Below are 57,671 nucleotides of genomic sequence, written 5' to 3'. Positions count from 1 at the left end.
GGGTCCGGCCGCGTCCACTCGCGCATCGGCACCGACCAGCGCGCGCGCGTCTCCTGCTCGGTGATCATCGACGCGACCAGCACGCGCAGCACGTCGGTGCTCGCGACCGGCTGCGCGGTGTCAAGCACCGCATGCAGATACGCGCGCGCCGCCGCGCCGTCGCCGTGCGAATCGGCCGCCCGGCGCGCAGCCATCTGCGCCGCGAAGCGCTCGGTCGCCTGCCCGAACAGCGCATCGAGCAAGCCCTGCTTGTTCGCGAAGTGATACTGCAGCGCGCCTTTCGTCACGCCCGCTCGTTCGGCGACCGCGTCGAGCGTCAACGCGGCCACGCCGTGATGCGTCGCGATTTCCGATGCCGCTTCCAGCAGCTGCGCGCGCACCTGTTCCGGCGCCTTTTTCCGCCGCACGCCGGCGGCGGGTGCGGACGCCGGCGCGGTACCGGGTGCGTCCAATGCGTCGGCACCCTGCGCGTCGGCCGGGTCGGCCGGTTCGGCCAGATCGACGGGTGCGGCGCGGTCACGCGGAGCGGGTTCGAGGCGTTTTTTCATGGGGCCGATGGTAGCACCCGCGGCCTCCCGATAAACATTCCGGCTGGATGGTATGATCCGCCGCATGAACAAACCCGCCCCCTCCTCCTGGTCCGCGCTCGACACCGCGATCGCCCGTGGACGCGACGCGCTGATGCGTCTTCAGCAGCCTGACGGCAGCTGGTGTTTCGAACTCGAATCCGACGCGACGATCACCGCGGAATACATCCTGATGATGCATTTCATGGACAAGATCGACGACGCGCGCCAGGAGAAGATGGCGCGTTACCTGCGCGCGATCCAGCGGCTCGACACGCACGGCGGGTGGGACCTCTACGTCGACGGCGATCCGGACGTGTCGTGCAGCGTGAAGGCGTACTTCGCGCTGAAGGCCGCCGGCGACAGCGAGCAGGCACCGCACATGGTCCGCGCGCGCGACACGATCCTGAAGCTTGGCGGCGCGGCGCGCGCGAACGTGTTCACGCGCATCCTGCTCGCGACGTTCGGCCAGGTGCCGTGGCGCGCGGCACCGTTCATGCCGATCGAATTCGTGCTGTTCCCGAAGTGGGTGCCGATCTCGATGTACAAGGTCGCGTACTGGGCGCGCACGACGATGGTGCCGCTGCTCGTGCTGTGCTCGCTGAAGGCGCGGGCGCGCAATCCGCGCAACATCGCGATCCCCGAGCTGTTCGTCACCCCGCCCGACCAGGAACGCCACTACTTCCCGCCCGCGCGCGGGATGCGTCGCGCGTTCCTCGCGCTCGACCGCGTGGTGCGCCATGTCGAGCCGCTGCTGCCGACACGCCTGCGCCAGCGTGCGATCCGGCATGCGGAAGCGTGGTGCGCGGAGCGCATGAACGGCGAGGACGGCCTCGGCGGGATCTTTCCGCCGATCGTGTACAGCTATCAGATGATGGACGTGCTCGGCTACCCGAACGATCATCCGCTGCGCCGCGACTGCGAGAACGCGCTGGAGAAGCTGCTGGTCACGCGGCCCGACGGCAGCGTGTACTGCCAGCCGTGCCTGTCGCCGGTATGGGACACCGCGTGGAGCACGATGGCGCTCGAACAGGCGCGCAGCGTGGCCGCGCCGGAAGCCGGTGCGCCCGTGAGCGCACTGAATGAACTCGACGCCCGCATCACGCGCGCATACGACTGGCTCGCCGAGCGCCAGGTGAACGACCTGCGCGGCGACTGGATCGAGAACGCGCCCGCCGACACGCAACCGGGCGGCTGGGCATTCCAGTACGCGAACCCGTACTACCCCGACATCGACGACACGGCGGTCGTCACCGCGATGCTCGACCGTCGCGGCCGCACGCATCGCAACGCGGACGGCTCGCATCCGTATGCGGCGCGCGTCGCCCGCGCGCTCGACTGGATGCGCGGGCTGCAATCGCGCAACGGCGGCTTCGCGGCCTTCGATGCCGACTGCGACCGCCTGTACCTGAACGCGATCCCGTTCGCGGATCACGGCGCGCTGCTCGATCCGCCGACCGAGGACGTGTCGGGCCGCGTGCTGCTGTGCTTCGGCGTCACGAAGCGCGTGGACGAGCGCGCGTCGCTCGCGCGCGCGATCGACTACGTGAAGCGCACGCAGCAGCCCGACGGCAGCTGGTGGGGCCGCTGGGGCACGAACTACATCTACGGCACGTGGAGCGTGCTGGCCGGGCTCGCGCTCGCGGGCGAAGACCCGTCGCAACCGTACATCGCGCACGCGCTCGCCTGGCTGCGCGCGCATCAGCACGCGGACGGCGGCTGGGGCGAGACGAACGACAGCTACATCGACCCGGCGCTCGCCGGCACCAATGCGGGCGAAAGCACGTCGAACTTCACCGCGTGGGCACTGCTCGCGCAGATGGCGTTCGGCGACTGCGAATCCGACTCGGTGAAACGCGGCATCGCGTATCTGCAATCGGTGCAGCAGGACGACGGCTTCTGGTGGCACCGGTCGCACAATGCGCCGGGCTTTCCGCGCATCTTCTACCTGAAGTATCACGGCTATACCGCGTACTTCCCGCTGTGGGCGCTCGCGCGCTATCGGCGTCTGGCTGTTGCCGCGAAGGCGGGTGCGGCTGCGTCCAGCGGGTCTGGCGTGTCGACCTCGCACACCACGGACACCGCGCTCGCCTGAGTGCGAGCGCAAGCCCGACGAGTCCGATCCCGGGCTCGAGCGGCAACGCGCCGGCACGCCTCACGGCGTCCGGCGCGATCGCGATCCTCCCCCTCCCTGTTCATGCGTCGCGCCGATCCCGCATGCGCGCGAACGCCTCCCGCAAATCCGATCAGAACGCGTCGCCGATCATCGACAGCGGCTGCGACGCGGACATCACCCGATAGAAATGATCGGGCACGGCCGGCTCGAACGGCTTGACGACCACGCGATGGCCCGCCTGCGCGGCCGTCACCGGATCGGTCATCCGTCGAAGTATTTCGACTTCGACCTATACGGGAATTGACGACGGACATCACGCGTCGCGACACGTGCGGAACTGGTTCGCCGCACGCGCGCGAACCGGTTCTGCATGAGCGATCCTCAAGATCGTTTTCAGCTCGCAAGGGCTATAATCGCGGCTTTCGGTTTGGTCGTCGCCATGAAGCCGCTGGCCGTTCCCTCTCTCGCGAACATCGCGTCGCGCCTTCGCCTCAAGCAGCTCAAGCTGCTGATCGCGCTCGAAAACCATGGCTCGCTGCACAAGGCCGCCGAAGAGATCGCGATCTCGCAACCCGGTGCGACCAAGGTGCTGCGCGAGATCGAGGACATCCTCGGCATGCCGCTGTTCGAGCGGCAACCGAAAGGGCTCGTCGCGAACGACCTCGGCCGCTGCGTCACGCGCTATGCGCGGCTCATCCACAGCGACCTCGAACACCTGCATACCGAAGTGCTCGCGATCACGCAGGGGCATGGCGGCCATCTGGCCGTCGGCGTGATCATGGGCGCGGTGCCCCTGCTGACGCGCGCGCTGACCGACCTGCGCCGCCGCCAGCCGCACCTGTCGGTCGAGATCGTCGAAGGCACCAGCGCGAGCCTGCTCGCGCTGATCGACGACGGCCGCATCGATCTCGCGATCTGCCGCAACGGCAACAGCCGCCGCCCGGAAGCATACGACACCATCCCGCTGAAATCCGAACCGCTCGCGGTCGTGACCGCGCGCACGCATGCGCTGGCCGAACGCGATGCGCTCACACTGAGCGATCTCGCCGACGCGGAATGGGTCGCGTATCCGGTCAACACGCCGATGCGGCTCGCGCTCGAACGCGCGCTCGCGGATGCCGGCATCGAGGTGCCGCGCTATCCGATCGAAACGGCATCGACGTTCGCGACGTTGACGCTGCTGCAGGCGAACCCGGAACTCGTCGCGGTGATTCCGCGCGAAGTCGCCGAGTTCGGCGAACGCTTCGGCCTCGTCGCGTGCCTGCCGGTCGCGATCCCCGCGCTCGACGAGCCGTTCGGCGTGGTGGCCCGCACCTTCGCGCACCTGACGCCAGGCGCGCGCATGCTCGTCGAGACGCTGCAGAGTCACCTGCCTACTTGATCGGCGAAAACGCGGCCGGACGCAGCAGCTTCGACTCCATCTTTTCCAGCATCGGGAACGCCTTCGGCACGAACTTCTCGAGCCAGTCCGGATCCTCGTACAGCGCGGTGCGGCGCTTGATGCGGTCGTCGAGGCTTTCGTACGCCCAGATGTGAACGACCTGGTTCAGCTCGCCGATTTCCGTGTACCACCAGCCGACCAGCGTCGCATAGCGGGAGATCACCGGCAGGCCTTCCTGCTCGAAGTGCCGCAGGTATTCGTTCATCTTGCCGATCTGGACCGTGTAGGTCCGCATTTCGTAATACATGACTGCTCCTGGTTGAATCGAATCGGGGTAACGGGGAAACGGGGGATGCCGCGCGCTCAGATCTCGCCCGCGTAGGCGGCGCGGATGATCGCTTCCACGTCGCGCGCGGTGGTCAGGCGCGGATTGACGAGCACGTTGCCGCTGCGCATCGAGTCGGCGACCATCTGCGGCAGGTGCGCGAGATCGACACCCAGCTCGCGGATGTTCGACGGAATCGCGAGCGCGCGATTGAGTTCGACGATCTGCTCGACCAGCGCGCGCGCGGCCGTTTCCGCGTCGAGACCGGTCACGTCGCCGCCGAGCGCCTCCGCGATGTCGCGGAACAGCGCCGGGCACGCCGCACGGTTGAAGTCGATCACGTACGGCAGCAGCGCCGCGTTCGCGATGCCGTGCGCGATGTTGAACACGCCGCCCATCGTGTGCGAGATCGCATGCACGTTGCCGAGCTTCGACTGCGAGAACGCGACGCCGGCGAGGAACGAGCCGAGCAGCATGTCTTCACGCGCGGCCAGATCGGAGCCGACGTAGAACGCGCTGCGCAGGCTGCGCCCGATCAGGCGGATCGCGCCGAGCGCGAGCGACTGGCTCACCGGGTTCGCCTGCTTCGACACGTACGATTCGATCGCATGGGTCAGTGCGTCCATGCCGGTGGCCGCCGTAATCGGCGCGGGCAGCTTCAGCGTGAGTTCCGCATCGAGGATCGCGAGCTTCGGGAAAATCTTGTGGCTGACGATCACGGTCTTGAACAGCGTTTCCCGGTTCGTGAACACCGTCGATGCCGTGCATTCGCTGCCGGTGCCCGACGTGGTCGGGATCGCGAAGATCGGCAGCGGTTCGTCGGGGATCTTGTTGTAGCCCTCGTAGTCGAGGATCGTGCCGCCGTTGGTCGCCATCGCGGCCACGCCCTTCGCGGTGTCGATGCTGCTGCCGCCGCCGACGCCGATCACCGCCGTGCAGCGATGCTCCTTGAGGAACATCAGCGCGTCGTCGAGCACGGCGGTGCTCGGGTTCGCCTCGACGCCCGAGAAGATTGCGTACGCAACCTCTGCTTCGCGCAGCGACGCGAAGAACCCCTCGAGCACGCCGCTCTCGATCAGGCCTTCGTCGGTCACGACCAGCAGCTTGCCGCTGAACAGCGGCTTCAACAGTTCGCCGGCCTGGCGCGCGAGGCCGTTGCCGAATTTCAGCGTGGTGGGAAAGAAGTATTGGAATGGGTTCATGGTGCTTTCTCCGTGTGAAGTCTCCGCACCCAACACTACAAGCGGCCGGTCGCCGCCGGTAATGAAAAAACCGGATCGCCCGATAACGGCCGCTTATTCCCCCCGCATGCCGTTCCGTTTGGTTATCACGCGATCACGAAGCGTCATTAGGCAAGACGCGGCCGCCGCCCTACAGTCGCTGCACGGAACGCGTCATCGCGCCGCAACCATAACGACGGAGACAACCATGCCCCCCTCGAATTCCCCTGCCGCATCACCGGTCGCTTCGACCGCATCCGCGTCGCTCGACGCGGCGGCCCGGCCGACCAGCGTCCGCTGGCGCATCTTCCTGCTCATGCTGCTGCTGGTCGCGATCAACTACATCGACCGCGCGTCGCTGTCGGTCGCGATGCCGCTGATCGCGCCGGAATTCAACCTGTCGCCCGCGCTCGAAGGGCTGATGCTGAGCGCGTTCTTCTGGTCGTACGCGCTGATGCAGATCCCGGTCGGCGTGATGCTCGACCGCTATCACACGCGCGGCATCATCGCGACCGCGACGCTCGCGTGGGGCGCGTTCCAGGCGCTCGGCGCGGCCTCGCACAACTGGCTGCTGCTGATGCTCACGCGCATGGGCCTCGGCTTCTCCGAATCGCCGGTGTTTCCCGCCGGCGCGAAGCTGATCGGCTCGTGGCTCACGCCGCACGAGCGCGGCCGCGGCGCCGTGCTGGTCGACGGCGGTGCCCCGCTCGGCAGCGCGCTCGGCGCGATCCTGATCTCCGGGCTGATCGCGTGGTTCGGATCGTGGCGCATCGCGTTCGTGATCGCCGGTATCGGCACGATGCTGGTGGGCGTGCTCGTGTGGCGCTATATCCGAAACCATCCGTCCGAGCATCCGGGCGTCAACGCGGCCGAACTCGAGCACATCACGCGCGCGAACCCGCCGGCGAAGGCCGCGGCCGAACGCGTGCCGCTGCGCGAACTCGTGAAGGACCGTTCGGTGCTCGCGATGTTCGCCGGCTACAGCTGCATCCTTGCGGTGTTCTACGGGCTGCTCACGTGGATGCCGAGCTACCTGCACAAGACCTACGGCTTCAACATCGCGACGACGGGCGGTGCGACCTTCGTCATCTTCATGTCGGGCTTCGTCGGCGAACTGATCGGCGGCACCATCGGCGATCGCTGGAAGGCGTCGGGCGCCTCGCCGAACCTCGTGATGCGCACGATGTTCAGCGGCTCGTCGCTGATCGCGGCCGCCTGTATCCTGGCCGCCGCCTATATCGCGAACGCGAACGCGGTCGTGCTGCTGCTCAGCATCGCGATGTTCTTCATCCGCTTCTGCGGGATGTACTGGAGCCTGCCGGCGATCGTCGGCGGCCCCGAGCGCGCGGGCGTGCTCGGCGGCACGATGAACTTCTGCGGCAGCATGGTCGGCGTGGTGGTGCCGATCCTGATCGGCCTGATCGTCCAGTGGTCGGGCTCGTACTTCCTCGCGCTGCTGTTCTTCGTCGTGATGGCCGTGCTGATCGCGGTGTTCTCCAGCCTGATCGACTACCGGCCGCGCGCGCACGGCTAAGGGCTCGCCCGAACGGCGCGCCGCTCTGCGCCGTCACGACGATGCCCGCTTGCGCGGGCATTTTTTTTACTCGCGTCGACCGCGTCGACCGGCGCGATCAGCGATCGATCGGCAGCGGCGCATCGGCTGCCACCAGACCTTGCTCGCGCATTTCGCGCCAGAAGTCGGCCGGAATCGTTGCATGCAGCGCGTCGACGTCTTCCGCGATCCGCGCCGGACGGCTCGCACCGGGAATCACCGACGCGACCGCCGGATGCGCGAGCACGAACTGCAGCGCGGCGGCCTTGACCGGCACGTCGTAGCGCGCGGCGATCGCGGTGATGCGTTCGACCTTCGCGACGATTTCCGGCGGCGCCTTCTGGTATTCGAAATGCGCGCCACCGACCAGCACACCCGAGCTGTACGGGCCGCCGACGACGATCCCGACATTCCGCGCGGCCGCCGCCGGCATCGCCCGCTGCAGTGCGCGCTCGTGATCGAGCAGCGTATAGCGGCCGGCCAGCAGCATGCCGTCCGGTTGCGGCTCGGCGAGGTCGAGCACGAGTTCGATCGGTTCGACGCGGTTCACGCCGAGGCCCCACGCACCGATCACGCCTTCTTCGCGCAGCTTCCCCAGCACCCGGAACGCGCCCTTGCGCGCGACCTCGAACTGCGCGAGCCATTCGTCGCCATAGATGTCCTGCGCGATGTCGTGCACCCACACGATGTCGAGGCGATCGGTGCGCAGACGCTTCAGGCTCCCCTCGATCGAGCGCAGCGTCGCGTCGGCCGTGTAGTCGCTGACGAGCCGGTTCGCGCGGCCATGCGCGAAGATTCCGGTCTTGTCGCCGTAGTCGCGCGTGTTCGCGTCTTCCATTTCGTCGAGGACGATGCGGCCGACCTTCGTGCTGATCACGTAGTCGTCGCGTCGATGCCCGGCGAGGACGTCGCCCAGCCGCGACTCGGCCAGCCCCGCGCCATACGACGGCGCGGTGTCGAAGTAGCGGATCCCGCGCGCCCACGCGGCTTCGACCGTCGCGGCAGCTTCTTCGTCGGGGATGTCGCGGAACATGTTGCCGAGCGGGGCGGCGCCGAAACCGAGCGTCGTGTCGGCCGGCAGCGTGTCTTTGAGACTCATGCATTTCTCCACAGGTCACGGAAAAGTGAGTCCAGTCTAGGTTGCACGGTTATGTCTGTCCAAGACATAATTCGTCAAACTTGAGTCTCGGAAGGTCTTATATGCTCGACATCCGTCAGCTTCAGTATTTCATCGCGGTCGCGGAGGAAGAACACGTCGGCCGCGCCGCCGAACGGCTGCACATTTCGCAGTCGCCGCTCAGCCGCCAGATCGCGCAGCTCGAGGAAAAGCTCGGGCTGACGCTGTTCGAACGCAGCCAGCAACGTATTCGTCTGACGCGTGACGGCCGCACGTTCCTCAGCGAGACGCAAGCGTTCCTGCGTCATGCGCATCGGCTGGAATCGCTCGCGCGCCGGCTCGGCCGCGGCGACGAAGGCGGGCTGTGCATCGGCTACCTGGAAACGGCCACGCACTCGGGCGTGCTGCCGCGCGCGCTGAAGACGCTGCGCGCGGACCGCCCGGCCGTGCACATCGCGCTGTACAACTACACGTCCGCCGCACAGCTCGAAGGCCTGCGCGAGCGCAGTCTCGACATCGCGCTCGTGACCGAGCCGCCCGCGCCCGACGATCCGGAACTCGAATCGATGCGCGTGCTGAACGATCCGATGCTGCTCGCGCTGCCCGAAGGCCATCCGCTCGCAAAGAAGAAGACGCTGGTGGCCGACGATCTCGCGACGCAGCCGTGGATCGGCGTCACGCAGCAGGAAAGCGCGCCGCGCCATGGCGCGTTCGTCGCCGCGTGCGCGAAGGCCGGTTTCTCGCCGGACATCTCCGTCGAGGCGAGCGAGCCGCTCGCGGCGCTCGGGCTCGTCGCCGCCGGGCTCGGCGTGACGATGATCCAGCAGAGCTTGCGTCACCAGGTGCCGGACGGCGTCGTGCTGCGCGAGCTGCCGTGGTTCAGCTATCGCACGCCGCTGTGGGCCGCGTGGCACAAGGTCAACCTGCGGCCGCTGGTCGGCGTGTTCCGCGAGATCCTGACCGGCGAGGACGCGGTCGCGGCAGTCGAGTGAGGTGATGGGGCGCGCGCGGTGTGCCGGTGACGCGTGCCGCACTCGGCGTCGTTGCCCGCACATCGAATGACGGGACCTGCGGCCGTGTCGCGGTATTGCCGTGTCGCCGTGTCGCCGTGTCGCCGTGCCCCCGTATCGCGGCATGAAGGCCCGCGACCCGGACCGACGCGATCGCCGGCAAAGCGGGGAATCCGTCATGCCGCCCGCCTCCCCGCACACCGACCCGTCTGAAATCGATCGAGCCGGCATCGGTCCGCATGCGATTGCAAGCGCGATACCTGATGCCGCCCTCATCCCGCTCGCGCGTCAGTTCGCGAGCGTGACCTTCCCGTCCATCAGCCGGTTGATCGCCAGCGGATTCGACGTCTTCAGCGCGTCAGGCAGCAGCGATTCCGGCAGGTCCTGATAGCTGACCGGCCGCAGGAAGCGACGGATCGCGAGACTTCCGACCGACGTCGAGCGCCCGTCCGCGGTGGCCGGATACGGGCCGCCGTGCACCATCGCATGCCCGACTTCCACGCCGGTACCGAAGCCGTTGACGAGCACGCGGCCCGCGCGCCGCTCCAGCGCCGGCAGAAACGTGCGCGCGGCGGCGTAATCGGCTTCGTCGAGATGGAGCGCCGTCGTCAGTTGCCCTTCCAGCGACTCGATCAGGTCGAGCATCTCCTTCAGGTCCGAACACCGGACGATCAGCGACGCCGCGCCGAACATCTCCTCATGCAGCGCCTTCGACTCGCGGAACGCAGCCGCGCTCGTCGAGAACAGCGCGCCCTGCCCCTGGTTCGCGCCGCTCGGTGCATGCGCGCGTGCGACCGTGCGCACCTGCGGATGCTGCGCGAACGCGGCCACCGAACGCTCGAAGGTCTGATGAATGCCCGGCGTGAGCATCGTCGCCGCCGCGGCCTGGGTAAGCCGCTCCGCCGCCGCCGCGGTGAAGCGCTCGAGCGCCGGCCCGTCCACCGCGAGGATCAACCCTGGATTCGTGCAGAACTGCCCGGCGCCGAGCGTCAGCGACTGCACGAACTGCTGCGCGATCGCATCGCCGCGCGCGTCGAGCGCGTTCGGAAACAGCAGCACCGGATTGATGCTGCTCATCTCCGCGTACACGGGAATCGGTTCGGGCCGCGCGTTCGCAAGCGCGATCAGCGCGGTGCCGGCATGGCGCGAACCGGTGAAGCCGACCGCCTTGATGCGCCGGTCGCGCACGAGCCCCTGCCCGATCTCGAGGCCGGTGTCGAACAGCAACGAGAACGTGCCTTCCGGCATCCCGCACGTCTTCACTGCCTGCTGCACGGCCATCCCGACGAGCTCCGACGTACCCGGATGCGCCGGGTGCGCTTTCACGATCACCGGGCAGCCGGCCGCGAGCGCGGACGCCGTATCGCCGCCCGCGACCGAAAATGCCAGCGGGAAATTGCTCGCGCCGAACACCGCGACCGGCCCGAGGCCGATATGACGCATGCGCAGGTCCGGACGCGGCGCCGGCTGACGCGCCGGCTGTGCCGGATCGATGCGGGCTTCGAGGTAGTCGCCCGCGCGCACCACGTCGGCGAACATCCGCAACTGGCCGACCGTACGGCCGCGCTCGCCTTCGATGCGAGCGCGCGGCAGGCCCGTTTCCGCGACGCAGCGCTCGACCAGTTCGTCGCCGAGCGCGAGGATGTTCGCGGCGATGGTTTCGAGGAACGTCGCACGTGCGTCGGGTTGCGTTTCGCGATACGTGTCGAACGCGGCCCAGGCGAGCGCGCATGCATCGTCGAGATCGACGACGCTCGCGCCGCCGAAGGCCGGCTCCATGCGTTCGCCGCTGGCGGCGTCGACCGCGTACGTCACGCCGTTCGTGCCGCGCCGCGCGCGCTGGCCGATCAGCAGGTTGCCTGCGAGTGTCATTTCCGTTGTTTCCTCTGTCGATGGATCGAATGCGCACGCCGTGCGACGACGGGTTCGCGTTTGTGTCGTGGGTCGTGGGTCGTGCCGGCGCGCTTGGCTCGTCGCCGCAAGCGGGCCGCATGGGTTCGAACCGGAGCGGCACGAGTTTTCATGCCGGTCGTGCCGCGCACCGCCCGGAGCGAGGCGACGCGTGCATTGCAGTCGGGCCGGTGCCGCCGATCAGAACGTACCCGGATATGCCCCGCCGTCGAGCAGCACGTTCTGCCCCGTCAGGTAGCCCGCGTGCGCGCTGCACAGGAACGCACAGACCGCACCGAACTCGTCGGCCGTGCCGAAGCGTCCGGCCGGCACGGCCTGCCGCTTCGCTTCGCGCATCGCTTCGTAATCCTTGCCTTCTGCCTTCGCCGACGCATCCGTCGCCTGCTTCAGGCGATCGGTGTCGAACAGCCCCGGCAGCAGGTTGTTGATCGTCACGTTGCGCGTCGCGATGCGCTTTTGCCGCGCGATGCCCGCGATGAAGCCGGTCAGGCCCGTGCGCGCGCCGTTCGACAGGCCGAGCACGTCGATCGGCGCCTTCACCGCGCTCGACGTGATGTTGACGATGCGGCCGAAGCCGCGCTCGGTCATCCCGTCGACGGTCGCCTTGATCAGCTCGATCGCGGTCAGCATGTTCGCGTCGAGCGCGGCGATCCAGTCGTCGCGCGTCCATTCGCGGAAGTCGCCCGGCGGCGGGCCGCCCGCGTTGTTCACGAGGATGTCGAGGTGCGGCGCGGCCGCGAGCGCCGCCGCGCGGCCCGCGCTCGTCGTGATGTCGCCGGCCACCGCGATCACCGTGACCGCCGGGTTGAGCGCGCGCAATTCGCGGGCGGTCGCGTCCAGCGCGTCGCTCCCGCGCGCGGTGATCACGACGTTCACGCCCTCGGCGACGAGCGCCTGCGCGCACCCCTTGCCGAACCCCTTGCTCGCTGCGCAAACCAACGCCCAGCGGCCCTCGATGTTCAGATTCATCTGCCATGCTCCTGGAATGCCGTGCACGCCGCCCGGCGCAGCCTCGTGCGCCGACCGGCACGGTCACGCGCCGGCGGTGCCGTGCGCCGTGGCTGACGCGCACGTCCGAAATGCGCCGGAAAGCCGCGCAATGGGCCAGCATACGGAGTCCGCTCCTGCGCAACAATTGACAAGATGTGATAGCGGTATAACCGCGCGTTATCACTCCTTGCCCCGCCGCCGCACGCGGGCGCGTCCCGCGTTCATCTCATGCCGCCGCGGCGGCTGGACGACGCACGGCGCGACAGGAGCGCCGACGACGGCTCGGCGCGTTCATACGACGATTGACGATGCACGCGCGGTGACGCCGGTTCCGCGCGTCGTCACGGATGCAACCCCGCAACGACACACGGAACCGGCAGGTGCCGAAACGACCGGCACCCATTCACCGCGCGCGACATCGTCACACCGTCACGCGATCGCGCCACTGCGCCATCACGCCGCGAACCGCTTCGCCAGCTCGGCGAGCCCGTCTTCGTAGATGCCGCGGAAGAGGCGGATCGCTTCGTCGTCGGTCGCACCGTTCGGCGTGAACGTGCCCGACCACTCGACTGTCGCCGCGTTCGCGCCGTTCTCGCGCACGCGCAGGGTGGAGCGATAGTTCACGACCGGGAACGGTGCCGCGAGGATCGCGTACGTATAGCTGCGTGCCGCGTCGTCGAAGGCGACCAGACGCTCGACGATCGCGTCGCCGTCCGGGTTCGCGAGGCTGCGCACGCGACCGCCTTCGCTCAGCTCGCTCGCCGGGATATACGACAGCCAGTCGGGCAGCGATCCGAAGCCGCCGATCAGTGTCCAGACCGTATCGGCCGAAGCCGCGATCTCGATGCTTGCATTGGCCTGTGCCATGTCATCACCTGTCAGGATCAGCGATCGATCGGCAGCGGTGCATCGGCTGCCACCAGACCTTGTTCGCGCATTTCGCGCCAGAAGTCGGCCGGAATCACCACGTTCAGCGCGGCCTGGTCTTCCGCGATCCGCTCCGGACGGCTTGCGCCCGGAATCACCGCGGCGGTGGCAGGATGCGCCATCGAGAACTGCAGCGCGGCGGCCTTGATCGGCACCGCGTGACGTGCGGCGATCGCCTTGATGCGTTCGACCTTCGCGAGGATTTCCGGCGAAGCCTTCTGGTATTCGAAGTGCGTACCGCCCGCGAGCACGCCCGAGCTGTACGGGCCGCCGACGACGATCCCGACGCCTTGCGCGGCAGCCGCCGGCATCACGCGCTGCAGCGCGCGCTCGTGATCGAGCAGCGTGTAGCGGCCGGCCAGCAGCATGCCGTCCGGTTGCGGTTCCGACAGGTCGAGCACCAGTTCGACCGGCTCGACGCGGTTCACGCCGAGGCCCCAAGCCTTGATCACGCCTTCTTCGCGCAGCTTGCTCAGCACGCGGAACGCGCCCTTGCGCGCGACTTCGAATTGCGCGAGCCATTCGTCGCCGTAGAAGTCCTGTGCGATGTCGTGCACCCAGACGATGTCGAGGCGATCGGTGCGCAGGCGCTTCAGGCTGTCCTCGATCGAGCGCAGCGTCGCGTCGGCGGTGTAGTCGTTGACGATGCGGTTCGGCCGGCCGTGTTCGAACAGGCCGCCCTTCTCGCCGAGGTCGCGCGCCGACACGTCCTCGACTTCGTCGAGGATCACGCGGCCGACCTTCGTGCTCAGCACGTATTCGTCACGCGGATGGTTCGCGAGCGCGTCGCCGAGACGGATTTCGGCGAGACCGGCGCCGTAGAACGGGGCGGAATCGAAGTAGCGGATGCCTTGCTGCCAGGCGGCTTCGACGGTGGCCGCGGCCTCGGCGTCGGGGATGTTGCGGAACATGTTGCCGAGCGGCGCGGTACCGAAGCCAAGGATTTTTTCTGCGGGCAGCTTGCCTTTGAGACTCATGATTTTCTCCAGGGAATGAGGGAAAGCGAGTTCAGTCTAGGCAGACGGGTTAAGTCTGTCCAAGACGGAATTCGACATAGTTGAGTCCCAGGAGGTCTGAGTGGCTGTTTGAAGGGGTGGCCGTGGATTGCGTGAGGAGGGACCGTTCGCGCGGCAGCCCCGCCCGACAAGGCTGGCGAAGGAATCGACCGCCGATTCGTGATTCCAGATCAAAAATGATTTCGCCGGCGACCCGTTTTTCCGCGGCGTCGGGATACCTATATTGGCAGCACTCGCAACGACAACGACGTGGTTGCGGCTCACTCAACCCGATAGGTACCCATGATGAAAACGCTCGTGTCTTCCACGCTGGCCGCACTGATCCTCGCCGCACCGGCCGTTTCGTTCGCGCAGCAGAACGACCACCCACTGACCCGCGCCGAAGTGAAGGCCGAAATGGCCCGCCTCGCGGCCGTCGGCTATACGCCGGCAATGGACCACAACCAGTATCCGGTCGCGATCCTCGCCGCCGAAAAGCGCGTGCGTGAAAACGCCGTCGCACAAGCCGCACCGAACACGGCACCGAGCACGGCGCCGGCCGCCGACACGACCGGCTACGGCAGCGAAGGCGCCGGCGCCAGCGCATCCGGCCGCGCATTGACGATCAACGGCCGCGACTCGATCTACCGCGGTCATTGATCGGCGTCGACGCGCGCGCACCTTGCCCGCCACGCACCCCCGCTCGTCCATCCCCTCCGCATCGCCGGCCCGAATCGCCTGAAAAGGCATTCGGGCCGCGCGTCGTCGCGCTGCGCCCCGCCCGCCGTTCCTGCCCCGCGCATCGTGACCGCACCTCGCGATTCGTGACTGCGCAGTACAAGTTCTTATGTCGCCGCATCCGTTTATCCATCGCGCGCCGCGCACGATACTGCGCACCATCCGGCGCCATGCGCGTCATTCGATACACCGAAGAACATGAACAGCTACCCAGGATTGAAGCGCCTCGCGCGACCGGCCGTGCTGGCCGCCCTTCCGCTCGCCGCGTTGCTCGCGTTGACGGGCTGCCAGTCGGACGACAAGGCGCCGGCCCCGAAGCCGAACGTGATCGTCAGCGCGCCCGTCGCGCGCAACGTGAACGACGTCGACGTCTACACGGGCCGCTTCGAAGCGGTCGACACGGTCGACGTGCGCCCGCGCGTGAGCGGCTATCTCGAACGCGTCGCGTTCCAGGACGGCGCGACCGTGAAGAAAGGCGACCTGTTGTTCGTCATCGATCCGCGCCCGTACCAGGCCGCGGTGACGGCCGCGCAGGGCACGCTCGAACGCGCGCGGTCGCAGTTGAAGCTGAGCCAGCAGGACTTCGAGCGGGCCAGCGTCCTGATCAGGACCGACACCATCGCGCAGAGCCTCTACGACCAGCGCCGCCAGGCCGTGCAAAGCGCGCAGGCCGACGTGACGAGCGCGCAAGGCGCGCTCGAACGCGCGCGGCTCGATCTGTCGTTTACGCGCATCGTCGCGCCGATGTCGGGGCGCATCAGCCGCAAGCGCGTCAGCGAGGGCAACCTCGTGAAGGGCGGCGACAGCGAAGCCACGGTGCTGACGACGATCGTGTCGCAGGATCCGATCGACATCTACTTCGACGTCGACGAGGAAAGCTACCTGCGCTACACGCGCGAAGCCGCGCAACACGGCGGCAGCGCGTCGTCGCGACAGGTGGCGATCGCGCTGCCGGGCGATGCGAAGCCGTCGCTGTCGGGCACGATGGATTTCGTCGACAACCGCCTCGACGACTCGACCGGCACGCTGCGCCAGCGCGCGCGCGTCGCGAATCCGGACGCGCGCCTGAGCCCCGGCCAGTTCGGCCGCGTGTCCCTGTCGAGCCGCGTCGCGCACGCGGCGCTGCTCGTGCCGGATTCGGCCATCGCGACCGATGCGACGCGCCGCGTGCTGTACTTCGTCGACGCGAACGGCACCGTGTCGGTGCGCCCGGTGACGCCCGGCCGCCTGTTCGGCAACCTGCGCGAAATCGATGCGGGGCTGAAGGCCGGCGACCGCGTGATCGTCGACGGCTTCCAGCGCGTGCAGGCGGGCGACAAGGTCAACGCGGTGCCGCGCGCGATCGATGCGGCGCAGATGGAGAATGCGACGAACGTGACGAACGTTGCGACCGCAACCGTTGCGGCGAGCGCCGCGACCGGGAGCGCGCGATGAACCTCGGCCGCCTGTCGGTCCAGCAGCCGGTGCTCGCGATCGTCCTGTCGATCGTGCTGACCATCGCCGGCGCGCTGGCCTATTTCTCGCTCGCGGTGTCCGAGTACCCGGACATCGCGCCGCCCACCGTCGTGATCCAGGCGAGCTACCCGGGCGCATCGGCGGAAACCGTGTCGCAAACCGTCTCGACGCCGATCGAACTCGAAGTGAACGGCGTCGAGGACATGCTGTACATGTATAGCCAGGCGACCTCCGACGGCAGCCTGAACATCACCGCGACGTTCAAGCCGGGCACCGACGTCGACAAGGCGCAGGTGCTGGTGCAGAACCGCGTCGCGCTCGCGACGCCGCGCCTGCCCGAGCCCGTGCAGCGCAGCGGCGTGTCGGTCCGCAAGTCGTCGCCGACGCAGCTCGGCACGATCTTCATCTACTCGCCGGACCAGCGCTACGATCCGCTGTACGTGTCGAACTACGCGATCCGCAACGTCGCCGACGTGCTGAAGCGGATCGACGGCGTCGGCGACATCAACCCGCTCGGCGCGCGCGAATACTCGATGCGCATCTGGCTCGATCCGGAACGCGCCGCATCGTTCGGCCTGAGCCCGCGCGACCTCATCGCCGCGGTGCGCGCGCAGAACACGCAGCTCGCGGGCGGCGTGGTCGCGCAGGCGCCGATCACGAACCAGGCGTTCCAGCCGAACCTGATCTTCGAAGGGCGCCTGAAGCGGCCCGAGGATTTCAGCGACATCGTCGTCAAGCAAGGGCAGGACGGGCGCCTCGTGCGGCTGAAGGACGTCGCGCGCGTCGAGGTCGGCGCGCTCGCGTACTCGACCGACAGCTACATGCTGCGCCATCCGACCGTCGCGCTGCAGGTGCTGCAGCAGCCCGGCGCGAATGCGGTCGCGACGATGGACGCGGTCGAGAAGAAGATGACCGAGCTCGGCAAGGCGTTCCCGAAGGGCATCGTCTACAACATCGGCTACAACCCGACGGCGTTCATCGGCGACAGCATCCACGAACTCGTGAAGACCATCTACGAGGCCGTCGTGCTCGTGGTGTTCGTCGTGCTGCTGTTCCTGCAGGGCTGGCGGCCGTCGATCATTCCGATCCTGTCGATTCCGGTGTCGCTGGTCGGCACGTTCGCGGCGATGGCCGTGCTCGGCTACTCGATCAACAACCTGACGCTGTTCGGCCTCGTGCTCGCGGTGGGGATCGTCGTCGACAACGCGATCGTCGTCGTCGAGAACGTCGAGCGGCATCTATCCTCGGGCGCGGGGCCGCGCGAAGCGACGTTGCTGACGATGCAGGAAGTCGGCGGCGCGCTGTTCGCGATCACGCTCGTGCTGTGCGCGGTGTTCGTGCCGACCTCGTTCATTCCGGGCATCTCCGGCCAGTTCTTCCGCCAGTTCGGCGTGACGATCGCCGTGTCGACCGCGATCTCGTTCTTCACGTCGGTGACGCTCGCGCCGGCGCTGTCCGCGATGATGCTGAAGGCGCACGACAACCAGCACGATGCACCCGCTTCGAGCTCGCGCGCGGCCGCGCTGTTCGCGCCGCTCATGCGCGCGGTGCGGCGTTTCGCGAATGCGTTCAACCGCGTGTTCCAGCGCGTGTCCGACGCGTACGGCGCGCTCGTCAGGAAGCTCGTGCGCATCATCCCCGCGATGAGCGCGCTGTATGTCGTGCTGATCGCGGCGACCGGCTATCTGCTGGTCTCGAGCCCGAAGGGCTTCATTCCCGCGCAGGATCGCGGCTACCTGGTCGTGCTGGTGCGCACGCCGGACGGCGCGACGCTCGAACGCACGAGCGCGGTCGCGCGCAAGATCGAGGACATCGCGCTGTCGGTGCCGGGTGTCGAACGCGTGCCGGTGTTCTCCGGCGTCAACGCGGCCACCGGCACGAACTCGGCGAACAGCGCCGGCCTGTTCCCGGTGTTCAAGCCCTGGCCCGAACGCCGTGCACAGGGCCTGACGATCGATACGATCGCGGCCGAGATGCGCAAGCGCCTCGCCGGCATCACCGAAGCGTCGATCGTCGTCGCGATGCCGCCGCCGGTGCAGGGCCTCGGCAGCACGGGCGGTTTCGCGATGCGGCTGGAAGACCGCAACGGGCTCGGCACCGCCGCGCTCGCGAAGGCGACGCAGGATCTCGTCGCGGCCGCGAACCGCACGCCCGGCATGGTCGGCGTCTATACGCCCTACTCCGCGACCAGTCCGCAGGTGCATGTCGAACTCGACCGAGAGAAGGCGGAGATGCTCGGCGTGCCGAGCCAGGAGATCAACGACGCGGTCGAAACGTATTTCGGCTCGACCTACATCAACGACTTCAACATCGTCGGCCGCACCTATCGCGTCACCGCGCAGGCGGACCTGCCGTTCCGCGTGGATGCGTCCGATCTCGGGCGCCTGAAGGTGCGCAACCACGACGGCGACATGGTGCCGATCGGCAGCGTGACGCGCATCGACGACACGCTCGGCGTCGATCGCGCGCCGCGCTACAACCTGTATCCGGCCACCGAGATCAACGGCGATACCGCGCCGGGGCTCGGTTCCGGCTTTGCGATCAAGACGATGGAAACGCTCGCGAAGCAGGTGCTGCCGCCGGGCATCGCGTTCGAATGGACCGACTTGTCGTACCAGCAGACCACGGCCGGCAACACGGGGCTGCTCGTGTTCCCGCTGTGCGTACTGCTCGTCTATCTCGTGCTCGCCGCGCAGTACGGCAGCTGGAGCCTGCCGGTGTCGATCCTGCTGATCGTGCCGATGTGCCTGCTGGCCGCGTCGCTCGGCGTGCGCGCGCTCGGCCAGGACGTGAACATCCTCACGCAGATCGGCTTCATCGTGCTGGTCGGGCTCGCCGCGAAGAACGCGATCCTGATCGTCGAGGTCGCGCGGCAGCTCGAGGCCGAAGGCACGGAGCTGGTCGACGCGGTGGTCGACGCGTGCGTGCAGCGGCTGCGGCCGATCGTGATGACGTCGCTCGCGTTCATTCTCGGCGTGCTGCCGCTCGTGATCTCCGAAGGCGCCGGCGCGGAAATGCGCCAGGCGGTCGGCGCGGCGGTGTTCTTCGGGATGATCGGCGTGACGTGCTTCGGGCTGCTGTTCACGCCGGTGTTCTATGTGCTGGTCCGCCGGCTCGCGACGCGCAAGTCCGGCGTCGCGGTGGCGGCCGCGGAGGTAGTGCAATGAAGTTGATCCGACTCGTGGCCGCGCTGTCCGCGGCAGCCGTCCTGACCGCGTGCACGAGCGCGCCGGTCGCCACCGTCGCGCCGCCGCCGCTCGCCGCGACCTACGCGAACGCGGAGCTCGCCGCCGCCGGCCCGGCCGCCGCGACCGACGCGTGGTGGCACGGCTTTCACGATCCGATTCTCGACCGGCTGGTCGACCGCGCGCTCGCGAACAACCTCGACCTGAAGGCGGCGGTCGCACGCATCGACGCGGCCCGCGCGGTGCGGATCGGCGCCGCGTCGCAATGGTTCCCGTCGCTCGACCTGAATGCCGATGCCGGCCGCCAGCGGTTGTCCGCGTCGCAGGCATTCCCGACCGATACGTCGACGACCGGCAATGCGTTCGACCTGAATGCGAGCGTCGCGTGGGAAATCGACATCTTCGGGCGCATCCGCCAGGGCGTGTCGGCTGCCGATGCCGACATCGCGTCCGCTCAGAACGACGCGGCGGCGGTGCGGATCGCGACGATCGACGAAACCGTGCGCACCTACGTGACGGTGCGCGGGCTCGAGCAGCGGCTCGCGCTGGTCGAGGCGAACGCGGAAAGCCAGCGCGGCACCGAGGCATCGACGCGACGCCTGTTCGACGCAGGCGTCGTGCCGAGCGCCGACGTCGACCGCGCCGCCGCGCAGGCGGAGACCACGCTCGCGGCGCTGCCCGCGCTGCAGTTGCAGCGGCAGGCGGCCATTCACCGCTTGTCGATCATCACGGCGTCGACGCCGCAGGACGTCTATGCACAACTCGATCCGCCCGCGCCGGCGCCGCTGTGGACGGCAGCGGCGCCGGGGATCGGTACGCCGGCCGACCTGCTGCGCCGCCGGCCCGACGTGCGCGCGGCCGAAGCGCGGGTCGTCGCCGCGTATGCGCGCATCGGTGTGGCCGAAGCCGACCTCAAGCCGCACCTGCAGCTGATCGGCGTGATCGGCGCGGCGATCGACGGCTTCTCCGGCGCGACGCTCGCGCGTTCGCTCGCGTGGATGGCCGGCGCCGGCGCGAGTGCGCCGCTGTTCGACGGCGGGCGGCGCCGCGGCGTCGTCGCGTTGCGCCGCGCGCAGGCCGATCAGGCCGTCGCCGCCTATCGCTCGACCGTGCTCGGCGCGGTCGGCGAGGTCGAAACGTCGGTGGCGGCGACCGCCCGCGATCGCAGCCGGACCGAGCGGCTCGAACGCGCGGTGTCGAATGCGCGCGACGCGTATACGCAGATCAACCGGTCATGGCGCAGCGGCGAATCGGCGTTCATCGACACGCTGGAGGTGCAGCGCTCGCTGCTCGCGGCCGAGGATTCGCTCGCGCAGGCGCGCACCGACGAAATGCTCGCGCAGGTCAGGCTGATGACCGCGCTCGGGCAGTAGGCGTACCGCCCGGGTTCGACCGATGCGCTGCATCGGTCGCATCGGTCGCCATGAAAAAAGGGCGACGTGTCCGATATCGATCGAACACGTCGCCCTTCTTGCGAGGCGACCCTTCGCATGCGGGCCGCATGCGAACCGCTTCAGTCGATGTCGCCGCCGTCCTTCAGTTGCGCGCTCACGTAGTCGAGGAAACTGACGATGCGCGACGACAGCGTCGCATTGCGATAGTAGACCGCGTGAATCGGCTGGCGGAATTCGGCGGTGTCGTCGACCAGCACCTCGACGAGACTGCCGTCGCGGCGATGGGTGCCCGTCATGTAGTCGGCCAGGCACACGATGCCGGCGCCGTTCAGCGCGAGCGTCAGCAGCGTTTCGCCGCTCGACGCCTGCAGCGCGGGCTGGATCCGGTACTCGTCGCCGTCCGCGGTGCGCAGCGGCCAGTGGTTCAGCGTTTCGGGCTGCACGAAGCCGAGCAGCGTATGGTTCGCGAGATCGGCCACGCGCGTCGGCACGCCGGCCTTCTCCAGGTACGCCGGGCTCGCGAGGATGCGCAGCCGGCTGCTGCCGAGCTTGCGCGCGTGCAGCGTCGAGTCGCGCAGCTCGCCGATGCGGATCGCGACGTCGGTGCGCTGTTCGAGCAGGTCGATGATTTCGTCGCTGGTATGCAGTTCGGCCGCGATTGCCGGAAACGCTTCGCGAAAACCCGGCATCATCGGCGCGATCACATGCTGCATGAACGGCATCGCCGCGTTGATCCGCAACCGGCCGGCTTCTCGCGCTGGCTGACGATCTGCTCCTCGGCGAATTCGACCGACGCGATGATCTCGCGCGCGTATTCGAGGAACAGCTTGCCTTCCTCCGTCACTTCGAGCCGGCGCGTCGTGCGGCGAATCAGCGTCGTATCGAGCTTTTCCTCGAGACGCCGCAGGATCCGGCTCATCACCGACGTCGGCTGGTGGAGCTTGTCCGCCGCCCCCGTCAACGAACCGGTATCGGCGATGGTCACGAATGCGAGCATCTCGTCGAGGGTGGTCTTCATGGTCGGGAATCGGTGACGGTTTCAGGAGCCGTCACGATAGTCCGGCCGCCCGCGTTTGATAAGCGGGAGCCGGCGCGAATCATAGTTGATTCAGATTCAAGAATGCGCGGCCAATATTGTCCGATCAATGCGATCGCGGGCCGGTGGACGCACGCGCCCGGGCGGGCGCGTGTTGCGTGTTGCGTGTTGCGGGGAAATGCCGCGGCGTCAGGCCGCGACCGGCATGTCGTGGCGGATCCAGTCCAGCATCGCGCCGTGCTGCGGTGCCCAGCCGAGTTCCTGCCGGGCGCGCACGGCCTTCACGCGGCTGTTCGACGCCAGCGAGAAATGCGCGCGCGCGTGGCCGAGCGCCTGTTCCGCATCGGCGATATCCCACGCGGCGACCGCCGGCAACCCGAGACGCGCGGCGAGCGCCGCACCGATGTCCGCGAACGACGCTTCGCCGTTTTCCGCGAAATACAGCGCGCCGGGCGACGCCTGCCGCAGCGCGCGCACGTAGAGATCGGCGACGTCCTCGACATGCACGTTCGACCAGCGGTTCAGCCCCTTGCCGATCACGCGGACCGCACCGGCCTCGCGCGCGAGCGCCGCGAGCAGCGGCAGCTGCGCGCTGTCGCGCCGGATGCCGAGCCCGTCGCCGTAGATCATGCTGTTGCAGATGACCGCCGAGCGGATGCCGAGCGTCGCCGACGACAACACGAGCTGGTCGATCGCGCGGCGCTCGGGCTTGGCCGGCGCGACGACCGGCGTCGCCTCGTCGAACACCGGCGCGTCGCCGTGCGCGCCCTGCGCATCGTCCGCGATCACGCTGGTGCCGCTCGTGTGCAGGAACGTCTTGCCCGAGCCGCTCAGCGCCGCGACGATCGTCTCGACCGATGCGCGGTGATCGCTGCTCGCCGCATTGATCACGCAATCCGCATCGCTCGCGAACGCATGCAGCAGCGCCGTGTCGTCGAGCGTACCGATGACCGGCATGATGCCGGCCGCCGCGAGTGCCGCGGCCTTCTCGCCGTCGCGCGCCAGCCCGGTGACGACGTGCCCCGCCGATACCAGCCGTGCGGCCACCGAGCCGCCGATGTAGCCGGCCGCGCCCGTCACGAATACCTTGATGCCCTTCATCTGCCGCTCCGATGGCGAGACCGCGCAATTGCCCGCGCCTCGCGGAAATGAGTCGGCCCGCGTGCACCGGTGTCGGATGGGCGCGGGCCGTCGCTGCCGGCCACGCTGCGCGTCGAACCTGCGCAACGCGGCCTTTTGCGTCAGTATCGACGCCGCGTGCCGGCGGCGAAATAGGCCGATCGTGAAAAGAGTTTTGAACCGGGCGGGAAGATCGACGGCGGCGGCGGCAGCCCGCGAAACAGCGACGTGTAGAACGACGCGATGCCGATCGCGATCGAAATCGCCGACACGAGCAGCGTCGTCACCGCGACCTGCGTGATCAGGTAGTCGATCTTGCGTCCACAGGTAAGCGGCCGGGCATACCACGGTCAAATCAGCGGCTGCGTGCCGGGCGTGGTCACGCCTCGCGTCAGTTCCCGGCCGGTCTGCGCCGAACGAACCACCAGTTGAACATAGCTGTTTATCGGCCCGTACGGCGCGAAGAACCGTTCGAGCAGTTTCGTGAACACGACCAAGCTGACTTCTCGCAGCGCGGTCTCGTCGAACGACAGCATGATTTCGATGCCGCGCACGAACGACGGAAACTGACTATCGAGCGACATCCATTTGATCGCCGGCTTGTAGTTCAGACCGGCGATTGCGTCGATGCAGCGCTGCGCAAGCGGCGTCGTGCGCACCGCGTGGAGCCACAGGAATGCTTTCAGGGCCGGCAGCCCGTCCCGCGTCAGATCCAGCGAATGCGGCGATAACGTGGATAGCACACGCCACAACGCGCCGTTGCCGCGCGGCAGCTCGGCCGTCAATGTTGGTCGAGTAATCAACTGAATTGGACAATCCAGCGCCTTGCTTTCGAGCAGCAAATCGCCCACCGAATTGCCGATCGACAAGCGCGCCGGCAAGTCGCGATTTGTCACCGTCGTCACCACATCGATTTGAGGCAGCTTTGGCCGGACCGACTGTCCGTCCAGTCCGACCAGCGACAGCATCATGGTTTGACGACCGGGCGATCCCGCGTCGCGATCACGAAACGCGACCCAATAGACCGTCGCCGAATCAGGGCGTGGATCGTGACTCAGTGCCTGATAGGGTCGCACCAGGGTTCTAGGCCGATCCCTATCGAGCGACACGTCCTCGTCTTTGTCCTTCTTCTTGGACAGCTCGCCCAGATAGACCGCGTCGACCGAATACACGCCCAGCGGCGAACGTTTCGCGAGTCGCATGGGCTGAACCGGATAGGCATCCTGCCCCTTCAACACAATGGGCTGGGCCGGTTGAGAGAAGAGATTCACGACCGGCGTACAAAACAGCTTGAACGCCGTTGCGTCGAGCGACGCGAGCGCCAGCGCAGCGACCGAATCGACGGGCGTATCGCGCAGTACGACGTGCAAGGTCAGCTCCCGAGCATCGGGGGCGCTTGCTGCACGCCGCACGCGGCCGATGTCGAGATCGACGAAATCGAACAGCTCGGGAAACGCGAAGTATTCCAGCAAGTAGCGATAGGTGGTCGCGGTGCGACTGGTGGTTCGGCTTCCCGGCAGCAAGCGGTCGTCATCGGCGAAACCGACCGGTTCGAACGGCACCTTCGATATGGCCTGCCAGCGCCCACATTGATCGACCTCAACATACGCGGCGGCCGCACGCAGCAGCAAAGCATCCAGCAGCGACGAGACAAACGGCCGCTCGCCGGAAAGGTAAACGCGTATGGGGCCGTCAGCAATGGCCGCCGTGAACGGGCCGGCGGCCGACGTGAAACTGATCGACAGCACGCCAGTTGCGTCGGCGGGCAATCTCACGGCCGACGGTGCCAGCGTCGTCGGTGCATACCGTGCGGACCGGATTTGCAATGGCGAGATGGTCACGTCGTAGGCCGACCGGAATCGCACCGGGGCTGTGCGTGCATTCAACTCCACGCCACGCGGCACGACGACCGGCTCTGTCAGTTGGCCGACGATCGCCCGTGGTTCGAATCGGGCAATCGCGCACGATGGCACCGTGCGCAGATAATGCGGGTGGACAACCTCAAGCAACGCCTCCGTGAATTCGGGATAATCGTCGGCCAGCTTCGAGTCGAGGTGCGCGGCAAGAAACGAAAAGGTCTGAATCAGACGCGTCACATGCGGATCGTCGGTCCGGCCGCTCTGGATGCCCAGCCGAGCGGCAATCTTCGGATAGCGGATCGCGAAATCGCCCAACGCCCGCGCGAACAACCCGAGTTCGTATTCGTAATGCGACAGCAGGTGATCCATTCAGCTACAGCCCCAGTCGATCGGGACGCACGAGCGTTGGGCCGACGAAGATAAGTTTGCGCAATGCCGCTTCTGGCCCGTATGGCTGCATCCGGAAGTGTGGCCGCCGCCAGTGGCCGCTTACTTCGCGCTGTACGCTGTCCGATGGGACTGATCCGGCGGCCTCGGCGTCGAGAATCGCGGGGCCGACGACATGGCGATCGTAGAGTTGTTCGATTTCGGCGAGCCGTTCCGTGCGCTTGCGCTTGCCGAGCCCGGGAAAGTGTCGCGGCGCGTTCGAATAGGCGCGATCGTGCACAACCTGCGCGTCGCGTGCGTTGAGGTACAGCAACATCTTGATCGCATAGTTCAGGGCGTCGCGCCAGAACTGCTGAGCGTCGGGAGGATCGGGCATTCCGTCAGCCGCGGGCTGTTGAAACAACTCATCCACCAATTCACGGATCGTCTTGTCGAGGTCCTCCAGCGGCAGCGTGATCGAATCCATCGTCGCGCCTTCGCTGCGGCCGCCGGCCATTATCCATGTCGCAAATCCGATCGACCGCTCGTTCTTGAAAATCGCGATCGCCTCGATGTCGCCGGCTTGTTTCCAGCGGGTAGGTTTGGGAATGATGCATAGCGTATCGGTCGGCATCCTGAGCATGCCGATCGGCACATCCTCCGCGATATAGGCGGCGTCGAGCAGGCGGTGCAGCGGTGGGGTCGGCTCGTAAAAAACCCCTTTGCGTACCTCGAACGCGAGCCACACGGCGCTGTACTGAGCGACCCCGGCGAGTGCGTCGGCCGAGCGGCCGTCAGCACCATGCGGCAAGAGGTCCCGCGTGAAACGGTCGAAATAGCGCGTCAAACGAAGGATGCCGTGCGAGCGCAACATCTCGGTTAGCGTCGGTGACGCAACGCGATCCGTTGTGGTTCGCAACGCGTCCCACGCGGCAAGCGCACCCGTAACCCGATAGCGAACTGGTCCAGGCAGGCGAGCGAGCTTTGAGTCGGTGATGGCGTCGCCCGAGCGCATCAGCGCGGTCACGAGCCGCTGGCGAATATCGGTTCGCAGCGCTTGACGCTGAGCCTCCGAAATCAAAACGGGATTGCGTGACGGCGCACCCGTCAAAGTTACTTTCTCCACCCGACCTAGCGAATCGCTCATGCGCGATACCTCTATTCAAGCGACGAAATCAGTCGCGCCCCGCACTCCGTCAGATCGTCGTGAAAGGCGACCGGCGTGCCGTGATGGTTGCGGGTGCTGTCTTGAGGAATGATCCTGAACTGCCCGCCACACTTCGGACACCATGTCAGGTGATCCTTCAGCGCAACCGGAACGCCCAGCGCCGTCAAATCGTCGCTCGCGGTGATCACTTCGCCGCCGTGGGTCGTCTTGTCGTGCAGGCGAATCACGCCACGTCCGTTTTCATCCTTCATCATCCTTTCCGCATCGTTTGCATTACCATGCTGTTGAACTAGCGAGACCCGATCGGTACTTCATCCAGGTCAACCGTCGCTCTTCGGAGCGACTCCGCTAAAAGTTTTCGGATGCTGAGCATTGGCGCAAACGCGATTCCACCCGGAGAATTCGAACGCGGTCGCATACCTGCCTCCACTGCTTTCATCACGAATCCCGTAATTCGACTCGGGCTTCTCCAGGTTGAGCGGGCCATAGTCGGAGAGAGACGGATCATCCGAATGGACCACATAGATAAAGCGCACTCGAACTGGTTTGCCATCCTGTTTTTTGTAGGTGGCGTATCCACAAATGAACGTGCGCTTGTAGTTCGGCGTTCGACTTATTCCATGCAAATCGGGAGTGCTTTCGTACAAGTCGAAAAACTCGATGTCCTTGTCATCGGACAGTGCTGCCCGAACCACTTTTTCCGCAGCATCATATTTTGCGGACGCACTTGGCGTGTATCCGACGAACAATGCAAGCGCGGCGGCTAGCGTCGCTACGATTCGCCTTTCTGTCATGCCGGAAACCCTCGTCATCAATCACCGTTAGCTACGGGCCACCGCGTGCATCATGTTGGCACCAGGATTCTCGAGCCAAGCTGCTGCATACATTCTGCCATCAGGTTCTCCCACCCAGTCTTCGACCCGTGCTTTCGGATCATTCGGGTACTCACCGCGCTGTTGGGCCAGAACGGTATCGCCCCATCCGACAGGCGTTCCGGAGCGGGGTTCCGCGTACGGATCGTCGGGAGCAATCGCAGAGATCTTCTCGATCGCGGCAGGCCAGACGGGTTCGCGGCACGTTGCATTCGCAAGGATTCGCATGACGGTGAAAACCAGAATCAGCGGCATCATCAACAGACGAATGAAGACCGGCGCACGCATCCCAAAGCTATACAACGAAAACAGGAACGACTCACGCGGCGTCTCATGCTGCGTGTGAAACAGCATCGGTTTAGGCAAGCCGTTCGGGCCGTCGTTCATGTATGCGCACCAGTAGTTCCACTGCGCGAGTGCCATTTCGACCTGTCGCTTGCCGGTCCATTCCCTACCGATCGAAAACACACGGATGACATTGCCGTGGTCGTCAACCGTATAGTGCCGAATGTGGAAGATCGTGCCAAAGGACGTGTCTTCGCGATGCAGGCAAAAGATCGAATCTTCCGTCCACGGTGCTTCCCAAACGACATCACCCTCGCCGGACTTCGCGAAGAAGCGGCGAGCGCGCATCGCAAACAGCTTGCGGGTGTCACGATGAAAGCGGATCGGGCGATAGCGCAATCCAAAGAACAGGCCGCGCCCAAGTTTCCAGACTATTGTGCCGAAAAGGGCTACCGGGATAATCGCTACGCAATTAAATACAAACATCCAAAACGCAGGAGCTGGATCGGCGTGCGTTACGAGATAGATATATGGACCAATTCCAATACCCAGAAAGGCCACTACAGCGCCGGTAATGAACCACTGTCGTTCGAGAAAGGACGGCTCGATTACGTCCATGTAGGTTGAATTGACGCTGAACGTTGCCCCGAAATCCTGAACGTCTGGGCCAACAGCTCGATTGATCGGCAGGCGATGCGCCAGATCCCACTCCGGTACTGGTTTGCCGATGCATTTTTTCATGACGCGCTCGTCCACGTGTCAGCCTCCCGCCGCCGAGTTAAATGCCTTGAGTTCCGCCTCAAGCGAATCGTAGTGTTCCCCCTTGCTGAACTTGCTGCGTGATACCCAGTCTTTGAGCGCCGACGCTTTGAAAATCGCGATCGCGATACCTACTAAGATGGATAGGACCAAGGCAGGCCAGAACAGGGGCAGGCTGAAGAATGCAGCAACCGCAACGTACACGCCTAGAACTCCGCTGAAAGCGTAGAGAGTAGTCAGACCATATTCTTTATTGGCATATGCCTCTGGCATGTTCTTGAAGATGTCATACCCGGCTAGCACGATGCCTGCGAGCGCACCAAGGCCGCGGCCGACCTTCGCTCCGACTTCGGCCCATTCGCTTGCACCGGCCCACTGCTTCATGATGAACGCCGATAGCGGATGAGCCGGTGCTTTCGCCACGGTTTCCGACGCGGTTTCAATGACGGTCCCGACGATCGAAACGACAGCGCCGACCGCCTTCAGACCGGTTTCGCCTTGGCTAAACTGATCACTGTCCGCCCAATCTTTCGCCGCGAAGGTGAGCGTCGCCATCTGGAATATCACCGTCACGACGCCGAGATTGAACTCCCGGGCCGAGCCGAGCCACTTCTTGGCGGTGTCCACGCCCGGAACCCTGACGGCCTTGATCGCGCTAGCCTCTAGTTTCCCGTCCCGAACCAGCGCGTCGACGTCCATCTCGTACGCAACGACATTCGGATCACTGGGTGGTGCCGTCTTCAGGACCTGTTTCCCGACTTGGGTCGCCGACGCGCGCTGTTCGGTCCGGTTGCCGTCCAGTTTGACACCCAACTCCCTGGCTTGCTGCAGAGCCCAATCACGAATTGCAAGCTTGCTGACTTGTGACGGTTTGAGTCGAACACCGGACTGTATCGCCAAACGAATGGTCACGAAACCGAGCGCGGCACCCCGTGTGGCCTTCGTGAGTACGCCAACGATCTGATTGGCGGTCGTCACGATGAGCCGATCGCGCAAGTTGGCCGCGTTGCCAAGATTTTCGATCTTCTTGAACGCTTCCTTGTAGAGGTTCAGGAAGTTCTCGTACTGGATATCAGAACCGTGCACCTGTGCATCCGCCGACTTCATCAGCGTGTCCTGATTGAACATCAGGGCGCGCACGTACAGATTGCGGATGTTCGAAGCCTGACCGTTCAGCCAGTCGTCGAGGGCTTTCTTGCAGGGCTCAGTACCGACCGCCGAGCCGATCACCTGCGCACACGACTCACTGTACGCATAGCCGCTCCGGAGATCCTGCGAATCGTGAACACCCGCCATCCATTCGGCGAGCAATTGCGACTTGAGCCAATCCGCATGCGCCTGCACTAGCGGCTGCCACTTCGGCTTGAAGGCTTCGAGCGCTTGTTGATACTCCTGCGGGAAGCGTTTCAACGCCTCTTCATCAAGCACGCTGGTTCGCTTCCCATCGGGACCGACCTTGAACGCTGCATCCTCCCACGCCTCGTTCGCCGCCTCTTCCTGCGTTGCAGGGACGTTCTCGGTCTTTCGGTCTTCCTCCTTCATCGCCTGCTCAAGACTTCCCGTCCTAATCCAGGAGCGCATCACGTGGAAAAACCCAATCGCATCCGGCGCGATTGGTGCGCCAACCTTCATATTGACCGCATTGGCGTCCGCGATGGTTTTCGAGGTTCCATAGGTCAGTCCGGTAACGGCCTTCGCGTTCGCTCGAATTCCCGCTTCAGCACGTCCGAGCAGTTGCGCCGATGTCCACTTCCAATACACCTGCTCGTCGAAACCGTTGTTCAGGTTGGGAACCGTCAGTTCCGCGAGATCGTTAGTGAGGCCGACAGGGTCGTTGACCGCGACCACAAAGCCTTTCTTGTTCGGAGATTCAGCCATCGCATCACCGATTCGTTTGGCGACGTTGCGCTGACGTAGACGAATCTCGTCCTTGGGCGCGCGGTTGCTAAAACCGAACGCAGCCTTCATCGCCTGAGCATCCATCGCGAAATGCGCGATCTTGCTCTGGGTGGCTTGAAATTCGCCCGTATCGGTCGCGCCCCCGGCCAGCATCGCGGAAACGTTGATGCACTGCATATGCTGCTTGCGCCAAGCGGCGTCATTGATTTTGTTGTGTACGAGGTCCTTGGTCCATCGCACATTCGACCAGCCAATCCAGAGGTTGGTCGCTTCGTCACTGCCGGGCGTGTGTTCGACGCTCACACAACGGCCAAACGATTCGAAAGCCAAGTCTCCGTTCATCGCGCAACCTTGGGTAAGCGCGTTCTCCGCGTCGCCCGGTGGCGGCGTCACGTCCGGCGGGAAATTCCACATGATCCCGTCGTCAAGAACCATATAGGCGGCCAGCTTCTTCCGCTTCTCATCGTACGTGTACAGATAGCCAGGACGCAATGCGCGCAGCGTGTACTTGGCGGTGGCAACGGCCTGAGGGGCGCGCCCGTCGATCCGAAAATTGCCGGACAGGGCCGGCGCTTTGGATGCGCCACGTGGGCACGCGATCGCGTATCGGACGGGATAGATCAGCAGCGACTGGCGATCGCAAAGCGGACAGCCTTTAGTGGTCGGCATGGGTTGATCCTCGGAATTTCATGGTATGAAGTGACAGTCTTTATTCGGTCGCGAAAGCGTGCCGCATACGTTGAACCGCATCCTCGACGAGCGCATCGGTGGTCATCGCGTCCTGTCCGCCCGCCGAGCACAAGACCCCATCGAGCGCAGCCGGCAACTGCGCTGCCTGATCGACCGACAGTAGCGGCAGCCGGCGGCGAATCTGGTCGGCGATCTCGCTGCGGTTGATGCGTGGCCACTGGTCAAGGCGCGGCCAGCCCGACGATTGATCGTCCGGCGGCACAATTTCGGCACCTAGGCCGGCGCTGCGCCAGCGATGGCCGGCCCAAGCGAAGCACCATTCGTGGACGGGTCCCAAGAGGGCCAGCCGCTGGGTCGGATCGAACACCGCCAGCGTGAGGCTCAAGACACGCGGATCGTAGTACCGCCAGAACACTGGCTGCCCGCCCTCGCCGGGACCGACCAGATACCGCACGATGTGTTCGGCGAGCGCATCGACATCCACGGCGCTGTCGATCCACGCGCAAATTGCGGGCGGTCGTTCAACCTCCAGTTCCTCTTGCCATCGTTCGGTCGCAATCCGTCGCCCCTCCAGATCGAGCGCGGCCAGGTCGATCAACCGTGGCATCAGTTCTTCGCGATGGGCCAGCGCGCGTGGCGTGCAGGCACGCATGTCGAGCGCGGCTAGATCAGGCACGTGCGCGAGAGTCGCAGGTTCCACCAGCAGGAATCCGGTCGTCATTAGTTCCTGATGATCGGGTACAGCCTGCATCGGGGGCATGGGTGTTGTCATTCGGTCATCCATCAAGCGAGCGCGATCGACGCTTGGCCAGTTTGTGCGGCGCCGTCAGCCAATTGCGAGCACAAGTCCGATCCAGGGAACTGCGCCGGCATGCTCTGCGGCCCCACCGTATCGTGGCTGCCCGCATGAATCTTGTTCTCGCCGGGCGTGTAACCCACGATACCTTTCGCGCTCACTTCGAGCTGGCTATTACCGGCCGTCAAGCGAATGCCCTGCTTCGCGGTGATGTTGATCCAGTCCGTCGTGCTGATGATCGACAGGACCTTCTTCGCGAGCAGTTCCAGCTCGTCGTTTTCCGCATGCACCTGCACCTTGCCGCTCGCCGCAATTAGCTTCATGCCCATCTTGTGCACGAACAGCGAGAACTTGTCCGATACGCTGGCGAAGAACGATTTGCCCGTCGCGACCGACACGCTTTCGCCGGCCGTGACCGCTACGTGCTGCCCGCCCGTGACGTGCGCCGTCGCGGGCGTCGTGACGGCGATGCCGGCCGCGCCAGCCAATAGCAGATGCGCTTCATTGAGTTCAGGGAAGTCGCCCTTGTCACTGCTGACCGTCGCACCCGCGCCCTGGATACCATCCACCTGCGATTTCAGCGCGTCGGCAATCGGTGTCTGGTCCCCTCCGTTGTCCTGTGCCTGATAGTGCTGCGCGAGCTTGGCCGATTGCGCATGTAACGTTTGCGCTCTGGTCAGGCGCGATGCCGGTTCGCCAACGTCAGAGAGGTGCCCTTGCGCGGCGGGACGCACCTCGGTGCTGATCACCATGCCCTTGCCGGTGCGGATCGCGCCAACCTCGTCGGTACGCAGCTCGAAGCCCTCGCCCCGGGCATCCTTGCGTCCCTGCCAGTCTTCGATGCGAGTGATCTTGCCGAGCGAGAGCTGGCTCGCCGCATGGTCGGACCGAAGTTGCGTCTGAATGGCGCTCGCCGTATCGTCGAAAATCAGGTGATTGCTGCGGCCGGACGATGCGTTGCCGTCCGCACCATTCAGCTCCCGGCTGCGAATGCCCATCAGCGCATTCTCGTCCGGCAGTTTCCACGACGGTACGTTGCGCGCGTTCATCACGCGGCCCGTGATAATCGGGTGGTCCGGATTGCCGTCGAGCCATTGCACGACCACTTCGGAACCGATGCGGGGCAGCGCTGCCATCCCTTGGCCGCCGCCGGCCCAGCCGCTTACGACCCGCACCCATGTCGAATACTTGCCGTCGCGATCCCAGTGGAATTGAACCAGGACACGGCCGTGCTCATCGGTATGGATGCTCGTGCCGGACTGGCCGACAACGGTCGCTGTCTGCGGCGCGAGAATCTTCGTGTCGACGCTGTTGAAGCCACGTCCGGGCCGCCACGGGGTTGCCTTGGGAACACACGTGAACTCGTTGCGGTATTCCGCGAGCACACCGGTGTCTTGCAGATAGTTGTTGGTCGCCACGTGCCGAACCGCAACGATCAGGTATTCATCGTCACTCTGATCGCGGCTCAGCGCCGAACCGTAACGGTCCGTCAGTCGGAACCAGCGCCCCGGCTGCACGAAGCGATTGTTGCCCTTCGCATCGAAGCGCTTGATCGTCGCTTCGATTTCCTCCATCCGGCGATTGACGACCTGATAGCCATGCTCCATGTTCCGATAGCCGTACGCGCCGGCGTACTCGTTCCATTCGAGCTGCGGCAGCGCGGCTTCCGGGCTCGACAGGCTCGTTTGAACATGGGTCGGCGTCGGGCTCTTGAAGTCGAAACGGGACAGTTCCGCATGCGTCGACGTGGTCTGCTGGAACGGGGACCAGCTCAGAATGCTGTCCGATTCCTCGGCACCCATGCCATTGTGGAAACGGATTTCGTGAACCTTGCCGTCGATTGCAGGCGCGGGACGCGTCGGATCGGAGACGGTCAGCTTGTGCGACGTGGCCGTGTGCTCGTACCAGTACAGATAGCCGGCGTGTTCCCAGCGCCGATGCACGTAATTGTGATCGTCTTCGTCGAACTGACAGGCCATCGTCATACGCGGATCGCCTTCGCCGACCTGCCAATCCCATTCGGGCAACGCGCCGTAGTCCTGGAAGATCGCCGCAGTCTGGTCGTGCAGGTTCTGATCGAGGAACAGGCGATTGTGCTGGCTGTACTTCAGATAGCGCAGCCACGGGCCGACGCGCGCCTCATAGAAAACCCAGCCGCCGTCCGTGCGAACGTGTCGGAATGCAAAAATATAACCGTTGAAATAACGCTGGCTGCCGTCGCCACGTGCCAAGCTGGCCGTCACGCGCTTGCCGATGAAATCCTTCGGCGCGAGGTGGTCGTTGTCCGACAGGATTTCGATCTTGTACGCGAAATCCTTTGATAGCGCTTCAACCGCCTCGAATGCGTTCGGCAGCAGGATTCTGTAAGGCGCGTTATCGTCCGGAAAGCTGATTTGCACTTGCCGGTTGTGCTGCGGCCCCAGCGCAAGGTCTCTCAGGGCTTGTGCCGTGTTCTGCATTGTTTTTTATCCGTTGATCCGGGCGCTAAATGCCGCTGGGCCGCCCGTGCGCCCTCAGAAAAGGGGGCACATCAAATTTGACCTGCCGCGCCCCAGCGCACAACATTAGCTCAGACGTATACCACAAAGCACGGAACAGGCCCACAGGAAGGAGTTCGGTCGATGGGCCACTGGTGGATGGCGCATCTCGGCGAGCAACTCGGCATCGATCCGCCCGATCTGGGTACGTCGCGTGCGCTGTCGCTACGTCGTCCGCTGGCTCAAAGGAGCGTCTGTCGGGGCGACAGGATCGCGGCATCGCGCTCTTCGACCTCAAGCGATAGCTATCCGAACATCGGGTTCTGATCGTCCACGGCCGTACGCTGCAACTACTGCTCGTGCAGGCGGTGCGGGACGTCGAAGCCACGCGGACCCGCAGCCCCGAGGCAACGTTTGGCGGCGCCATTCGAGAAATGCGAGGCCCGCGACAACGATAGACACCGAGCCGGTCACGCCGAGCCACGGGCCGGCCCACGTCGTCGTCCTGAAGAACGTGGTCGGGACGACGTTCTGGATCTGCGGCGAACCCGGCAACGCGTCCATCGCCCAGCCGCCTCACGCCGGCACCGGCGTCCCGTACGGTACATCGTGATGGCCATAGCGGCGCACGCGGATGTTCGCCTGCTCGCCGTGCGTGATCATTCCTTCGAGCGCACACAGACGCGAACAGCACGGCCCGATCATCGCGCTCGCCTCGTTGGTGAGCACCTACTGGTATGTGCAGGTCGTGATGAACTTGCCGCACCACAGGCCGCCCGTATAGCGCGCGGCCTTGCCCGTCGGCAGCGTGTGGTTCGTGCCAATCACCTTGTCGCCAAACGCGACGTGCCGCCCGGCCGCGTCGCGTTGACGAGACCGGACTGCCCACCCATCACAAGCAATTCCGCACGGGCGGGCACGACGCTGACTACGGCTTGCCGTCGAGCGACTCGACGATCCGGTATGCGGTCTTCACGCGATCCTCGATCGGAAAGCTGCGGTTCGCGAGCATCACGATCGCGATCCGCTTCGCGGGGACGAACGCGACATAGGTGCTGAAGCCGTTGGTCGAGCCGGTCTTGTTGATCCATGTGTCCGGGCGCGGTGCGAGCGGCGGCCTGAGTTCGGTCGCGGGCGTCGCGTTGAAGAGCATCGGCGGCGCATTCCCCGCGAGCAGCGTCGGCAGCGCGACCGGATACGGATACTGTTCCCAGATCAGGTCCTGCGTGAACGGGCCCGCACGAAAATAGCCGGTATGCGTGCGCTCGAGCGCGCGCTGCAGCCGCGGCGCCGTGTCGACGAGCCCCATGTTCGCCCGCACGAAGCGCAACAGGTCGGCCGCCGTCGTCCTGACGCCGTACGCCGGCTGCCACAGCATGCCGCCCGTCATCCGGATCGGCTTGCCGTCCTGCGTATAGCCCTGCGCATAGTCGGCCTGGCGCGCCGCGGGCACGTTGATGTAGGTGTGCGTCATCCCGAGCGCGGGAAACAGCCGCTGTTCCATCAGCTCGGCGAAGTCGCGGTTCATCGCCTTCGCGGTGAGCTGCCCGAGCATCCCGATCGCGACGTTCGAGTACGTGCGTCGCGTGCCCGGCGCGTACGCGGGCCGCCACGCATCGAGATAGCGCATCAGGCCCGCGTCGTCGCGGATGCTGTCGGGCACCTGCAGCGGCATCCCGCCCGGCGTGTGCGTGCCGAGCTCGAGCAGCGTCACGCCGCCGAACGGCTTGCCCTGCAGCGCGGGCAGGTACTTGCCGGCCGGATCCGACAGCGACAGCGCGCCGCCCTCCTGCGCATCGGACGCGAGCGTCGCGGTCAGCGTCTTGCTGACGGAGCCGATCTCGAACAGCGTGTCGCCGGTCACCGGCTTGCCCGTTTGCGTCGACATCACGCCGTAGTCGAACACGTAGGGCCTGCCATCGGCGACGACGCCGATCGCCATGCCGGGAATGGCGAACTGCTTCATCAGCGGCGCGACGTGGCGGGTCACGGTGCCGTGAATCTCGTCCTGCGTGGCGGCGGCCGCGCGGCCGGCCGTGGCGGCGGCGCACGCGGCGACGAACAGGGTCGCGGCGATGCGGATCGCGTTGAATCGCATGGTTGCGGTTCCTTCGATTTCGTGATGGTTGTGTGAACAACGGATCCGGCCGCGCCGCGCGGACGCTGCGCCAGCCGGCCCGTCGAAGCAGGACTATCCGCTGCCGGCCGCCAACCAACAATCGACGATATTTTGCGCGAGCCTAAAGAAAATCTTATGCGGTGCGTGAACCGGTCATGCGGATGTCAGTCCGGCAACCGGTCGAGAAAGGCCAGCATCGCGGCGTTGAAGCGCGCCGGCCGCTGCAGCGGCGCGAAGTGGCTCACGCCCGGCAGGATCGTCAGCGTCGCGCCCGGAATCGTGCGCGCGAGATACGCCGCATGTTCGGGGCGGATGAACTCGTCGTGCTCGCCCTGCACGATCGCGACCGGCACGGCGATCGCCGCGAGCTCGGCCGCGCTGTAATCCGGTTGCGTGCGCATCATTTCGCCGACGGCCGCGACGAACGCATCGAACTGGTCCGGCGTCGCGGACAGCCGTGCGTAGTCCTTGCGGTGCCGCCCGAAGCAGCGGTCGATCAGCGGGCTCGGCACCATCTCCTTCGTGCCGCCCGGATCCATGTTGCACGCGAAGAAGAACACGCCCGCCGCACGCTCCGGCGCGCGGGCGGCCAGCACGAGCGACACGCACGCGCCGTCGCTCCAGCCGACGAAGCGTGCGCGCTCGATGCGCAGCGCATCGAGCACCGCGAGCACGTCGGAGGCCATGCGTTCGTAGGAATAGGGGCGATCGTCGCGCGTGCTGCGGCCGTGGCCGCGACTGTCGATCACGATCGCGCGGTAGCCGGCCGCGAGCAACGCCGGCACCTGGTTGCCCCAGTTGCCGCCGTGGCCGAGGCCGCCGTGCAGCAGCACGACCGGCGGGCCATGGCCGAACGACGCGTGCCGGATGCGCGCGCCGTCGTGGTCCAGCCATTCTTCGGTATCGGCCGTCGGCAGCGGCGTGCCGCCTTGCGTGTCGAAGCGGACGAGATCGTCGTCGGCGAATTCCGCATTCATCGTTCTGCCGTCCTTGCGAGGGAGACGAGCTTGCGATTGTAATGCGCGGAGTGACGTGCCGCGAGCCGTCCGCACGCTGCGGTGCGGGACGGTGCGGCGCCGTGCCGTCAGGCCTGCGTCGACACCAGCCCGCCGGACGTCGAGCCGCCCGACTTCTGGATCGCCTGCGCGAGCTGCGCGATCGCCGTCGACAACGCGGCGGAGAGCGTGCTGGCTTCCGCGCTCAGCGTCTGCTGCTCGATCGCCGCGGCCGGATCGTTGTTCGCGCGCTGCGCGGCGGCCGCCATTTGCTGTTGCAGCTGCGCGAGCTGTTTCTGCAAGCGCTCGATGAGTTGCTTCAGCTGCTTGACCGCGGGATCCTCGCCCGAGGATCCCGACGTGCCCAGCGTCTGCCCCGCGCCGCCGGACGGCGCGGCGCTGCTCGCGGGCGACGACGCGGCACCGGTGCCCGACGGGTTGGCAGTCGCATTGCCGGTGGCCGGCGAGGTCTGCGCGGCGGAAGAAAGATCGATCTGCATCGTGTCGGTCCGTAATGAGTGTGCGACTCGGGTCGTTGAACGGGGAATGCTTGCAACCGGTTTACGGTATTCGTCGGATAAAACTTTAGCCCCGCCTTCCGTGGGGCGCCGACGCGGCCGCGCAACCGTTGCCGCGCGCCAGGTCGCGGACGGGATGCGGAATATCGCGAAGGGGCCAGAATGACCCGCCGTCCACGCTGGTAAAATCGCCGATTGGCCTGCCGTTGCAGCCCACCGGCTGCTTCCCGCAAGGCTTGCGGGCTCCCCCGCACCGGCGCGCGTCCGATCGGGCGCGATACGCGATACGCGATACGCGATACGCGATACGCGATACGCGACACGCGACGCCGTCGCGGCGCGGCGCGAGCCCTGCGCCCGCATCGACATGGCGACGCGGCGCCTTCGGCGCGCCCTCCCTTCATCACGCATTTCGAGGAATTCACGATGGCCCGCATCGGCGCCTTCTGCCTGACCACGTGGCTCGCGGCCGCGATTCTCTATTTCGGCCAGCATTCGGTCGCGATGATTGCGCTCAGCGGCGTGGTCGTGTTCGGCGGATTCGACCTGCTGCGTCCGTAACGACGGCGCTCGCGTGGCAGGCGCGGCGCCGCGTTGAAAAGCGCCGACCGGCGGGCCGTGGCGCAGCGTAAGATGCTGGTCGGAATCGTCATCCTCGCGCAGCATGAACACGGCAATCACCCACGCAAGCCATCCGACCATGAAACAAGGCATTTTCGTCGCCACCCCCGCCTACGGCGGCATGTGCTACCTGCCCTACGTGAACGGGCTGCTGGAGCTTCAGCGCGCCTGCCTGAGCGCCGGCCTCGAGTTCGAATACTTCTACCTCAGCGGCACCGCGTTGTTGCATCAGCAACGAAACGTCGCGGTCGAGCGCTTCCTGCACAGCGGCCTGTCGCACATGATGTTCATCGATGCGGACGTCGGTTTTCGCGGCAGCGACGTGATCCGGATGTTCGAACAGCAGCAGGACGTGATGCTCGGACTGTATCCGTCCAAGAGCATCAACTGGGCGGCGGTCGCCGAGGCCGCGCGCTCGGATCCGTCGGCGCCCCCCGAGCGCATCGCGCTGTACAGCGCCGATTACAGCCAGACCGCCTATGCGATCGATGGCGCACCGTCCGTGATCCGGCTCGACGCGATCTCCGAGATCCACTCGGGCGGCGCCGGCCTGATGATGATCGCGCGCGGCGTGTTCGAAACGATGGCGCAAGCCTATCCGGAGACGAAGGTGCAGTTCCCGCCGAGCTATCGGAACCTGTCGCCGGATTCGGCCACCATGCACGAGCATTTCGAATTCCTGCGCGAACCCGACGGGCGCTCGCTGTCGGAGGATCTGTCGTTCTGCAAGAAATGGCGGATGTGCGGCGGCAAGCTGTATGCGTGTTCGTGGTTCCAGACGGTCCACGCGGGCCTGCATCTCTACGACGGCAACTTGCCGGCGTTGCTCGGGCAATGAGCCGCCGGCGCGAACGGGCACGGCGCGCGACAACGCGGGCCCACGCAGGCTACTGACGCCACGCGCCTGCGCCTCCGGCCACGAGGCGCGTGGCATCTTGCGAACCCGCGCACCCCGTGCCGTCCGCATCGATACGTCACCGCGTTACCGCGGCACCGTCCTCAACGACGACGGACCGCCCGAGAGCGCGATCCGCTTGCCCGTATCGCGCAGCGTGCCGCCCTCCACCGCATACAGCGCGAGCTGCCGCTCGACGTTGAACTGCACGATCACGTGCCGGCTGTCGGCGGTAAACACGATGCCCTGCGCGGCTTCGCCGCCCGGCACCTCACTCGTCTGCACCGCGCGGCCGTTGCGGATCTCGAACAGCACCACCTTGCCGAGCTTGTGGCGGCCCGGGTTGTCGGGCGTCAGGTTCGAGCCGTCCATCGCCTGCACGGCGATCCACTTTCCGTTCGGCGAGATCGCGACGCCCTCCGGCAGCGACGGCACCGTCAGGTACTGGACCGTGCGGAACGGCGTGCGCGACACGTCGATCAGCGCGACCGAATCGGCATCGCCCGCGAGCGTGCCCGAGTAGCCCGGCAGCCCCGCGAGCCCGACGTTGCTGACGACGGCCCAGCGATTGTCGCTCGACACGTCGATCGTGTAGGGCGCGACGCCCGTGCTCAGCCGCGCGCCGCTGTCGGTCACCTTGCCGTCGTCGACGTTCAGCACCGCGACGCCCTGCTCGTCGCGCAGCGACACGAGGGCATGCTTGCCGTCGTGCGTGAAGCTGATCCCGGCGAGCCGCTTCTTGCCGATCTTCAGGTTGCCGTCGAGCGTCGCCTGCGTCCCGTCGATCCGCACGATCGACACGCTGCCGTCGACGTTCGCCACCAGCGCAAGCCGGCCCGACCGATCGATCGCGATCCCCTGCGGATGCGCGCCGAGTTCGATGCGTGTGATCGCCGGCGGCGACGCATCGAGGTTCACGACCTGCAGGAACGTGTCGTACACGAGTTGCTTCGCCCCCTGGTCGTAGCGCGTCGGCGCGCCGACCAGCGCGAGCTTCGCGTCGGGCGTGATCGCGACGGCCTGCGGCGGCCCCTGGATGCCGTTCTCGACATCGACCTGCAGCGCGACCTTCGGCGGAAACACGCTCGCGTCGAGCAGCGTCAGCGTGTCGGCCGGCGGCGATGCGAGATAGGTGTCGCGCCCTTCGACGCGCTGGTATTTGCCGTCGTTGCCGGACACGATCCAGTCGGCCGCGTGCGCGGCGACGGCGGTGGTGGCGAGCGTCAGCGCGGCGAGCAGGCGGGCGCGGCGAAGGCGAAAGGGATTCGAATGCATGGCGGTCGGTTCTCCGGATCGGTTGCAGACGCAAGGACTGGCACGCCCCTGCTGCTCGTCGGAGCGATGCAACCGCATGATGCACGAAAGCGCACGGAACCGGCGTCTCGCGCCCGCCGCTCAGGTCGTGCGCGGTCCAGCGCCGTCCCATCGATCGACGTCGTCGAGCGGATACACCGGGCGCACGAGCCGTTCGTAGCGGAACAGCCCGTAGTCCGACCCGGTCACGCCGCGGCTGTCGCACTCGACGAGCGCGGCCGCGATCGGCACGAACACCGGCCGGCAATACATTCGCGACTTCAACAGCAGGAATCGTGCGCGGCGCGGATCGATGCCGACGCTCTCGAATACGCCCAGGTCCCACGGCTCCTGCGTGCGCTCGGTGACGACCAGCGTTGCCTCGCCGATATCGAGCACCGCCGCGCGGCCCATGTACGCGCGCTGGCCCGTATACGTCGGCCCGGTAATCACGTATTCGCCGTCGGTGATCGCACGCACGATGCCGGTCGCCCGAAACGGCGTGCGCCGCGCGCCGCCATGCGACGGCATCCGGTTGCCGACCGGCACCGTGACGGTCGCGCCGACGCCCGCGTCGATCATTGCCGCGACCGCCTCGGGATCACACAGCGGCCCGCTGACGATCCCGTCGAGCCCCTGCGCGAGCGCTTCCTCCAGCAGGTCCATCGTGTCGCACGGCCCCCCCGACATGCAGTTGTCGCCGTGATCGAGCATCAGCACCGGACGGTCCGCGCCGCGCGCCAGCGCCGCGGCCTGCGCGACCGATTCCGCGAGCGGCGCGCTGCGGTACACGAAGTCGTCACGTGCGTCCCAGATCTGCCGGGCGATGCGCTCGGCCACCGCGTCGGCCGCTGCACGGTCGCCGTCGGCGACCACGACGACGCTGATGCACGGCGCGGGAATGTCCGCGAGCGAGAAGCCGGGCAGCACCGACACCGCGAGCATCCCGTCGGCCTCGGCCGCGCGTGCGGCGTCCACCGCCCGCCGCATCGCGCCTTCGGCGCTCGCGCTGCGCAGCGTCGACGTCATCAGCGGCGGCTGCCGCCACGCGAGCACAGGCCGCGCGCGGCCATGCAGCCGGTCGAGCAGCACCCGTGCCGCATGCTCGCCCGTCTCATGCATGTCGACGTGCGGATAGGTCTTGAAACTGACGATCACGTCCGCGTGGTCGATCATCTTCTGCGTGACGTTCGCGTGCAGGTCGAGCGCGACCGCGATCGGCGCGTCGGGCAGCGCGGCGCGCACGCGCGCGAGCAGGTCGCCCTCGCCGTCCGGGCTCTGCTCGGCGACCATCGCGCCGTGCAGGTCGAGCATCACCGCATCGCAGCCGGGCGCGGCCGCGACGATCGCGTCGCAGATCGCCGCATACGCGTCGGCCGCGACCGGTCCGCTCGGGTTCGCGGCCGCCGACACCGGCGTGACAATCTCCGCGCCCTCGCGTGCGGCCGCCTCGATGAACGCGGCCATCGCGGTGCGCATCCCGTGATTCGCGCGATACGCGTCGTCGCCCCAGTCGGGGCCGTTGCGGCCGAACGCGGCAAGCGGCGTCGGCACCGGCGAGAACGTATTGGTTTCGTGGTTCATCCGGGCGATCAGGATCTTCATCGCGTGCCGCCCTCCGCGTTCGCGGCTGCGCCGCATCCGCCAGTTGTCGTCTCCGTCACCCGCATCGTCGAATTCCTCGCAATCGATGAAACGGCGCGGCACGTGCGCCGCGCCCGCCGTCGCCGGAATCGCACCTCCGCCCGGTCTCGTGCCGTCGCCGGCCGGGCGGAGGCGCGCACCGTTCAAGCGTACCCCGTCGTGCCCTTCGTCTCCAGATACTCGACGAGGCCGAACTCCGCATACTCGCGCCCGTTGCCCGAGCGCTTGTAGCCGCCGAACGGCGCGGCCGGGTTCCACGCCGGATAGTTGATGTGCACGTTGCCGACCCGCAATCGCGCCGCGATCCGGCGGGCACGCTCGAGATCCTTGGTCTGCACGTAGGCCGCGAGCCCGTAGACCGAATCGTTCGCGAGCGCGACCGCCTCGTCCTCGGTCCGGTAGGTCAGGATCGACAGCACCGGCCCGAAGATCTCCTCGCGCGCGATCGTCATGTCCGGCGTGACGTTCGAGAATACCGTCGGCTTCACGTAGAAGCCGTCGCCGAGCCCGTCGGGCCGACCGGGCCCGCCGGCCACGAGCGTCGCCCCCTCGTCGATGCCGCGCTGGATCAATTGCTGGATGCGGTCGAACTGCGTGCGGCTGACGACCGGCCCGATGCCCGTTTCCGTTGAACGCGGATCGCCGACGACGGTGCGCGCGGCCTCGTTGCGCGCCGCCGCCTCGGCCGCGGCCAGCTGGTCGACATGCACGAACATCCGCGTCGGCGCGTTGCACGACTGTCCGCTGTTGCTGAAGCAGCTGCGCGCGCCGCGCGTGACGGCATCCTCGATGTCGGCATCGGGCAGGATCAGGTTCGGACTCTTGCTGCCGAGCTCCTGGTGCACGCGCTTCACGGTATCGGCCGCGGCCTTCGCGACCTCGACGCCAGCGCGCGTCGAGCCCGTAAACGACACCATGTCGACGTCCGGATGCCGCGACAGCGCATCGCCGACCTCATGCCCGTAGCCGTGCACGAGGTTGAACACGCCCGGCGGCACGCCGGCTTCGTGCAGGATCTCCGCGAACAGGATCGCGCTGAACGGCGCAATCTCGCTCGGCTTGAGCACCATCGTGCAGCCGGCCGCGAGCGCCGGCGCGACCTTGCACACGATCTGGTTGATCGGCCAGTTCCATGGCGTGATCAGCGCGCACACGCCGATCGGCTCGTGCGACACCAGCAGCGCGTCGGTCTGCGTGCTGAACCGGAACGACTGCAGCGCACGGATCGTCTGTTCGAGATGCGCGGTGCCGACCGCGGCCTGCATCGCGCGTGCGAACGCGATCGGCGCGCCCATCTCCTGGCTGATCGTGTGCGCGACTTCGTCGTAGCGGCGCCGGTAGATCTCGAGCACGCGCTGCAGCAGCGCGACGCGCTCGTCGACCGTCCAGCGCGAATACGTGTCGAATGCCTGCTTCGCCGCGCCGACCGCACGGTCGACGTCGGCCGGCCCGCCGATCGCGAGCCGCGCATACGGCTTCGCGGTCGCCGGATCGATCACGTCGATCGCGCGCGCATCGACCGGATCGCACCACTGCCCGGCGATATAGCTCTGTTGTGAGGTTCGCATCGAATGCTCCTGGAGTAACGAATGCCGGTGCCGCGCTCAGCGCGTCGCACGCGCGTAGGTATCGGCGAGGATGTCGCGGATCTTCGCGACGAACCACACGATCTCGTCGCGCGACATGACGAGCGGCGGCGAGAATTGCAGGATCGGCGTGCCTTCGTGGTCGACGCCCGCGCGGCACAGCAGCCCCGCGTCGAAGATCGCCGGCGCGAGCAGCGTCGACACGAAGGTCTGCGCGCTGATGCCGGCCGCCCAGCGGCGCGCGGCCTTGTCGGTCACGAGTTCGAGCGAGTAGTGGTAGCCGTCGCCGCGCACGTCGCCGACGCACGGCAGTTCGAGCAGGCCGTCGAGCGTCTGGCGGAACACCGCCTGGTTGTCGCGGACATTCTCGAGCACGCCTTCGCGCTCCATGATCGCCAGGTTCGCGAGCGCGGCCGTGCACGCGACCGGATGGCCGCCGTAGGTCGCGCCGTGCAGGAACATCTGCTGCGGGCCGGCGAGCACCGTCTCGACCACCGTGTCGCTCGCGATCACGCCGCCGAGCGGCACGTAGCCCGACGCGATCCCCTTCGCGAACGTGATGAGGTCCGGCCTCAGCCCGTAACGGGTCGACCCGAAATATTCGCCGAGACGGCCGAACCCGCAGATCACCTCATCGGCCACGAGCAGCACGCCGTGCCGGTCGCACAGCGCGCGCAGCCCTTGCGCGTAACCGGCCGGCGGCGTCAGGCTGCCGCCCGCGTTCTGCAGCGGCTCGACGACGATCGCGGCAACGGTGTCCGGCCCTTCCTGGACAATCAGCGATTCGATTTCGTCGAGCAGATGGCGCGTGAACTGCGCCTCCGTCTCGCCTTCCGGCCGCCCGTAGCGCTTCGTGTTGCTCACGTGCCGCACGCCCGCCATCAGCGGCTCGAAATGCTTGCGGAAGTTGGTCATCCCGTTCAGCGCGAGCGCGCCGAACGACGTGCCGTGATACGCGACGCGCCGCGCGATGAACTTGCGCCGCTGCGGCTCGCCGCGTGCCTGGTGGTACTGGCGCACCAGCTTGATCGCCGATTCGTTCGACTCCGAGCCGCTCGACGTGAAGAACACGCGGTTCAGGCCGTCCGGCGCGAGCGCCGCGAGCTTGTGCGCGAGCCGGATCGCCGGTTCGTGGCCGTAGCCCCAGTTGGTCGCGAACGGCAGCCGCACCATCTGCTCGCGGATCGCGTCGCCGATCTCCGCGCCGTGGCTGTAGCCGACCTGCACGCAGTACAGCCCGGCGAGCCCGTCGAAGTAGCGCTTGCCGTTGCGGTCGACGAGCCAGCAGCCTTCGCCGCGGTCGAACACCGTCAGCGCGTGGTCGCGATAGGCATCGGCGTGCGTGAAGTGCATCAGCAGATGGCGCTTGCCGAGCGCCTGCAGGTCCGCATCAAGATTGACGTCAACACCGTTCATGGGTCACTCCTCCTTAAGGGTTTCGAAACCGGCGGCCGGCAGCCGCCGGCCGGTCGTTCAGTTCATCGACAGCGTCGGCGCCGGCCGCGTGAAGCCGCGCGTGAGCCACAGCAACTGGCAGAGCCCGATCGCGAGCCAGCCGATGCCGACGTAGAAGGTCTGGCGCGACAGGCCCGACCACAGCCACACGTTCATCGCGAAGCCGAGCGCCGGCACCGCGCCGAACCTGATCCAGCCGGCGAAGCGGCGGTGTTCCGGACGGCCGAGGTAGCTCCGCATCACGCACAGGTTCACGACCGCGAACGCGACGAGCGCGCCGAAGCTGATCATGGTCGACGCGAGATCGAGCGAGATGAACAGCGCGGACAGCGACACGACACCGACCGCGAGCGTCGCGCGCACCGGCGTGCGCAGCCGCGCATGCAGGTGGCCGAACACCCGCTCGGGGAGCACCTGGTCGCGGCCCATCGCGAACAGCACGCGCGTGACGCTCGCCTGGCCGGCCATCGCGCTGGCGAAGCAGCCGGCCACGTAGACCGCGACGAACAGCGCCGACAGCGTGCCGCCGCCGATGCGCCGCATCAGTTCGAGGCTGGCCGAATCGAGATCCTTGAACGCATGCCAGTCCGGAAACACCACCTGTCCCGCATACGCGATCAGCATGAACAGCAGGCCGCTCGCGAGCGTGCAGAGCAGGATCGCGCGCGGCACCGTGCGGCGCGGCTGATGCGTCTCCTCCGACAGCGTCGATACCGCGTCGAAACCGAGGAACGACAGGCACAGGATCGCGGATCCGGCGAAGATCGCCCGCGCGTCGTCCGACGAAGGCAGCGCGAGCGTCGGCGTCAGCCCCTCGCCCGCCGCGACCTGCGCGGCGGCCGCGACGAAGACCGCGATGAACACGAGCTGGCTCGCGATCAGGATCAGGTTCACGCGATTGACGAGCCGGATGCCGACGATGTTCAGCCCGGTGATCAGCGCGATGCTCGCGACGATCCACACGCTGGCCGGCACCCCCGGGACAAGCTGCTTCATGTAGATGCCGATCGCGAGGTAGCTGATCATCGGAATGAACAGGTAGTCCATCAGCAGCGCCCAGCCGACCATGAACCCGGCCGACGTGCCGAAGTTGCGGCTCGCGAACGTATAGGCGGAGCCTGCGCTCGGCATCAGCCTCACCATGTGGCCGTAGCTGCGCGCGGTCAGCAGCATCGCGACCAGCGTGACCGCATACGCGATCGTCAGATGCCCGTTGGTCTCGCGCGTGACGATCCCGTAGGTCGTGAACACCGTCATCGGCAGCATGTACGCGAGGCCGAAGATCACCAGCGTGAACAACCCGAGCGAATGCGCGCTGCGCGGCCCCGCGTCGTCGTGCGGGTTCGGGTGCGCTCGCACGTCGTCTGTCGCGGCGCTGGGCGCGCGCTGCTCCGGCCTGGTGTCTTTCATGCTGTCCTCGCGGGGATGTCGTCCATGACTTCAACACTCGTGTCGTCGGCAATGCGGGCATCGCAGGCATTGCGCGATTCGGAAACGAGTGTGGTGCGCCAAAAATTCGCCGACGAATGAGAAATGCGGACGTAATCGGGGGATATTTCCGGACGCGCGGCCGCCGGCCTGCCGCGGGTGGCGAACGCCCTCTGGCGTTTCGCGGACATTCCGGCTATGTTCTACGCGAACCCGTCGCCGCCCCCCTCGCCATGGACAGCAAGTCCCACCGACCTCAAAGCCGCGCCGAACGCAGCCTGCGTTCGGCGCTCGGCCTCGCGCGTCCGGCCGGCCGCCAGGAGGACATTCCCGCCACCGTGCACGCGATCGCGGTCGCGCTCGACGAGTGCCGCGTCCGGCATATCGACGGCGCCGCGCTGCTCGAAGGCACCGGCCTCGGCGCGGCCGAAGTCGCATCGCCGAACCTGCACGTGAATCGCGGCCAGGAGCAGCGTTGTTTCCGCAACCTGTTGCGCTGCAGCGGCGTGCCGTCGATCGGCCTGTCGATCGGCGCGCGGCTCCATGTGTCGACGCTCGGTCTCGCCGGCTACGCGATGCTGATCAGCGGCTCCGTGATGCAGGCGTTCCGGTGCATGAGCCAGTTTCCGCTGTTCATGGGGCTGTATTTCGACGTGCGCGTGCACGCACACGCGGACGGGATGAGCGTGACGATCGGCCGGTATAACGGCGAACCCGACATCGAGGTGTTCCAGACCGACATGTGCCTGTCGAGCCTGCGCCTGATCGTGTCCGATCTCGTCGGCAAGCCGGTATGGCCCGCGCAGCTGCATCTCGCGCGCCGCACGCCGCGCAACGGCGCGGACTACGCGCGCCACTTCGGCTGCCCGGTCACGTTCAACGCGGGCGAGAACCGGCTCGTGTTCACGCGCGTGAACGGCACGGAGGCCCCGTTGCTCGCGAACGAAGTCAGCTTCAACGCACTGCACGGGCAATGCGAAGCGCTCGAACGGCAGTGGGCCGCGTCGGTCGGCACGCGCTTCGCCGATCGCGCGAAGGAGTTGATGGCGCGCGATCTCGCGCGCTTCAAGTCGATGACGTCGCTCGCGAACGCGCTGCACCTGACCGAGCGCACGCTGCGCCGGCGGCTCGACAAGGACGGCATCACGTTTCAGTCGCTGCTCGACGACGTGCGTCATCAGGAGGCGGTGCGGCTGCTCGACGAGCCGGCGTTGAGCGTGGCTGCGATCGCGGAGCGGCTCGGCTACAGCGAGCCGCGCAGCTTCCGGCATGCGTACCGGCGCTGGACCGGCAAGACGCCGCGCGCGGGTACGGACGACGACGTGTGAGTCGTCCGCTGAGGATGGATCAGGCCCGCGACGGGCGCGGCTGCTTTTCTTCGGATTGCTTAAATATCGGCCGGCCTGATCGACCGGACGGGTTGATGCGCCCGACGGTATGTCACAAACCAATCTATTTGTGACGCATAATGGCACAAATTCCATTTTTGTGACAACGTGTGCGAAAATTCCGTACCGACGCATTCGGTCGGCACACCGGCACGCGCCGCGCGACGCACGGCATCGAGGAAAGGTATGGATCGGCAACTGCGCTGGGGCGACGCCAGCAGGATGGACAGCGTCAATGACGGGCGAAACGCAATCCTGCGCGCGACGCTCGACGCGATGATCGAGCACGGGATCGACCGTCTGTCGATCGACGACGTCGCCCGCCGCGCGAGTATTTCGCGGCGCACGCTGTATCGGTATTTCGGCACGAAGAAGGAACTGATCCAGGGCGTGATCGGCGTCCAGAACGCGGAGTTCTTCGACGAGATGCAGCGCGCGCTCACCGGCTTCGAGCACGATTTCGAGGCCTACTGCGAAGAGAGCGTGTGCTTCGCGGTGCGCTACCGCGATCGTCATCACGGCGGCTTTCACCACAACTACCTGGCCACGAGCGTGCCCACCGACGTGTTCGGCTATATCGTCGAGAACATCGCGCCGATGTGGCAGCGCGTGCTCGAACAGCCGTACCGCGAATACGCCGCCGCGCGCGTCGCGCAGGTGCCCGCGCTCGACGACATCATCGCGCTGATCAGTCGCATCGGGCTCGCGTACTGCCTGGTTCCGGCGGACGAGCCGGCGATGCGCGCGCAGATGCGCATCCTGTGGACGTTCCAGCGCGAGCCGGCCGGCAAGCCGGTCGCGGCCCGGATGAAGGCCGCGCGCTGAACGGGGCGGCGCACAGGCGATGTCACGCAACCCGGCCGATACCATCTGATACCGGCCTCGAACCTCTCAACTCACACTGGATCACCCCATGACGACCTGCGGAGTTTCCGTCTCCGGCCGAACGCTCGATCGCGCCGACTTGCTGCTTCTCGTCGAAGGCTCGCCCGCGCCGATTCATCTGGAAGACTGCGACCTCGAGGGCGCGGACCTTTCGCGGCTCGACTTGCGCGGCGTGCGCTTCGAGCGCTGCGCGCTCGCGGAAGCTTCGTTCGTCGGCGCGACGCTCGCGCAGACTGCGTGGATTCGCTGCCGCGCGCGCCAGACGAGCTTCGCGTCGGCCGACCTCGAGGACGCGCAGTTTCAGTCCTGCGATCTCAACAACACGAGCTGGCGACGCAGCAAGCTCGGCTCCGCGCGCTTCGACGAATGCAGGCTGACCGGCGCCGACTTCGAGGAATGCAAGGCGCTCGGCATCGAATTCGCGAACACGCTGCTGGTCGGCGCGAGCCTGCGCCGCTTTTCATTCCGGAAGACGCGGCTCGTGGCGCTCGACTTCTCGGATGCCGATCTCGCCGGCGCGGACTTTCGCGACGCCGTGTTCGAAGGCGGCAGCCTGCGCAACGCGCATCTGAACGACGTCCGGTTCGACGGCGCCGACCTGCGCGACGTCGACATTGGCGGCACGCCGAAGCTGCTCGCGTCGGGCGTGCTGCGCGGCGCGATCGTCTCGTACGACCAGGCCGCGATGCTGATCGAGAATCTCGGGATCCGGGTCGCGTAACGGCTGCACGCGCCATGCCACGCTCCCCGAGCGCCGGCGCATCGCGAATGCCGCTGCACATCCGTTGAATATTCTCATCACGCCGACGGCATGCCGACCGATGCCATCGTCGCCCGAATCACTAGGGAAAATCCGGAGACATCCTTACAGCGATTTACCTGATGATTCACATGAACGCCTTGTTTGCGCGATTTCACTTTGCAGCATGCTTTCGTTTTGCTTCACGGTCACGACGCCGCCGCGCGGCAAACGCGACCATCGAAGCGTGAAACGGCAAGCGTCCGCAAGTCGCCAGGTGTTCAATACTTTCAACAACCCGGTCGAGAGTAATCGTGAGAATCCGTGGCCCGCTGGTGCGGTGGAGACGAGGCGATGCGCGCAACGTGCGCGTCGCGATCTCGTCTGCCGACGACCGTGACCGCCGGCAAAGTCCTCGCCTGCACCTGTCGATCTACACCATCCTGTCCCGCCGTTCCGTCCGCCGTCACAACGCCGTCGCCGCGCGCGCGTACGTCGCGATCCACACCGACGACGTGGCGTCGCTGCTGCCGTAGCTCGCCCCCTCCGTTCCGTTCGACCTGCGCATCGTGTCGCCTGACTCGCGACAGGATCGGCTCGCGTTTCGTATCGGCACGATTCGCTTCGCATCCCGAACGGATGCCTGATCGTCATGCACCACCGGCGCTCGCCGCGAGTGCCGGCCGGTTGCGCACGTCCACCCCTTGAACCGTCGCGCGGCGACTCGCCCACAGCCGAGCGCCGCACACCCCGATACGGAAGACACGCCATGCCACTCCGCACCCTTCGCCGCGCCATCGCAACCGCCGCCATGATGTCCGTCGCGGGCATCGCCGCCCTCGGCAACACGAACGCCCGGGCAGCCGGCGAGCTGAACATCTACAACTGGTCCGACTACATCGCGCCGGACACGATCCCGAATTTCCAGAAGCAGACCGGCCTGCACGTGCGCTACGACAACTACGACAGCGACGACACGCTGCAGGCGAAGCTGCTGTCGGGCAACTCCGGCTACGACATCGTCGTGCCGACGTCGAACTACATGGCCAAGCAGATCCAGGCGAAGGTCTACCAGCCGCTGGACAAGACGAAGCTGCCGAACCTGTCGAACCTCGATCCGCTGCTGATGAAGATGGTCGCCGACGCCGATCCCGGCAACCAGTACGGCGTGCCGTGGGCGTACGGCACCGACGGCATTGGCTACAACGTGCAGGCGGTGAAGAAGGCGCTCGGCGACAAGGCGCCGGTCGACAGCTGGGCGCTGGTGTTCGACCCGGCCAACATGGCGAAGCTGAAGAGTTGCGGCGTATCGTTCCTCGACCAGGCCGTCGACGTGTTCGCTGCGACGCTGCAGTACATGGGCAAGGATCCGAACAGCACGAATCCGGCCGATTACCGCGCCGCGTACGAGGTGCTCAAGAAGGTGCGCCCGTACATCACGCAGTTCAACTCATCCGGTTACATCAACGATCTTGCGAACAACGACCTGTGCGTGTCGTTCGGCTATTCCGGCGACGTCGGCATCGCGCATCGCCGTGCGGCGGAAGCGAAACGTCCGTACGCGATCCGCTTCGCGAATCCGCAGGAAGGCGGGCTGCTGTGGTTCGACATGATGGTGATCCCGAAGGACGCGCCGAACCGCGACGCCGCGCTGAAGTGGATCAACTACCTGCAGGATCCGAAGGTCAACGCCGGGATCACCAACGCGGTGTTCTACCCGACCGCGAACAAGGCCGCGCGCCAGTTCGTGAAGCCCGCGATCGCGCGCGATCCGTCTGTCTACCCGGCCGACGAGGTCCTGAGCAAGATGACGCTGCTCAAGCCGATGCCGCCCGAGATCCGCCGGCTCCAGAACCGGTTGTGGGCACAACTGAAGACCGGGCGCTGACGCGGCAGCTCGCGTCGGGCGACGGCGCGACGGGCTCGACCTGTCCGAACCGGCCCGTCGTCGAGCTGCTCACCGCTGCTCGCGCACGTGGGGATGACGCATTCGTCCTGAACGCGGCAGACGCCGGACGTACGCGTCGGACGTACGCGCCGCGCGCACGGCCGGCCGCCCGGCGCCCCGTCCGGGGCGCGTATTACTCCGCTCAGAACCGGTGAATGATCCCCGCGCCGAACGCGAACTGGTTGCCGGTCGACGATGGCGCGGCGTTGAAGCCGTCGCCCAGCGTCGCGGTCGCATCGACGATGCTGCCCGCGCCGCTCGTGCCGAGCGTCTTGCCCTTCGCGTGCTGATACGCTTCGAGCAGGTACAGCCCCGTGCGCTTCGACAACGAGTAGTACTGCGACAGGTTGAGCTGGTGATACTGCGCGCTGTCGGTGATGCCGTTCGCCTCGGTCGCGCGCGTGTACGCATAGCCCGCGCCGAAATCCCAGACCGCCGACGGCTTCCAGTGCAGCACCGCGCCGGCCGTGTTGAAGATCGCGGTATTGACGAACTTCGACGCCGAGCCCGGGATGTATTCGGTGTTGGTATACGTGGCCGTTGCATCCCACGCATCGCTGAACCGGTAGCTGAGGCCCACCGCGAATCGCTGCTGCGCCTTCGCGGTCTGGTAACCGTTCGTGAGCGCCGACACGCCGACCTGCGAGCCGCCGTTCGACGTCGTCGAACTCGTCCCCCACGTGCCGCCGGCCGTGTTCGAGTTGTTCACGCGCTCGAACGCGACGCCGACGCCGAGCGGGCCGGCCGCATACTGGACGCCGGTCGCCCACGTCGACCCGGCGTTCGTGCTGCCCGCCACGCCGCCGAGCGAATACGAGCCGCTCAGCGTCAGGCCATACCATTTCGGCGACGTGTACTCGAGCGTGTTGTTCGCGCGGTAGATCGTGTCGAGCCCGTCGACATCGCCCGGGTGCGCGCCGTAGTAGCCGGTGATCCAGGTCGTCGGGCTGAACGGCGACATCGTCTGGTAGTAAGACGCATATTGCCGGCCCGCGGTCAGCGTACCGTAGGCCGCATTGGTCAGCCCGACCCACGCCTGCCGCCCGAACATCGCATCGGTGTACTGCGCCGCGCCCGTGCCCGAGTTGAACCCCGATTCGAGCGTGAATATCGCCTTCGTGCCGCCGCCGAGGTCCTCCGCGCCCTTCAGGCCGAAACGGCTCCCGGCCCACACGCCCTGGTTCATCCTGACGACCGACTTGCCGCCGCTCGTCGAGCCGAGCGTCGTCGCGTTGCTCTGGTAGCCGATCCCGTTGTCGACGATCCCGTACAGCGTGACGCTGCTCTGCGCGAACGCCGGCGCGACCGCCGCCATCGCGACGCCGGTCGTCAGCGCCACGCGTAATGCCTGCTTCCTCATCGATCAGTCTCCTTCCTTGTCTTGTTGATTGGTTAATGCGCAGTCGGGTTGGCGATCCGCCGTCACCGGATCAGGGACGATACGCACGCCAGCCGTTGCCGCCCTTGCAGACGAGTTGCGAACCCTGTACCTGGCACTGCGCCTCGTAGCCCGGCGAGTACAGCCATTCGCCGGCCCAGTGCAGGTCGACGTACGGGTCGGCCGCCGGCGTCTCGGCGACGAAGTTCGCGGCGTCATCGGTGCTGCCGCTGCCCGTGTAGTGGGCGGTGGCCGGATACGGGAACACCGGGCGCGTGCGCGTCGTGTTGCCGTTCGCATCGACGATCGACGCGACGATCCGGCCGGGCGTCGCGCCCGTCTCGGTCCACGCCATCAGCGGCGTGAGGATGTCGAACACGTTCGGCCCTTGCCCACCGCCGCAGTGCGCGACGCCCGGGAACAGGTAGAAGCGTGCGAAGCGGTCGACCTTCGCGTCGCCCATGTCGTGCTTCATCGCTTCGTAGTACGCGATGCTCGAACGCGGCGAGATATGCTGGTCCTCCAGGCCGTGCCACAGCAGCAGCTTGCCGCCGCGGCCGGCGAAGGGGCTCAGGTCCGGATCGGTCGCGGCCAGGTAGTTCGACACCGGCACCGTCTTCGCGAATGCATCGAGCGTGAACTTCAGGTCGCCGATCGCCGCGGACGGATACGACGCGTTGTAGTAGTCGAGATAGCGCAGGAACGGCAGCACGAAGCCGACCGTGCCGCTCTGCGCGGTGGCGGTCGCCGGGACGAACAGGCTCCAGTTCAGCTCCGAGCCCCATTCGCGCGACACGAGCGGTTCGAGACGCATGCCGTTCGCGGCCGTCGCGCCGTCGTGAATCCGGCGCACGACGTCGGCTTCCTGCGGCGTCAGGCAGGTCGCGGTCGATTGCCCTTGCGCGCAAACGATCGTCGCGGGATCGAAATGGCACGCACGCGGGTTGTCGATCACGCCGTCGACCACCCCGTCGAGACCGTCGCACGCCTTCAGCACGGCCGCGTGCAGCATCGGCAGCTTGCCGGCGAGCAGGATCGCGTTGCCCGTCTTCGGGTCCGTGTTGACCGCGTTCGGCCACGCATGGTGGAAGGTGTTCTGCACGATCAGGTCATTGGCCGGTGCGCCGGCGGCGATCCCGTCGAAGTCGTCGGGGAAACGCTGCGCTTCCATCAGCGCCTCGCGGCCGCCGTCCGAACAGCCGTCGAAGTACGCATAACGCGCGGGCTGCGCATAGAACTTGCCGATGATCGCCTTCGCGACCTGCGCGGTCGCATGCTCGGCGCGATACGCGAAATCGAGCTTCGCCTTCGGGTCGAGCGCCCACGAGCCATCGTTGCCGCCTTCATGGCCCATGTCGGTCGCGGCCATCGCGATCGTCCCGTTCGTCACCGGCACGCAGGTCGACGCCATCGGCGCATTGACGGACAGGTTGCCGCACAAGCCGCCGCAGCCCGTCTGCAGATAGCGTTGCGTCCAGCCTTGCGTCGGCAACTGCAGTTCGAACAGCGACGCGCCCGGGCCGATCGTGCCTTTCACGTCGCAGACGGGCGCGGGCAGCGTGTTGCTGCCGACGACCGTGCCGGCCGGCAGCAGCACCGCCGACGTGATCGTGACGGTGCCGTCGGTCACGCCGCTCAGATCGAGCGCCGCGACCGACGGGCACGACATCGCCGGCATCACCGCCGGAAGATTCGCGAGGCCGCCGGTGCCAGCCGCGCTCGCCGCGCCCGGCCAGCCGGTCAGCGCCGCGCACAGCCACACGACGCCGATCGCCAGCACCCTCCGCACGCGTGCCGCGCGATGCCACGCGCGCACCATCCATCCTGCCCTGCAGTTCGTCTGCATGCCTGTCTCCTGTCTTTGTGTTTGATAGACCGCTCGTCCGGAACGGATGACGCGGCGACCTTGCGTTGATCCTTCGATACATCGGGCGAAGCGGATCGCCCTTCACCGCTTCATCAGCATAACTAAGCTCACCGCCCGAACCCGTTGCGAAGAACGCCGAATCCCATCTGATCCGTTTATCGGCTCCGGCGATCCGGCCTTAGGCAGGCTCCATCCCGTATTCACGCTTGACGCGGTCGGCCCGCGGCGACGCGAGAGACGCGAGGAACCGCGCGGCGGCCGCGCGATCGTGCGCGGTGCCGCATATCGCGGCGGCGAACACCGTCACCGCCTGAACCGCATCCGGCAGCGTGCCGGCGAGGTCGATGCCCGGCACGTGCAGCAGCTCGCTCAACTGCTGAAAGCCGAGCTCGACGTCGCCGGATGCGATCAACCTGCCCACCGGCACGCCCGGCGGCGCCTGCACGAGACGCGGCGCGATCGCGTCGGCGATGCCCCAGCGCGCGAACAGGCGATTCAGGTGCGTGCCGCTCGGGCCGGTCGAGTAACCGATCCGGCCTGCTCGCAGGATCGCGTCGCGCAGCGCCGTCTCGGTGCCGATGTCCGGCCGCGCCGCACCCGTCGGCACCGCGACCGCGATACCCGAACGCGCGACGTCCACGCGGCTGCCCGCATCGACATGACCGTCGGCCGCGAGCCGCTCGATCGCATCGGACGCGAGCACGACGAAATCGAACGGCTCGCCGCCGCGCACGCGCCGCGCGGCGTCGACGCCGCCGACCGACGTGATCGACACGCGTGCGCCCGTCTCGTGCTCGTAAGCGTCCGCGAGCCGCGCCAGCAGCGGCCGCGTCGCCATCGACGAAATGCCCGTGACGGTCACCGCCGTGCCCGGCGTCTGCGCCATCGTCGCCGCCTGCATCAGTCGATGTAGCGCAGGCCGGCCTGACGCAGCGGCTCACGCATGTCGTACATGTCGAGACCGAGCACGCCGGACGCCAGCTTCGCGCGCTTCGCCGCTTCGTTCGCCTCGCGCGCGACCGCCTTCTCGAGCACCTGCGCCGCACGCGCGGCCGGCACCGCGACCACGCCGTCGTCGTCCGCGACGATCACGTCGCCGGGATTGACGAGCGCGCCCGCGCACACCACCGGCACGTTCACCGAGCCGAGCGTCGCCTTGATCGTGCCTTTCGCCGAAATCGCCTTGCTCCAGACCGGGAACCGCATCGCCTCGAGCACCGCGACGTCGCGCACGCCGGCATCGATGATCAGCGCGTGCGCGCCGCGCGCCTTGAAGCTCGTCGCGAGCAGGTCGCCGAAATAGCCGTCGGTGCAATCCGCGGTGACCGCCGCGACGACCACGTCGCCCGGCCGGATCTGTTCGGCCGCGACATGCATCATCCAGTTGTCGCCCGGATGCAGCAGCACCGTGACGGCCGTGCCGGATGCCTGCGCACACGGATAGATCGGCCGCATGTACGGCTTCAGCAGCCCCGTGCGGCCCATCGCCTCATGCACCGTCGCCGAGCCGAGCGCGCCGAGCCGCGCGGCGACGTCCGGGTCCGCCCGGTGGATCGTGCGGTACACCACGCCGAGTTCAGTCATGATCACAGCCCCTTCGCTTTCAGTTGCGCATCCAGGCGCGGATACACGCGCCGGGCATTGCCTTCGTAGATCTTGTGACGCGCCGCCGCATCGAGCGACGCTGCCTCGATGTAGCGCTTCGTGTCGTCGTAGTAGTGACCGGTTTCGGGATCGATGCCGCGCACCGCGCCGATCATCTCGCTCGCGAACAGGATGTTGTCGACCGGAATCACGCCGGTCAGCAAGTCGATGCCGGGCTGGTGATAGACGCACGTATCGAAGAACACGTTGTTCAGCAGGTGGTCCTTCAGCAGCGGCTTCTTCAGCTCCTGCGCGAGCCCGCGAAAGCGTCCCCAGTGATACGGCACCGCGCCGCCGCCGTGCGGGATCACGAAGCGCAGCGTCGGGAAATCGCGGAACAGGTCGGAGGTCAGGCACTGCATGAAGGCCGTGGTGTCGGCGTTCAGGTAGTGCGCGCCGGTCGTGTGAAAGCACGCGTTGCAGCTCGTGCTCACGTGGATCATCGCGGGAATGTCGTACTCGACCATCTTCTCGTAGATCGGGTACCAGTAGCGGTCCGACAGCGGCGGGCTCGTCCAGTGACCGCCCGAAGGGTCGGGATTCAGGTTGATCGCGACGCAGCCGTATTCCTCGACGCAGCGCACGAGCTCCGGAATGCAGGTCGCGACATCGACGCCCGGGCTCTGCGGCAGCATCGCGGCCGGCACGAAATGATCGGGAAAGAGGCGCTGCACGCGATGGCACAGCGCGTTGCACACGGCCGCCCACGTGCTCGATACCGAGAAATCGCCGATGTGATGCGCCATGAAGCTCGCACGCGGGCTGAAGATCGTCAGGTCGAGGCCGCGCTCGCGCATCAGCCGCAGCTGGTTGTGCTCGATCGATTCGCGCAGTTCGTCGTCGCCGATGTCCAGCTCGGCCACCTTCGGCTGTTCGGACGGGCTGCCGATCGCCGCGACCTGGCGATTGCGCCACGCTTCCAGCGCCTTCGGCGCGGTGGTGTAGTGGCCGTGAATGTCGATGATCATTGATGCTCCTGCGTTTGATGATGTGTCCGGCACCCTGCCGACGACCGCGCCGGACGGCGGTGTGCGACGTGCGTCAGTGCGCCGGGTTTTCG

49 protein-coding genes and 3 pseudogenes (2 of these 52 cut by a window edge) are annotated in these 57,671 nt (G+C 66.7%); 16 read left to right on the top strand and 36 right to left on the bottom strand.

The annotated features are described in order from the left end of the window. Positions 1–548: the 5' portion of a TetR/AcrR family transcriptional regulator gene (locus tag U5771_RS15940; protein WP_322024862.1), read on the bottom strand. 211 nt of this gene lie to the left of the window's left edge; 548 of the gene's 759 nt are visible here — the first part of the coding sequence; it begins with the start codon at positions 546–548; the stop codon falls past the left edge of the window. A gap of 52 nt (positions 549–600) precedes the next feature. Here U5771_RS15940 and shc point away from each other — a divergent pair, with 52 nt between their 5' ends. Further along, positions 601–2,661, top strand: coding sequence for a squalene--hopene cyclase (gene shc, locus U5771_RS15935; protein WP_322024861.1), 2,061 nt, complete (start codon positions 601–603; stop codon positions 2,659–2,661). A 151-nt stretch (positions 2,662–2,812) separates the two neighbouring features. On the opposite strand, the pseudogene U5771_RS15930 reads toward shc, so the two are convergent. Next, positions 2,813–2,947: pseudogene (locus tag U5771_RS15930) on the bottom strand (LysR family transcriptional regulator); the annotation flags it as partial. 174 nt (positions 2,948–3,121) lie between these two features. Between U5771_RS15930 and U5771_RS15925 the strand changes: the two are divergent. Then, complete coding sequence (locus U5771_RS15925; RefSeq protein ID WP_322024860.1) at positions 3,122–4,063, top strand: LysR family transcriptional regulator; 942 nt, start codon at positions 3,122–3,124, stop codon at positions 4,061–4,063. Here U5771_RS15925 and U5771_RS15920 read toward each other — a convergent pair. Further along, positions 4,056–4,370, bottom strand: coding sequence for an NIPSNAP family protein (locus U5771_RS15920; RefSeq protein WP_322024859.1), 315 nt, complete (start codon positions 4,368–4,370; stop codon positions 4,056–4,058). The genes U5771_RS15925 and U5771_RS15920 overlap by 8 nt on opposite strands. 56 nt (positions 4,371–4,426) lie before the next feature. Next, complete coding sequence (locus tag U5771_RS15915; protein ID WP_322024858.1) at positions 4,427–5,590, bottom strand: iron-containing alcohol dehydrogenase; 1,164 nt, start codon at positions 5,588–5,590, stop codon at positions 4,427–4,429. Positions 5,591–5,816: 226 nt separating this feature from the next. Here U5771_RS15915 and U5771_RS15910 point away from each other — a divergent pair, with 226 nt between their 5' ends. After that, on the top strand, positions 5,817–7,142 hold the full coding sequence (locus tag U5771_RS15910) for an MFS transporter (protein WP_322024857.1): 1,326 nt from the start codon (positions 5,817–5,819) through the stop codon (positions 7,140–7,142). 97 nt (positions 7,143–7,239) lie between these two features. Here U5771_RS15910 and U5771_RS15905 read toward each other — a convergent pair whose 3' ends face one another. Then, the gene (locus U5771_RS15905; RefSeq protein WP_322024856.1) at positions 7,240–8,259 is read right to left on the bottom strand and encodes an aldo/keto reductase; all 1,020 of its coding nucleotides are present in this window, start codon (positions 8,257–8,259) and stop codon (positions 7,240–7,242) included. 101 nt (positions 8,260–8,360) lie between these two features. Here U5771_RS15905 and U5771_RS15900 point away from each other — a divergent pair, with 101 nt between their 5' ends. Beyond that, complete coding sequence (locus tag U5771_RS15900; RefSeq protein WP_322024855.1) at positions 8,361–9,269, top strand: LysR family transcriptional regulator; 909 nt, start codon at positions 8,361–8,363, stop codon at positions 9,267–9,269. Between the two features lie 306 nt (positions 9,270–9,575). On the opposite strand, the gene U5771_RS15895 is transcribed toward U5771_RS15900, so the two are convergent. The 4 genes from U5771_RS15895 to U5771_RS15880 form a co-directional block, all read right to left on the bottom strand. Continuing rightward, a complete protein-coding gene (locus tag U5771_RS15895; protein ID WP_322024854.1) occupies positions 9,576–11,159 on the bottom strand; it encodes an aldehyde dehydrogenase (NADP(+)) in 1,584 nt (527 codons plus the stop codon). Between the two features lie 219 nt (positions 11,160–11,378). Beyond that, positions 11,379–12,167: an SDR family oxidoreductase gene (locus U5771_RS15890; RefSeq protein ID WP_322024853.1), complete on the bottom strand. Its 789-nt coding sequence runs from the start codon at positions 12,165–12,167 to the stop codon at positions 11,379–11,381. Between the two features lie 474 nt (positions 12,168–12,641). Further along, positions 12,642–13,055, bottom strand: a complete 414-nt coding sequence (locus U5771_RS15885; protein WP_322024852.1) for an SRPBCC family protein — start codon at positions 13,053–13,055, stop codon at positions 12,642–12,644. 17 nt (positions 13,056–13,072) lie between these two features. Beyond that, positions 13,073–14,092, bottom strand: a complete 1,020-nt coding sequence (locus U5771_RS15880) for an aldo/keto reductase (RefSeq protein WP_322024851.1) — start codon at positions 14,090–14,092, stop codon at positions 13,073–13,075. Positions 14,093–14,413: 321 nt separating this feature from the next. Here U5771_RS15880 and U5771_RS15875 point away from each other — a divergent pair, with 321 nt between their 5' ends. The 4 genes from U5771_RS15875 (at position 14,414) to U5771_RS15860 (ending at position 20,861) form a co-directional block, all read left to right on the top strand. Next, positions 14,414–14,770, top strand: coding sequence for a DUF4148 domain-containing protein (locus U5771_RS15875; protein ID WP_322024850.1), 357 nt, complete (start codon positions 14,414–14,416; stop codon positions 14,768–14,770). A 276-nt stretch (positions 14,771–15,046) separates the two neighbouring features. Beyond that, a complete protein-coding gene (locus U5771_RS15870) occupies positions 15,047–16,282 on the top strand; it encodes an efflux RND transporter periplasmic adaptor subunit (protein WP_322024849.1) in 1,236 nt (411 codons plus the stop codon). Continuing rightward, positions 16,279–19,470 (top strand): multidrug efflux RND transporter permease subunit, encoded by a 3,192-nt coding sequence (locus tag U5771_RS15865; RefSeq protein ID WP_322024848.1) that lies wholly within the window; start codon positions 16,279–16,281, stop codon positions 19,468–19,470. Before U5771_RS15870 ends, U5771_RS15865 begins: the two co-directional genes overlap by 4 nt. Then, entirely contained in the window at positions 19,467–20,861 is a 1,395-nt protein-coding gene (locus U5771_RS15860) for an efflux transporter outer membrane subunit (RefSeq protein WP_322024847.1), read from the top strand. The genes U5771_RS15865 and U5771_RS15860 overlap by 4 nt, the downstream gene beginning before the upstream one ends. Positions 20,862–21,001: 140 nt before the next feature. Here the strand turns inward: U5771_RS15860 and U5771_RS15855 are convergent. From U5771_RS15855 to U5771_RS15805, 11 genes and pseudogenes are all read right to left on the bottom strand, one after another. Continuing rightward, a pseudogene (locus tag U5771_RS15855) lies at positions 21,002–21,900 on the bottom strand (LysR substrate-binding domain-containing protein). A gap of 207 nt (positions 21,901–22,107) precedes the next feature. Then, positions 22,108–23,019 carry an NAD-dependent epimerase/dehydratase family protein gene (locus U5771_RS15850; protein ID WP_322024846.1) on the bottom strand — a complete coding sequence of 304 codons (912 nt, stop codon included), beginning with the start codon at positions 23,017–23,019 and terminating at the stop codon, positions 22,108–22,110. A 140-nt stretch (positions 23,020–23,159) separates the two neighbouring features. Further along, a complete protein-coding gene (locus tag U5771_RS15845; RefSeq protein ID WP_322024845.1) occupies positions 23,160–23,324 on the bottom strand; it encodes a hypothetical protein in 165 nt (54 codons plus the stop codon). A gap of 63 nt (positions 23,325–23,387) precedes the next feature. Then, positions 23,388–25,265: a type VI secretion system baseplate subunit TssF gene (gene tssF, locus U5771_RS15840; protein WP_322024844.1), complete on the bottom strand. Its 1,878-nt coding sequence runs from the start codon at positions 25,263–25,265 to the stop codon at positions 23,388–23,390. Positions 25,266–25,269: 4 nt separating this feature from the next. After that, positions 25,270–26,409, bottom strand: a complete 1,140-nt coding sequence (locus tag U5771_RS15835) for a hypothetical protein (protein WP_322024843.1) — start codon at positions 26,407–26,409, stop codon at positions 25,270–25,272. A gap of 11 nt (positions 26,410–26,420) precedes the next feature. Next, on the bottom strand, positions 26,421–26,681 hold the full coding sequence (locus tag U5771_RS15830; protein ID WP_322024878.1) for a PAAR domain-containing protein: 261 nt from the start codon (positions 26,679–26,681) through the stop codon (positions 26,421–26,423). 69 nt (positions 26,682–26,750) lie between these two features. Further along, positions 26,751–27,242 carry a hypothetical protein gene (locus U5771_RS15825; protein WP_322024842.1) on the bottom strand — a complete coding sequence of 164 codons (492 nt, stop codon included), beginning with the start codon at positions 27,240–27,242 and terminating at the stop codon, positions 26,751–26,753. Between the two features lie 9 nt (positions 27,243–27,251). Then, positions 27,252–28,328: a DUF6708 domain-containing protein gene (locus U5771_RS15820; protein ID WP_322024841.1), complete on the bottom strand. Its 1,077-nt coding sequence runs from the start codon at positions 28,326–28,328 to the stop codon at positions 27,252–27,254. Between the two features lie 18 nt (positions 28,329–28,346). After that, positions 28,347–30,914: a T6SS effector BTH_I2691 family protein gene (locus U5771_RS15815; RefSeq protein WP_322024840.1), complete on the bottom strand. Its 2,568-nt coding sequence runs from the start codon at positions 30,912–30,914 to the stop codon at positions 28,347–28,349. Positions 30,915–30,954: 40 nt separating this feature from the next. Then, a complete protein-coding gene (locus tag U5771_RS15810; RefSeq protein WP_322024839.1) occupies positions 30,955–31,656 on the bottom strand; it encodes a DUF4123 domain-containing protein in 702 nt (233 codons plus the stop codon). Between the two features lie 62 nt (positions 31,657–31,718). Further along, positions 31,719–34,190, bottom strand: coding sequence for a type VI secretion system Vgr family protein (locus tag U5771_RS15805; RefSeq protein WP_322024838.1), 2,472 nt, complete (start codon positions 34,188–34,190; stop codon positions 31,719–31,721). A gap of 162 nt (positions 34,191–34,352) precedes the next feature. Between U5771_RS15805 and U5771_RS15800 the strand changes: the two genes are divergently transcribed. After that, complete coding sequence (locus U5771_RS15800) at positions 34,353–34,535, top strand: hypothetical protein (protein ID WP_322024837.1); 183 nt, start codon at positions 34,353–34,355, stop codon at positions 34,533–34,535. A gap of 249 nt (positions 34,536–34,784) precedes the next feature. On the opposite strand, the pseudogene U5771_RS15790 reads toward U5771_RS15800, so the two are convergent. The 4 genes and pseudogenes from U5771_RS15790 to U5771_RS15775 form a co-directional block, all read right to left on the bottom strand. Next, positions 34,785–35,057: pseudogene (locus U5771_RS15790) on the bottom strand (histidinol dehydrogenase); the annotation flags it as partial. A gap of 79 nt (positions 35,058–35,136) precedes the next feature. Next, complete coding sequence (gene ampC, locus U5771_RS15785) at positions 35,137–36,306, bottom strand: class C beta-lactamase (protein ID WP_322024836.1); 1,170 nt, start codon at positions 36,304–36,306, stop codon at positions 35,137–35,139. Positions 36,307–36,491: 185 nt separating this feature from the next. Continuing rightward, positions 36,492–37,304, bottom strand: coding sequence for an alpha/beta hydrolase (locus tag U5771_RS15780; RefSeq protein ID WP_322024835.1), 813 nt, complete (start codon positions 37,302–37,304; stop codon positions 36,492–36,494). Between the two features lie 107 nt (positions 37,305–37,411). Further along, positions 37,412–37,822, bottom strand: a complete 411-nt coding sequence (locus tag U5771_RS15775) for a hypothetical protein (RefSeq protein ID WP_322024834.1) — start codon at positions 37,820–37,822, stop codon at positions 37,412–37,414. Positions 37,823–38,266: 444 nt separating this feature from the next. Between U5771_RS15775 and U5771_RS15770 the strand changes: the two genes are divergently transcribed. Continuing rightward, entirely contained in the window at positions 38,267–38,401 is a 135-nt protein-coding gene (locus U5771_RS15770) for a hypothetical protein (protein WP_006750603.1), read from the top strand. Between the two features lie 139 nt (positions 38,402–38,540). Continuing rightward, complete coding sequence (locus U5771_RS15765) at positions 38,541–39,299, top strand: hypothetical protein (RefSeq protein ID WP_322024833.1); 759 nt, start codon at positions 38,541–38,543, stop codon at positions 39,297–39,299. A gap of 144 nt (positions 39,300–39,443) precedes the next feature. Here the strand turns inward: U5771_RS15765 and U5771_RS15760 are convergent, their stop codons facing one another. From U5771_RS15760 to U5771_RS15735, 6 genes are all read right to left on the bottom strand, one after another. Beyond that, on the bottom strand, positions 39,444–40,631 hold the full coding sequence (locus U5771_RS15760) for a YncE family protein (protein ID WP_322024832.1): 1,188 nt from the start codon (positions 40,629–40,631) through the stop codon (positions 39,444–39,446). A 120-nt stretch (positions 40,632–40,751) separates the two neighbouring features. Next, positions 40,752–42,254 carry a M81 family metallopeptidase gene (locus tag U5771_RS15755; RefSeq protein WP_322024831.1) on the bottom strand — a complete coding sequence of 501 codons (1,503 nt, stop codon included), beginning with the start codon at positions 42,252–42,254 and terminating at the stop codon, positions 40,752–40,754. Positions 42,255–42,436: 182 nt separating this feature from the next. Then, positions 42,437–43,861 carry an aldehyde dehydrogenase family protein gene (locus U5771_RS15750; protein WP_322024830.1) on the bottom strand — a complete coding sequence of 475 codons (1,425 nt, stop codon included), beginning with the start codon at positions 43,859–43,861 and terminating at the stop codon, positions 42,437–42,439. Between the two features lie 36 nt (positions 43,862–43,897). Further along, positions 43,898–45,295 (bottom strand): aspartate aminotransferase family protein, encoded by a 1,398-nt coding sequence (locus U5771_RS15745; protein WP_322024829.1) that lies wholly within the window; start codon positions 45,293–45,295, stop codon positions 43,898–43,900. Between the two features lie 57 nt (positions 45,296–45,352). Beyond that, positions 45,353–46,744 (bottom strand): APC family permease, encoded by a 1,392-nt coding sequence (locus U5771_RS15740; protein WP_322024828.1) that lies wholly within the window; start codon positions 46,742–46,744, stop codon positions 45,353–45,355. After that, positions 46,741–46,953, bottom strand: coding sequence for a hypothetical protein (locus U5771_RS15735; RefSeq protein ID WP_322024827.1), 213 nt, complete (start codon positions 46,951–46,953; stop codon positions 46,741–46,743). Before U5771_RS15735 ends, U5771_RS15740 begins: the two co-directional genes overlap by 4 nt. Positions 46,954–46,995: 42 nt before the next feature. Between U5771_RS15735 and U5771_RS15730 the strand changes: the two genes are divergently transcribed. The 5 genes from U5771_RS15730 (at position 46,996) to U5771_RS15710 (ending at position 51,662) form a co-directional block, all read left to right on the top strand. Next, positions 46,996–48,090, top strand: coding sequence for an AraC family transcriptional regulator (locus U5771_RS15730; RefSeq protein WP_322024826.1), 1,095 nt, complete (start codon positions 46,996–46,998; stop codon positions 48,088–48,090). 246 nt (positions 48,091–48,336) lie between these two features. Continuing rightward, complete coding sequence (locus tag U5771_RS15725) at positions 48,337–48,975, top strand: helix-turn-helix domain-containing protein (protein WP_322024825.1); 639 nt, start codon at positions 48,337–48,339, stop codon at positions 48,973–48,975. Positions 48,976–49,063: 88 nt separating this feature from the next. Next, positions 49,064–49,756, top strand: a complete 693-nt coding sequence (locus U5771_RS15720) for a pentapeptide repeat-containing protein (protein ID WP_322024824.1) — start codon at positions 49,064–49,066, stop codon at positions 49,754–49,756. A gap of 332 nt (positions 49,757–50,088) precedes the next feature. Further along, a complete protein-coding gene (locus U5771_RS15715) occupies positions 50,089–50,310 on the top strand; it encodes a hypothetical protein (protein ID WP_322024883.1) in 222 nt (73 codons plus the stop codon). A 233-nt stretch (positions 50,311–50,543) separates the two neighbouring features. Next, positions 50,544–51,662 carry a polyamine ABC transporter substrate-binding protein gene (locus tag U5771_RS15710; protein ID WP_322024823.1) on the top strand — a complete coding sequence of 373 codons (1,119 nt, stop codon included), beginning with the start codon at positions 50,544–50,546 and terminating at the stop codon, positions 51,660–51,662. A 202-nt stretch (positions 51,663–51,864) separates the two neighbouring features. Here the strand turns inward: U5771_RS15710 and U5771_RS15705 are convergent, their stop codons facing one another. From U5771_RS15705 to U5771_RS15680, 6 genes are all read right to left on the bottom strand, one after another. Next, positions 51,865–53,082 (bottom strand): porin, encoded by a 1,218-nt coding sequence (locus tag U5771_RS15705; RefSeq protein WP_322024822.1) that lies wholly within the window; start codon positions 53,080–53,082, stop codon positions 51,865–51,867. Between the two features lie 70 nt (positions 53,083–53,152). After that, positions 53,153–54,946 carry a tannase/feruloyl esterase family alpha/beta hydrolase gene (locus tag U5771_RS15700; protein WP_322024821.1) on the bottom strand — a complete coding sequence of 598 codons (1,794 nt, stop codon included), beginning with the start codon at positions 54,944–54,946 and terminating at the stop codon, positions 53,153–53,155. Positions 54,947–55,145: 199 nt separating this feature from the next. Then, complete coding sequence (locus U5771_RS15695; protein ID WP_322024820.1) at positions 55,146–55,853, bottom strand: substrate-binding domain-containing protein; 708 nt, start codon at positions 55,851–55,853, stop codon at positions 55,146–55,148. Positions 55,854–55,867: 14 nt separating this feature from the next. Beyond that, positions 55,868–56,551 carry a 4-carboxy-4-hydroxy-2-oxoadipate aldolase/oxaloacetate decarboxylase gene (gene ligK, locus U5771_RS15690; RefSeq protein ID WP_322024819.1) on the bottom strand — a complete coding sequence of 228 codons (684 nt, stop codon included), beginning with the start codon at positions 56,549–56,551 and terminating at the stop codon, positions 55,868–55,870. Between the two features lie 2 nt (positions 56,552–56,553). Continuing rightward, positions 56,554–57,579 (bottom strand): amidohydrolase family protein, encoded by a 1,026-nt coding sequence (locus U5771_RS15685; protein WP_322024818.1) that lies wholly within the window; start codon positions 57,577–57,579, stop codon positions 56,554–56,556. A 73-nt stretch (positions 57,580–57,652) separates the two neighbouring features. Continuing rightward, positions 57,653–57,671: the 3' portion of an aromatic acid/H+ symport family MFS transporter gene (locus U5771_RS15680; protein ID WP_322024877.1), read on the bottom strand. The gene runs 1,331 nt beyond the window's last position; 19 of the gene's 1,350 nt are visible here — the last part of the coding sequence; its start codon lies beyond the right edge, outside the window — the gene reads right to left on this strand; it ends in the stop codon at positions 57,653–57,655.

The organism is Burkholderia sp. BCC1977 (assembly GCF_905339595.1).
GTDB lineage: Bacteria > Pseudomonadota > Gammaproteobacteria > Burkholderiales > Burkholderiaceae > Burkholderia.
Note: the sequence above shows the minus strand (reverse complement) of the source record. Positions and strands in the feature narration are given on the sequence as shown.

Coding starts and splice junctions, on each gene's coding strand:
- shc (WP_322024861.1), top strand. CDS start 601: ATGATCCGCCGCATGAACAAACCCGCCCCCTCCTCCTGGTCCGCGCTC.
- U5771_RS15925 (WP_322024860.1), top strand. CDS start 3,122: ATGAAGCCGCTGGCCGTTCCCTCTCTCGCGAACATCGCGTCGCGCCTT.
- U5771_RS15920 (WP_322024859.1), bottom strand. CDS start 4,370: ATGTATTACGAAATGCGGACCTACACGGTCCAGATCGGCAAGATGAAC.
- U5771_RS15915 (WP_322024858.1), bottom strand. CDS start 5,590: ATGAACCCATTCCAATACTTCTTTCCCACCACGCTGAAATTCGGCAAC.
- U5771_RS15910 (WP_322024857.1), top strand. CDS start 5,817: ATGCCCCCCTCGAATTCCCCTGCCGCATCACCGGTCGCTTCGACCGCA.
- U5771_RS15905 (WP_322024856.1), bottom strand. CDS start 8,259: ATGAGTCTCAAAGACACGCTGCCGGCCGACACGACGCTCGGTTTCGGC.
- U5771_RS15900 (WP_322024855.1), top strand. CDS start 8,361: ATGCTCGACATCCGTCAGCTTCAGTATTTCATCGCGGTCGCGGAGGAA.
- U5771_RS15895 (WP_322024854.1), bottom strand. CDS start 11,159: ATGACACTCGCAGGCAACCTGCTGATCGGCCAGCGCGCGCGGCGCGGC.
- U5771_RS15890 (WP_322024853.1), bottom strand. CDS start 12,167: ATGAATCTGAACATCGAGGGCCGCTGGGCGTTGGTTTGCGCAGCGAGC.
- U5771_RS15885 (WP_322024852.1), bottom strand. CDS start 13,055: ATGGCACAGGCCAATGCAAGCATCGAGATCGCGGCTTCGGCCGATACG.
- U5771_RS15880 (WP_322024851.1), bottom strand. CDS start 14,092: ATGAGTCTCAAAGGCAAGCTGCCCGCAGAAAAAATCCTTGGCTTCGGT.
- U5771_RS15875 (WP_322024850.1), top strand. CDS start 14,414: ATGATGAAAACGCTCGTGTCTTCCACGCTGGCCGCACTGATCCTCGCC.
- U5771_RS15870 (WP_322024849.1), top strand. CDS start 15,047: ATGAACAGCTACCCAGGATTGAAGCGCCTCGCGCGACCGGCCGTGCTG.
- U5771_RS15865 (WP_322024848.1), top strand. CDS start 16,279: ATGAACCTCGGCCGCCTGTCGGTCCAGCAGCCGGTGCTCGCGATCGTC.
- U5771_RS15860 (WP_322024847.1), top strand. CDS start 19,467: ATGAAGTTGATCCGACTCGTGGCCGCGCTGTCCGCGGCAGCCGTCCTG.
- U5771_RS15850 (WP_322024846.1), bottom strand. CDS start 23,019: ATGAAGGGCATCAAGGTATTCGTGACGGGCGCGGCCGGCTACATCGGC.
- tssF (WP_322024844.1), bottom strand. CDS start 25,265: ATGGATCACCTGCTGTCGCATTACGAATACGAACTCGGGTTGTTCGCG.
- U5771_RS15835 (WP_322024843.1), bottom strand. CDS start 26,409: ATGAGCGATTCGCTAGGTCGGGTGGAGAAAGTAACTTTGACGGGTGCG.
- U5771_RS15830 (WP_322024878.1), bottom strand. CDS start 26,681: ATGAAGGATGAAAACGGACGTGGCGTGATTCGCCTGCACGACAAGACG.
- U5771_RS15825 (WP_322024842.1), bottom strand. CDS start 27,242: ATGACGAGGGTTTCCGGCATGACAGAAAGGCGAATCGTAGCGACGCTA.
- U5771_RS15820 (WP_322024841.1), bottom strand. CDS start 28,328: ATGAAAAAATGCATCGGCAAACCAGTACCGGAGTGGGATCTGGCGCAT.
- U5771_RS15815 (WP_322024840.1), bottom strand. CDS start 30,914: ATGCCGACCACTAAAGGCTGTCCGCTTTGCGATCGCCAGTCGCTGCTG.
- U5771_RS15810 (WP_322024839.1), bottom strand. CDS start 31,656: ATGACGACCGGATTCCTGCTGGTGGAACCTGCGACTCTCGCGCACGTG.
- U5771_RS15805 (WP_322024838.1), bottom strand. CDS start 34,190: ATGCAGAACACGGCACAAGCCCTGAGAGACCTTGCGCTGGGGCCGCAG.
- U5771_RS15800 (WP_322024837.1), top strand. CDS start 34,353: ATGGGCCACTGGTGGATGGCGCATCTCGGCGAGCAACTCGGCATCGAT.
- ampC (WP_322024836.1), bottom strand. CDS start 36,306: ATGCGATTCAACGCGATCCGCATCGCCGCGACCCTGTTCGTCGCCGCG.
- U5771_RS15780 (WP_322024835.1), bottom strand. CDS start 37,304: ATGAATGCGGAATTCGCCGACGACGATCTCGTCCGCTTCGACACGCAA.
- U5771_RS15775 (WP_322024834.1), bottom strand. CDS start 37,822: ATGCAGATCGATCTTTCTTCCGCCGCGCAGACCTCGCCGGCCACCGGC.
- U5771_RS15770 (WP_006750603.1), top strand. CDS start 38,267: ATGGCCCGCATCGGCGCCTTCTGCCTGACCACGTGGCTCGCGGCCGCG.
- U5771_RS15765 (WP_322024833.1), top strand. CDS start 38,541: ATGAAACAAGGCATTTTCGTCGCCACCCCCGCCTACGGCGGCATGTGC.
- U5771_RS15760 (WP_322024832.1), bottom strand. CDS start 40,631: ATGCATTCGAATCCCTTTCGCCTTCGCCGCGCCCGCCTGCTCGCCGCG.
- U5771_RS15755 (WP_322024831.1), bottom strand. CDS start 42,254: ATGAAGATCCTGATCGCCCGGATGAACCACGAAACCAATACGTTCTCG.
- U5771_RS15750 (WP_322024830.1), bottom strand. CDS start 43,861: ATGCGAACCTCACAACAGAGCTATATCGCCGGGCAGTGGTGCGATCCG.
- U5771_RS15745 (WP_322024829.1), bottom strand. CDS start 45,295: ATGAACGGTGTTGACGTCAATCTTGATGCGGACCTGCAGGCGCTCGGC.
- U5771_RS15740 (WP_322024828.1), bottom strand. CDS start 46,744: ATGAAAGACACCAGGCCGGAGCAGCGCGCGCCCAGCGCCGCGACAGAC.
- U5771_RS15735 (WP_322024827.1), bottom strand. CDS start 46,953: ATGTCCGCGAAACGCCAGAGGGCGTTCGCCACCCGCGGCAGGCCGGCG.
- U5771_RS15730 (WP_322024826.1), top strand. CDS start 46,996: ATGGACAGCAAGTCCCACCGACCTCAAAGCCGCGCCGAACGCAGCCTG.
- U5771_RS15725 (WP_322024825.1), top strand. CDS start 48,337: ATGGATCGGCAACTGCGCTGGGGCGACGCCAGCAGGATGGACAGCGTC.
- U5771_RS15720 (WP_322024824.1), top strand. CDS start 49,064: ATGACGACCTGCGGAGTTTCCGTCTCCGGCCGAACGCTCGATCGCGCC.
- U5771_RS15710 (WP_322024823.1), top strand. CDS start 50,544: ATGCCACTCCGCACCCTTCGCCGCGCCATCGCAACCGCCGCCATGATG.
- U5771_RS15705 (WP_322024822.1), bottom strand. CDS start 53,082: ATGAGGAAGCAGGCATTACGCGTGGCGCTGACGACCGGCGTCGCGATG.
- U5771_RS15700 (WP_322024821.1), bottom strand. CDS start 54,946: ATGCAGACGAACTGCAGGGCAGGATGGATGGTGCGCGCGTGGCATCGC.
- U5771_RS15695 (WP_322024820.1), bottom strand. CDS start 55,853: ATGGCGCAGACGCCGGGCACGGCGGTGACCGTCACGGGCATTTCGTCG.
- ligK (WP_322024819.1), bottom strand. CDS start 56,551: ATGACTGAACTCGGCGTGGTGTACCGCACGATCCACCGGGCGGACCCG.
- U5771_RS15685 (WP_322024818.1), bottom strand. CDS start 57,579: ATGATCATCGACATTCACGGCCACTACACCACCGCGCCGAAGGCGCTG.